Consider the following 56810-nt stretch of genomic DNA (forward strand, 5'->3'; position numbering starts at 1 on the left):
GAAGCCCGGCGCGACCCGTATCTCCTCCACCGACAACTCCACGATCCGCAACGTGGCCTGGCGCAACCCTGACGGCTCCAAGGCGCTCATCGCCTACAACGAGTCGTCCTCGGCGCAGACCCTGCGGGTCAACTGGGGCAACGAGAACTTCTCCTACTCGCTGCCCGGCGGCGCCTCCGCCACCTTCACCTGGGCGGGCACGCCCGGTACCGGCGGCGGCACCGGAACCGGCCACACCGGCACGATCACCGGCTACGGCGGCAAGTGCGTCGACGTGGCCGGTGCGAGCAGCGTCAACGGCGCGGCGGTCCAGCTCTACGACTGCAACGGCACCGGCGCGCAGCAGTGGACCGCCTCCGGCTCCACCCTCCAGGCGCTCGGCAAGTGCATGGACGTCAGCTCGGCCGGCACCGCCAACGGCACCCAGGTCCAGCTGTACGACTGCAACGGCACCGGTTCCCAGGTGTGGACCCGCGGGGCGAACAACTCGCTGGTCAACCCGCAGTCCGGCAGATGCCTGGACGCCACGGGACCGAGTTCCGCCAACGGCACCCGGCTGCAGATCTGGGACTGCACCGGCGCTGCCAACCAGCAGTGGAACGCGCCCGCCGCGTGATCCGCTGAACCCCTGAACGGCCGGCTGCGGACCTCTCACCGCGGCCGGCCGCGCTGAAGGAAGAGAGTCGGACCGCCGGGTCCGCGCGACACGCGCGGGCCCGGCGGTCCGGCGTGTGCGGGGCACGCCGGAATAGGAACGGGGTCCACCGGGCATTCCAGCCGTCAACAGGTGTTTGTCAGACGTTGACCCGGCCGGCCGCGTGGGGGTGGGGCACGGCCACCCGCGCCGCCTAGTCTGAAGGAGGGTCCGATCCGCTCCGGTTGTGCGCATCCGTACGGTCCTGCCCGCTTGCTCCGTCCGCTCTGCTCCGCCCAGCCCTCACGCCGCGCCCCACGCTGCCGTGTCCCCACGCGCCGAGGAGTCCACCGTGTCCATCGCCCGCAACGAGGGGGCCGTCCGGCAGCGCGTGTCGCTGCGGACGGCGGTGATGCTGCTGCCGGTGGTCGCGGTCGCGGCGCTGGTGAGCAGCAAATGGACGGTGATCGGCTCCAGCGCGGGCCGGCTGGGTGAGGCGGACGCCGGATGGCTGGCCGTGGCGTGCCTGGCGGCCTTCATGACGTGGGTGTGCTCGGCCACCGCGCAGCAGGGCGCGGTCGTCGAGACGCTACCGCCCGCGACGCTGCTGGCCACCCAATTCGCCGCGTCCGCCGCCAACCACGTGCTGCCCGCGGGAGTCGGCGGCAACGCCGTCAACCTGCGCTTCCTGATGCGCCGCGGGCTGACTCCGACCCGGGCGCTCGCCGCGCTCGCGGTACGCGCCTGCGCCGCGGTCGCCAGCCGGGTGACGCTGCTGCTCACGGTGCTGCTGCTGTTCCCCGACGCCCTCCAGTTGCACCGGGTCACCAGCGGCGGTCCGCGGATGCCCGACCACCCGCTGGTGCTGGGCTGCCTGGCGGTGGCGGTCCTGGGCGGCGGGGTGCTGCTGACCCGCTGCGTGGGGCGGCTGCGCGACCGGCTGCGCGAGGTGCTCGGCTCGGTGCTGCACGACGTGCGGGTGCTGCACGGCAACCGGGCCCGGGTGGCGGCGCTGTGGGGCGGTTCGCTGGCCTTCCCGGCGATGCACGCGGCGGTCGTGGTCGCGGTGGTGCGCGCGGTGCACGCGCCCGTCCCGGTGAGCGGGGCGGTGGTGGCCTACCTGTTCGCGAGCACCGCGGCGGGCTGGCTGCCGACCCCGGCCGGGCTGGGCTCGCTGGACGCCGCGCTGGCCCTCGCGCTGGTCACCGCGGGCGCGTCGGGTGTGACGGCGACCTCCGCGGTGCTCGGCTACCGGCTGGTCACGACCTGGCTGCCGCTGGTCCCGGGCATGCTGGTGCTGGCGGTGCTGGTGCGCCGGGGAGAACTCTGAGCGGCACGGGCGAAGTTATTGGTACGGACCTTCGTCACAAGTATTGACGGGTACTTCGCCCCGCCAGTTAAATCACGTCCTGAACTAAGACGTGAGCGAAGCAATCCGGGGCGGCCGCCGCCGTCCCGTGGCCGCTCGGAGTCCGACAGTCCATCTGTCAGGGGCATGACCTGCTGCGCCTGTGCGCCGCCCGTCGTGCCCGCGTCCCGCCGCCCCTACCGAGGAGTCCGGCATGTCGGCAACACCCCCCACCCGACGTATCAGACGGATCCACCCCCTCCCGCTGCTCGCCGCGGCCGCGCTGCTGGCCGCCGCCCTCTTCCAGGCCGCCACCCCGGCCGACGCCCGTACCGCCGCCGCCCCGGCAGCGGCCCCCGCGGCCGCCACCGCGACCTTCACCGACGACTTCAACGGCCCCGCGGGCAGCGCCGTCGACAGCTCCAAGTGGGGCTACGAGACCGGTGACAACGTCAACAACCACGAGCGCGAGTACTACACGAGCGGCACCCACAACGCCGCGCTCGACGGCAACGGCGACCTCGTCATCACCGCCCGCAAGGAGAATCCGGCCAACTACCAGTGCTGGTACGGCACCTGCCAGTACACCTCGGCCCGGCTGTCGACCCCGCAGAAGTTCACCCAGGCCTACGGCCACTTCGAGACCCGTATGAAGCTGCCGCGCGGCCAGGGCATGTGGCCCGCCTTCTGGATGCTCGGCAACGACATCGGCTCGGTCGGCTGGCCCAACAGCGGTGAGATCGACATCATGGAGAACGTCGGCTTCGAGCCCGGCAGCGTCCACGGCACCATCCACGGGCCCGGCTACTCCGGCTCGGCCGGCATCGGCGCGGGCTACACGCTGCCCGGCGGCCAGAGCTTCTCCGACGCTTTCCACACCTTCGCCGTCGACTGGGCCCCCAATTCCATCACCTGGTCGGTCGACGGCCACGCCTACGAGACCCGCACCCCGGCCGACCTGAACGGCAACCGCTGGGTCTTCGACCACCCGTTCTACATCATCATGAACCTCGCGGTCGGCGGCTACTGGCCCGGCGACCCCGACGGCAGCACCACCTTCCCGCAGCAACTGGTCGTCGACTACGTCCACGTGACCACCTCCGACACCTCGGGCGGCAGCACCGGGGGCACCGGCGGCACCGGCGGTACGGGCGGCCACCCCATCACCGGCATCGCCGGGAAGTGCGTCGACGTCGCGGGCGCGAGCACCGCCAACGGCGCCGCGGTCCAGCTCTACGACTGCAACGGCACCACCGCGCAGAACTGGACGGTCGGCTCGGACGGCACGCTCCGCGCGCTCGGCAAGTGCCTGGACGTCACCGCGGCCGGCACCGCCGACGGCACCAAGGTGCAGCTCTACGACTGCAACGGCACCGCCGCACAGAAGTGGACCGTCACCGCCGCCCACGACATCGTCAACCCGGCGGCGAACAAATGCCTGGACGCCACCGGCAACAGCTCCGCCAACGGCACCCGGCTGCAGATCTGGACCTGCACCGGCGCCTCCAACCAGAAGTGGACCGTGACCGGCTGACCACCGCTCCGTCCCGCCCCCTCCGGGCCGCACCGGGCCCGGCCATGGCACTCCGCTCCCCGGCCGTGTAGGCATGGTTCCCGCGATGCACCATGCCTGCGTCCCGCACCACGCGTGACGTGACGGCAGGGGAGCGGAGGCAGGTCGCGATGAACGGGCGGAGGCACACCGGATGACGGACACCACAGGCGGCACGGCCCCGGGCGCGGGCGGCGGACGAGTGCTGGTGGTGGACGACGACGCCGTCATCCGCCGCTCCCTCGGCCGCGCCCTGCGGCTGCGCGGCTTCACCGTCGCCGAGGCGGACGGCGGCGCCGCCGCCCTCGCCCGGCTGACCGGCGACGACCCGCCCGACGTGCTGGTGCTGGACATCTCGATGCCCGACATCGACGGCATCGAGGTCTGCCGCACCCTGCGCTCGGCCGGCAACGACCTGCCGGTGCTCGCCCTGTCCGCGCTCGACGAGGTCGCCGACCGGGTCGCCGGGCTCCAGGCCGGCGCCGACGACTACCTCGTCAAACCCTTCGCGCTGGACGAGCTGGTGCTCCGGCTGCACGCGCTGCTGCGCCGCCGCCCGCCCCGCCCCGGCGGCCCGGTCCGCGCCTGCGGCCTGACCGTCGACCCCGACGCCCGCACCGCCACCCGCGACGGCAGCCCGCTGGACCTGACCCGCCGCGAGTTCGAGCTGCTGGAGACCCTCGTGCGCAACGCGGGCCTCGTCCTGACCCGCGACCAGCTGCTGGACCGGGTCTGGGGCTACGACTTCGACGTGCGCAGCGACGCCGTGGACACCTTCGTGAGCTACCTGCGCCGCAAGCTGGAGGCCGGCGGTCGCCCGCGCATCCTGCACACCGTGCGCGGCGTCGGCTTCGTGCTGCGCCCGGCCGAAGGCGCCGGACCCGTGCCCGGTGCGGGGGCGGGACCCGCGCCCGCCGGGAGCGGTACATGAGGCTGACCACCAGGATCGCGCTGGCCGTCGCCGTCGTCGTCCCGCTGCTCGTGCTCGCCTCCGGATGGGTCATGGTCCGCCTCGTCACCCGGGACGTGCACGCCGCCACCGACACCCACCTGCGCGAAAGCGCCGCAGCCGCACGCCCCGAGGCCCTCTCGCTGCTGCGGGCGATGGCCAACGACCGCCCCGCGAGCGTCGAACAGGCCCGGCAGCGGAAGCTGTTCACCTCCGCGCTCGACGTCGGCATCCGGGTCGCCGGACCCGAGGGCACCGTCAGCGGCGGCCCGCAGCCCGCCGCCTCCGCAGCGCTCCCGGCGCCCGCCGACGCCGTCCGGCCCGTCACCGTGACCGCGGACGGCAGCGGCTGGCGCGCCCTGGCCGTCCCGCTCAGCAGCGTGCGGCCCGCCGCGCGCGGCACCCTGTGGCTCTTCTCCGCCGACACCGCGGGGCGCCGGCAGATCGCGCAGGTACGCCGCCGGGTGCTCACCGTCGCGCTGCTCACCGCGCCGGTCGCAGGACTCGCCGCCTGGCTCGCCGCCGTACGGCTCGCCCGCCCGCTGGCCGCGCTGCGCCGCCGCGCCGCCGGCATCGACCCGCGCACCGGCGCCGCCCGCCTGGACCACACCCCCACCGGCGTGCCCGAGGTCGACGACCTGGCCCGTACCCTGCGGACCCTGCTCGCCCGCTACGACGAACAGGCCGCCCGCACCGCCGAGGCACTCGCCACCGCCCGCTCCTTCTCCGCCGCCGCCTCCCACGAACTGCGCACCCCGCTCATGGGCATGCGCATCAACCTCGACGTGCTGGCGGGCGACCCCGCACCCGGCGCCGCCGAACGCACCGAGATCCTCGCCGACCTGCGGGACGGGCACGACCGGCTGCTCGGACTGCTGGTGATGCTGCGCACCCTCGCCGCGGGCGACCTCGTCGAGGCCGACGCCTTCGGGCCCGCCGACCTCGCCGACATCCTCGACGCCGCCGTACGCGACCTGCGCCGCGACCACCCCGCCGCGCGGGTGACCGTCCACGCGGACGGGCCCTGCACCGTGCAGGGCTGGCCGCCGGGGCTGCGCAGCGCGGTGGACAACCTGCTCCGCAACGCGGTCGTGCACGGCGCCGGGGAGGTCGAGGCCGCCCTGACCCGCGCCCTGGACGGCGCCTCGGTGCGCCTCACCGTCGCCGACCACGGCCCCGGGGTGCCGCCCGACGCCCGCAGCGGGGTCTTCGCGCGCTTCCGCCGCCGCCCCGGCAGCCCCGGATCGGGCCTCGGCCTCGCCCTGGTGGGCCAGCAGGCCGCCCTGCACGGCGGCGCCGCGACCGTCACCGACCGGCCCGACGGGATGCCCGGCGCGCACTTCGTCCTCGACCTGCCGACCGCCGTGCCCGAACTGCCGCGGCAGCGCGACTGGCTGGGCGGCGAGGAAGCGGGAAGCCCCGACGGGGCCGTCCGGGCGCCACAAGATTTCCACAAGGAGCGCTCCTAGCCTCCCCGGCGGGACGGGCGCCGCGCCCGCGGCGCCGCCACCGAGGAGGTCACCCATGCGCACCACCCGTACGGTCGTGCCCGCCGTCGCAGCCGTCGCGGCACTGTTCGCCGCGGCGGGCTCCGCGACCGCCGACACCGGCAGCACCCCGTCGCCCTCGTCCACCGCGAAGTCCGCGGCCAAGGCGCCCCAGGGCGACGGCGCCCGCGCCCTGTGCCGCCGGCTGCCCACCGTGGACGCCCGCATCGACCGTGCCCTGGCCCGGCTCAACGGCCCGGCCACCGAACGCGGCTCGGTCGCGCGGCTGCAGCAGCGCGTCACCAACGCGCAGGCCAAGGGCGACACCGCCGTGGCCACCTACCTCAAGGGACGGCTCACCTTCCGCACCTCCCTGGTCACGACCCTCGGCCAGCGCTCCACCGACCTGGACGCCGTCCGCACCTGGTGCGGCACCCAGCATTTCCCGGTGAAGAAGCCGAAGTCGGACAAGGGCACCGGCAAGTGACCCGGCGTCAGGCCCTGGCCCTACTCCCGGCCGGTGCGCTGGCCGCGGCCCTGCTGCTCACCGGCTGCGGCAGCCACGACGGCGCCTCCGGCAGCACGGGTGCCACCTCCCCGGCCCCGGCCGCCTCCGACCTGGCCCACATGCAAAAGCTCGTGGACGACGCGGACTCCGCGGCCGCCGCGGCGGAATCCGACGCGGCCTCGGACAACTGACGCGCGCCGCCCTCTCGCCGGGAGTGCTACTTGGCGTCCGCGTAGCACTCCACGGCATGCGTCTCCAGCGGGAAGGGCACCGGCGTGCCGCCGAAGACCAGCCTGCGGGCCTCGTCCGCGGACGCCGCCACCGCGGCCTCGACCGCGGGCGCCAGCTCCGCCGGGGTGTGCACCACCACCTCGTCGTGCTGGAAGAAGACCAGCCGCGGCGGGGCGCCGATGCGGGCCAGCTCGCGGCGCAGCGCCGCCAGCATCGCGAGCGCCCAGTCCGCGGCGCTCGCCTGGATCACGAAATTCCGTGTGAAGCGGCCCCAGGAGCGCGCCGCCCTGCGGTCCGGCGAGGCGCCGTCCGCGGGGTCCGCCGACTCGTCGAGGAAACGGTCGGCGGACGGCGCGGGCGACGTCCGCCCGAGCTGCGAGCGCACGACCCCGCCCGCCTCACCGGTCCGGGCCGCGGACTCCACCAGCGTGAGGGCGGCCGGGAAGCGCCGCCGCATCACCGCCAGCAGCTGGCCCGCCTCCCCGCTGGTCTGCCCGTACATCGCCGCCAGCAGCGCGATCTTGGCCCGCGGCCGGTCGCCCGCGAAGGCGTCGCGGGCGAGTGTCGCGTACAGGTCGCCGCCCGCCGCCGCCCGCGCCAGGCCCGGATCGCCGGACATCGCGGCGAGCACCCGCGGCTCCAGCTGCCCCGCGTCCGCCACGACCAGCCGGTGCCCCGGATCGGCGACCACCGCCGCCCGCAGCGGCCGCGGGATCTGCAGCGCGCCGCCGCCCCGGGTCGCCCACCGGCCGGACACCACACCGCCGACCACGTACTCGGGGCGGAAACGCCCGTCGCGCACCCACGCCTCGCGCCAGGCCCAGCCGTGCGCGGCATGGATGCGGGACAGCTCCTTGTAGCGCAGCAGCAGCTCGGCCGCCGGGTGCGCCACCTTGCGCAGCTCGTGCGAGCGGGTCGAGGTGAGCGGCACGCCCACCCGGGCGAAGGCGGGGAGCAGCTGAGCGGGCGAATCCGGGTTGACCGGGCGCCCGCCCAGCGCGTCCTGGATCTGCCGCGCGAGCCCGGCCAGCAGCGCTGGCCGCGCACCGGCGGCCGGGCGCGGCCCCAGCAGGCCGGTGAGCAGTTCGTCGTGCGCCGCCGCGCTCCACGGCAGCCCGTCCCGCCCCATCTCGACGGCCGCCAGCGCGCCCGCCGACTCCGCCGCGCACAGCAGCCGCATCCGCTCCGGGTGCTCGCCCTCGGCGACCCGGCGCTGCTGGGCGGCGTGCACCTCCACCAGCGCGGCCAGCGCGTCCGTACCCGGCGGCAGGTGCAGCCGGTCGGCCGTGAAGAGCACCGGCTGGCCCTCCGCGCCGTGCTCCGGGGCGTCCGGCGGCTCCGGCAGCCCGCGCAGCCGCGCCCACGCGGCGCCCAGCGACCGCGGCCTGCCCCACCTGCCCTCCGCGCCGAGCAGCAGCGTCTCGACCAGCCGTACGTCGTGGCACCGCGCCAGCCGGACCCCGCCGCGGTCCAGCAGATCCGGATAGACCTCCTCCGTCCCCGCCCACACCCAGCGCGGCGCGGCCGCCGCCTCGATCTCGCCGACCGCCGCCGCCAGATCCCCGACCGTCCGCACCTCTCCGACCGGTGCGCCCTGCTCGTCCACCTGGCGCAGCCGGCCGCCGCCGCCCACCGGGTCGGCCACGACGGCCACCCGTGCTGCCCCGGCGTCCACGGCTCCACTCACACCGCGAGCGTAGGTCCCGCCACTGACAATCCGGCCGGTCCCGGCCGTGCGGGGCGCGTGCGGGCACAACGACGAGCCCGGCGGCGCGAAGGCGCCTGCCGGGCTCGGCGGCGGACGGTCAGCCCTGCTGCTCGGCCTGGGCCTCCTGCACGGACTTGTGGACCTCGGCCATGTCGAGCGCGCGGGCCTGCGAGATGACGTCCTCCAGTGCGGGCTCGGGCAGGGCGCCCGGCTGCGCGAAGACGGCGACCTTCTCGCGGATGATCATGAGAGTCGGGATCGACTGGATCCCGAAGGCCTGCGCCAGCTCGGGCTGCGCCTCGGTGTCCACCTTGGCGAAGACCAGGTCGTCGTGCTTGTCCGACGACTTGTCGTACACCGGGGCGAACATCCGGCACGGGCCGCACCAGGCGGCCCAGAAGTCGATGAGGACGAAGTCGTTCGAAGACACGACCTCGTCGAAGTTCTCCTTGGTCAGCTCCACAGTGCTCATGCCCCCCACAACGGGTGGCAGCGCCGGGAAATTCCGCCTGCGCGACCGGGTTCTTCACCCGTTCGGGTGATGCCGCCCGCCGCGACGGGCCGAGCGGCGGGACCGCTCGTTGGCCCCGGTATGGCACCGACGCAGACGAAGTGGACCCGCCAGCCGGACCCCTCGACGGCCCCTCCTCCCGCCGGAACGGTTCTGCACCCCTCGGCGGAGCCCCCCGTCTTCGCGGCCCTCGCCGCCCAGTGGCGCTCCGCCGGCCGCATGGTCCCCGGTCAGACCGACCCCGAATGGTCCGCCCTGGTCACCCACGTCCCCCACGTGACCCGCACCTGAGGCCCGCGAAGTCCCGCCTGCCGGACGGCGCCCGACACGCACGCCCGCCGTGTCGTCGGGCTCGTCCGAGCAGGCCACCTACGCGGACGGCCCTCCGCCGTGCGATCGCACGCATCCGGCACCGTCCGCCCCGCTCTCCGGGCGGACGCCGGGACTTCGCGGCCCCGCCCTAGCCCCCGGGGGCTGCTCTCCGCGCAACAGGCGCGCGGCCCGCGGCGAGGCCGCCGGTCCGCGTGGGCCGCCGGGGCGCGGCGCCCGGGGGCGTTCAGCCCGCCGGGCGGGGCAGTGGCTGGGGTGGCGGGGGGCCCGCGTACGTGCCGGTGGGGCGCAGGCGGAGCGGCGGCTCGGCGTACTCCTCCAGGGCGTGCGCGATCCAGCCCGCGGTGCGGCTGACGGCGAAGACCGCCTCACCGGCCTCCGCGGGCATGCCGGAGGCCACGGAGAGCACCGCGAGGGCCAGATCGACGTTGGCGTGCAGCGGCCTGTGCCGGGCCACCGTGTCGACCGTGTCGCGCGCGGCGGCCAGCGCGTTCGCCGCCCCCGGCACCTCCGCGAGCCGGGCGAGGAGCAGCCGCGCCCGCGGGTCCTCGCCGCGGTAGAGGCGGTGGCCGAGGCCGGGCACCCGCTGCCCGCCGCGCAGGTACTCGGCGACCACCGGCCCCGCGCTGCCGCGGTCCAGCACCTCACGGAGCATGCGGTGCGCCAGCCCGCTGGCCTGCCCGTGCAGCGGACCGTCGAGCGCGCCGAGCCCCGCGGAGACCACCGCGTACGGGTGCGCCCGCGCCGAGGCCGCGACGCGCACGGCGAGTGTCGAGGCGGCCAGGCCGTGGTCGACGAGCAGCGCCAGCGCGGTGTCCAGCGCGCGCAGCGCCGCCGGGTCGGGCTCCCGCGCGGTCAGCCGCGCCCAGAGCCGTCCGGCGGTCGTCCCGCCATCGGCGGCGGGTGCGCCGCCGGCCGCCGGCAGCGCGTCGACCAGGGTCGGGATGAGCCCCCGCGCGGACGCCAGGACCGCCTCCGGCGCGAGGTCGAAGCGCAGCGGATCCGCGCAGCCCGCGGCGACGACCGCGACCCGCATACGGTCCATGGGACCGCTTCCGGCGGGCAGCGCGGCCGCCGCCGCGCGGGCGGCGGCCAGCGGCTCCGGGGGAGCGGTGAAGCGGGTGCCGGGCCGCACCCGGCCGGTCCACAGCCACTCCGCGACCTCCTCGAAGCCGTACGCCCGCGCGAGCGCGACCGCGTCCACCCCGCGGAAGGAGTACGTCGTGGTGGCGGTGTCGATGTGCGTGACGCCGCTGCGGATCCGCCCCCAGCCGCCGTCCGCGCCGCCGGAGTCCGCCCCCGGCTCGCCCGTGCCCGCGGCCTCCGCGCCGCCGGGCCCGGAGCGGCCGCGGGCGGCCAGCGCGGCCACCTCGGCGGGGTCGAAGGTGCTGCCCCGCCCGCCCGGCACCCGCCTGCTGCCGAGCAGCCCGCGGCTCACGTACGCGTACAGCGTCTCGGGCTTGACCCCGAGCCGCCGCGCCGCTTCCCGTGTGCCGATCCGCTCTCCGGTGCCGCCCTCGCCCGCGCCGGTGTCCGCCGTCCCCTCAGCCATGGACGCCACCGTACCCACTTTCCGTCAACCCTCGTCCACATTGATCCTATCAATATTGACAGAATTTCAATCAATCATGGACAGTCGAATCAAGAGCCGAGGAGGAGAACCCATGCGCACAACCGAGTCGCCCGCCCCGTCCGCCCTGCTGGAGGCCCCGCGAGGGCTGAAGGGTGTGATCGTCACCGACACCGTGCTCGGCGACGTACGCGGCGCCGAGGGCTTCTACCACTACCGGGAGTACTCCGCGGTCGAACTGGCCGCGAGCCGCGGCTTCGAGGACGTCTGGCACCTGATGGTGCACGGGGCGCTGCCCACGCCCGCCGAGCGCGCCCGCTTCACCGCGCAGACCGCCGCGCTGCGCCACCTGTCGCCCGAGGTCAGGGCGGCGCTGCCGGCCGTGGCACGGGCCACCGGCGCCTCCGGCCCGCTCGCCGGGCTGCGGACGGCGCTGTCCCTGACGGGCGCGGCGGCCGGCTTCCGGCCGGTGTACGACCTTGACCCGGCCGCCCGGCAGGCCGACGCGCTGGCCGCGTGCGCCGCGGTGCCCACGCTGCTGACCGCCCTGTACCGGCTGGGCCAGGGGCTGGAGCCGGTCGAGCCGCGCGACGACCTGCCCCACGCCGCGAACTACCTCTACATGCTCACCGGCGAGGAGCCCGACCCCGTGCGGGCACGGGCGGTCGAGCAGTACCTGATCTCCACCGTCGACCACGGCTTCAACGCCTCCACCTTCACCGCCCGGGTCATCGCCTCGACCGGCGCCGACCTGGCGGCCTGCCTGGTCGGCGCGGTGGGCGCGCTGTCCGGGCCGCTGCACGGCGGGGCGCCGAGCCGCGCGCTGGACACCCTGGACGCGATCGGCACGCCGGACCGTATCGACGGCTGGCTGCGCGAGCACATCACCGCGGGGGAGCGGATCATGGGCTTCGGCCACCCCGTCTACCGCACCGAGGACCCGCGCTCGCGGCTGCTCAAGGGCATAGCCCGGGAGATCGGCGGCGAGCTGGTCGACTTCGCGGTGCAGGTCGAGGAGCGGGCCGAGGCGCTGCTCGCCGAGCTGAAGCCGGGGCGGGAGCTGCACATCAACGTGGAGTTCTACGCGGGAGTGGTGATGGACCTGTGCGGGCTGCCGCGGGAGATGTTCACGCCGACCTTCGCCGCCGCGCGGGTCGTCGGCTGGAGTGCGAACATCCTTGAGCAGGCGGCCGACAGCAAGATCATCCGACCGTCCGCCCGCTACGTGGGCACACCGCCGCCCCGTCCCGTCCCGGCGGCCTGAGTGCACGTACCGACTGGTCGGTAATATGATCGCGCCGGGAGGTGCCCGGTGCGAGGCCCACCCGGGAGGAGTCGCCCGTGCGCGCGATCCAGATCACCGAGTTCGGCGGACCGGAGGTCCTGAAAGAGGCCGAACTGCCCGACCCCGTCCCGGGGGAGGGGCAGCTGCTGCTGGACGTCGCATCGGCGGGCGTGAACTACGCCGACACGCACACCGTGGAGAATTCCTACCTCTCGCGCAGCACGCTCCCCCTGGTGCCGGGCGCCGAGGTCGTCGGCCGCACCGCCGACGGCCGCCGGGTGGTGGCCCTCACCGACAACGGCGGCTACGCCCAGAAGGCCGTCGTCCACGAGGGCATGGCGCACGAGGTGCCCGACGGCGTCACCGACGCGCAGGCGCTCGCGCTGATCATCCAGGGCGTCACCGCCTGGCACCTGCTGCGCACCTCGGCACGGATGGCCGCGGGCGAGAGCGTCGTCGTCCACGCCGCGGCGGGCGGCACCGGCTCGCTCGCCGTCCAGCTCGCCCGGCACTTCGGGGCCGGCCGGATCATCGCCACCGCGTCCACCCCGGACAAGCGCGACCTCGCCCTGGAACTGGGCGCCGACGTCGCCGTCGACGGCGCCCCCGAGGGGCTCACCGAACGGCTGACCGAGGCCAACGGCGGGCGCAAGGTGGACATCGTGCTGGAGATGACCGGCGGCCCCGTCTTCGACGCCTCGCTGGCCGCGCTCGCCCCGTTCGGCCGCCTGGTCGCCTACGGCATGGCGTCCCGTGTCCCGCCGACACCGGTGGAGCCCGCGCAGCTCATGGGCCGCTCGCGGGCCGTCGTCGGCTTCTGGCTGGCGCACTGCGTCGGCCGGCCGGGGATGTACCACGAGCCGCTCGGCGAACTGCTGGCCATGACCGCGGACGGCAGGCTGCGCCCACAGGTCGGCGGCGTCTACGGCCTGTCGGAGGCGGCGCGCGCGCACACCGACCTGCGGGCGCGGCGTACGGTGGGGAAGCTGGTGCTCGACGTGACCCGATGAGTGGAACCAGGGGGTCGTCCCGCACGTTGCACCGGTGCAAGAGTGGAAATTGCAGGCACAATCACCACCAGTGCAGCACGTCGGGCCGCCGCCCGCGACCCGCGCCCCGCACAGTTCGGGAGGGGCTCATGCCACGCAACCGCTTCGCACCCGACCGGGGCCTGACGACCCGGATGGTCGTCACCATGTTCCTGATCGGGCTGCTGTACGTCGTCTTCGTCGGCGCGCTGCTGGCGCTGCTGCGCGGCTCCTGGCCGATCATCCTGGTCGTCGCGGGGCTGCTGTTCGTCGCCCAGTTCTGGTTCAGCGACCGCATCGCCTCCTTCAGCATGGGCGCCCGCGAGGTCACCCCCGAGCAGCAGCCGGAGCTGCACGGGGTGGTCGACCGGATCTGCGCGCTGGCGGATCTGCCCAAGCCGAAGGTCGCCGTCGCCCGGTCGGACGTGCCGAACGCGTTCGCGACCGGCCGCAACCAGAAGAACACGGTGGTGTGCGTGACCACCGGCCTGCTGTGGAGGCTGGAGCCCGAGGAACTGGAGGGCGTCGTGGCGCACGAGCTGTCCCACGTCGCCCACAAGGACGTCATGGTGATGACGGTCGCGTCGTTCCTCGGCGTCCTGGCCGGTGTCATCACCAGGATCGGCCTGTGGGGCGGCTTCCGGCGCAGCCGGGATCCCGGCACCACCGCGCTGGTCGTCCTGGTGCCGCTGGTCAGCGCCGCGGTCTACGTCGTGAGCTTCCTGCTCACCCGGATGCTGTCGCGCTACCGCGAGCTGTCCGCCGACCGCAGCGCCGCCCTGCTGACCGGCCGCCCCTCCGCGCTGGCCTCGGCGCTCACCAAGGTCAGCGGCGAGCTGGCCGCGATCCCCACCAGGGACCTGCGCGCCACCGAGCCCTTCAACGCCTTCTACTTCGCCCCCGCGCTCACCACCAGCGCCACCGTCTCCAAGCTGCTCGCCACCCACCCCAGCCTGGAGCAGCGCCTCGCCCAACTCGCCGCCGTCACCGTCGAACTGGACCGCCGCTGATGGGACTGCTCGATGTGCTCCTCGGCCGCAGCAAGCCCGTCAAGCCGGATCTCGACCAGCTCTTCGGGCTGGCCTCGGCCGCGCTGACCCTGGAGGCGGCGAGCGAGCTGCGCCCGACCGGACGCGGCGCGGTGTGCTTCGCCGCCGTCGAGGGCGGGGCCTTCACCGAGATCCAGCAGGATCTGCACGCCCTGCTGCCGCTGGAGTCCAGCCGTGACTCCTACGGCTACACCTGGCTGGAGTCCCGGCACACCCCCGACGAGACCAACGACCTGGTCACGGATCTGCACGCGGTCAATTCCGCGCTGGAGTCCGGCGGGTTCGGCCCGCAGCTGCTGTGCTCGCTCGTCTCCTTCCACGACCCCGGCGGCCCCGAGGACCGCCGGATGGCCCTCGTGTATCTCTACAAACGCGGCTCCTTCTACCCCTTCGCCCCGCTGCCCGGGGAGAAGCGCGACCACGCTCTGGAACTCCAGGTCAAGGCCCTGGTCGCGAACGACCTGCGGCTGGAGCAGGACCTGGCGCGGTGGTTCCCGGTCTGGGGTGCCCCGGGCCTGAGCGGCTGAGCGCCGCGCCGCCGCGCCGTCCGCATGCCTAAGGTGGGGCTGTTGCCGGACAGATTCGTCAGGAGGCGCACCGATGACCACGTACGACCCCGCCACTGTGAAGATCAGCCCCGAATCGTGGGTGGCGGACCAGGCCAGGCGGTACGAGGAGTCCAACGGCACCGAGGCCACCGACATGAAGGGCTCGCCCTGCCTGCTGCTGGACTACCAGGGCTGGCGCAGCGGCGAGTGGCGGCGCACGGTGCTCATCTACGGCCGCTCCGGCGAGGATTATCTGATCGTCGCCTCCAAGGGCGGCGCCCCCGAGCACCCGCTGTGGTTCAAGAGCCTGATCACCAACCCCGAGGTGCACGTCCGGGTGCTCGGTGAGCGCTTCCCGGCCCGTGCCGAGGTGCTGACGCCCGAGGAGAAGGCCGAGGTCTGGCCGGATCTGGTGGAGGTCTACCCGCCGTACGAGGACTACCAGCAGAGCACCAGCCGCGAGATCCCCGTCATCCGCCTCACCCGCGTCTGACGGTCCGGCCGGAACCGGACACCGGTAAGGGGCGCCCATCCAGGATGGGCGCCCCTTACGTCAGGCGGTCCGTCGTGCCGCTCGGCCTACCGGTCGGCGTGCTTGCCGCGTACCGCCATCCAGGTGGTCAGTGCGGCCAGGGCCAGTTCGAGGGCCAGCAGGAAGACCAGCGCGAGGCCGAAGGCGTGCGGGTAGCGGCCCGGCGCCCCGGCGCCCACCGCGCCGTAGAAGACGATGCCGATCAGCGCGATCCCCAGCGCGCCGCTGACCTGCTGGATGGTGGCCACCACTCCCGAGGCGGCGCCCACCAGGTGGGCGGGGACGGTGCCGAGCGCGGTGTGGGTCAGCGGGGCGATGACCAGCCCCATCCCGACGCCGTCGAGGAAGAGTCCGGGCACCAGCTCCCACAGGCTGCCCGTGGTTCCCGAGGCGTGCACCGCGGCCCACAAGGCGCCCAGCCCCGCGGCCATGGCCAGTGCCCCGGCGGGCACCGTCCGGCTGCCCAGACGTTCGGCGATGCGGTGCGCGGTGGTCGAGGTGAGCAGGTAGCCCGCGCCGATCGCCACGAAGACCACACCCGAGGTCAGCGCCTGCAGACCGCGCCCGGCCTGCAGATACAGCGCCAGGACGAGGAAGAACGAGCCCTGTCCCGACCAGAAGACCAACTGCGCCACGGCGCCGGCGGAGAAGCCGCGCTGCCGGAAGAGCGCGATGTCCAGGACCGGGTCGCCGCCCGCCGCGCCCACCCGGCGCTGGTGTGCCACGAAGGCCGCGAAGAGCACCACGGAGCCGGCCAGGCACGCCCACGTCCACGCGGGCCAGCCCAGGGCGCGTCCCTGGATGAGCGGCAGCACGAGGGCGACCGTGGCGGCCGTGGACAGCGCCACTCCGGTGATGTCCAGCCGCGGGCGGCGCGGCGCCCGCGACTCGGCCAGCGCCCGCGGCGCCACCGCGAGTGCCAGCAGCCCGATGGGCACGTTGATCAGGAAGCAGGCCCGCCAGCCGAGCCCGAGCACGTCCGCCTTGATCAGCAGTCCGCCGATGAGCTGTCCGAAGACCGCGCCCACGCCCATCGTCATGCCGTACATCCCGAACGCGCGGGCCTGTGCCCTGCCCTTCCACTCGGTCTGCAGGATGGCGAGCACCTGCGGGCCCATCAGGGCCGCGGACAGCCCCTGGCAGACCCGCGCCGCCACCAGGCTCCCGGAGGTCGGTGCCAGGCCGCAGGCGGCCGAGGTGGCGGTGAAGAGCGCGAGCCCCAGCATGAACATCCGCCGCCGGCCGTGGATGTCGCCCAGCCGGCCCGCGGTGATCAGCCCGGTGGCCACGGCCAGGGCGAACCCGGCCACCACCCACTGGATCGCCGCGGTACCGGCGTGCAGGTCGCCCTGCACGGCCGGTATCGCCACGTTGACGATGAAGAGGTCCAGCGAGGTCATGAAGGTCGCTGCCAGCAGGACCGGCAGACCGAGCCCCGGCCGCCCGGCGGCCGGTGCCGCGTCCGCGGAAGCGGACGGGGAGAGCGTGGAGGTGGCCGAGGCCATGGCTGAACTCCTGTCACGAAGAGGATCGGTGGGGGGCGGGGCCGGTCAGGCGCCGGCCGGGACCTTGTCGAGGAAGCCGTGGACGCGCTCGATCAGGCCGTCCTCACCGGTGGCGATGACGTCGAAGCCGACCACCAGCGACTCGCCCCCGGCCGGGCCCAGCTCCCAGGTGAAGCGGGCGATGTGGTGGTGGGCGTCGACCGGGCCGAGGGTGAAGACCAGGCCCGCGAACTGCGCCTGCACCGCGCCGATCACCGCGTCCAGCGCGTCCGGGCCGGTGACGTCGGCCAGCGGGTCGGTGTAGCGGGCGTCGGCGGCGAAGACCGCGCCGATCGCGGCGCGCCGGGCGGCCGGGTCGGTCTCGTTCCAGGCGGCGATGTACTGCTCGGCAAGCTGCTGGATGTCGCTCATGACGGGGTGTCTCCCTGCTGTCGCCGGCGCCTTGTTGCGCCGTGTCCTTGCAGGTCATGAAGTTACGGACCGCGCTGTACAGCCGAATCGGTCATCGTTAGGTAATCGCCGACCGGTCACCGGTGTACATGTCCGCCGACCCCTGCCGGACGGGAAGCGGCGCAGGTCAGCGGGGGTGCCGGCGGACCGCTCGGGGAGTGCCGTGCGGCGGGCGGTGCGCTGTCGGGGACGGTTCGGGGGTCGCCGCGTGCCCGGGTGCGGGGAAGGCCGGGCGAAGGGCGGCGCCGCGCTAAGCGCCCGCTCAGCCGGACCCTTGCGAAAACTGGAACACGTTTCTACGATCGCGGGTGTGACATCGTCAGTGTCAAACCTGCCCGCACCCCCCGTCCCGCCCGGACCCGGCCCGCTGGCCGGGGTACGGGTGGTCGAGCTGGCGGGCATCGGCCCCGGCCCCTTCGCGGCGATGCTGCTCGCCGACCTCGGCGCCGACGTCGTCCGCGTCGACCGCCCCGGCGGCCCGGGGCTGGGCGTCGCCCCGGCGGACGACCTGACCAACCGCAACAAGCGCTCGGTGCTGCTCGATCTCAAGACGCCCGAGGGCGCCGCGGCCGCCCTCGACCTCGCCGAACGCGCCGACATCCTCGTCGAGGGCTACCGCCCCGGCGTCGCCGAACGCCTCGGTGTGGGCCCTGCGCAGTGCCTGGCGCGCAACCCGCGGCTGGTCTACGGGCGGATGACCGGCTGGGGCCAGGACGGACCGCTCGCCACCAGCGCCGGCCACGACATCGGCTACATCGCGATCACCGGCGCCCTGGCCCTGAACGGCCCCGCCGACCAAGCCCCCACCGCTCCCGCGAACCTGCTCGGCGACTACGCGGGCGGCGCGCTCTACCTCGTCACCGGCGTCCTCGCCGCCCTGCACCACGCCCGCACCTACGGCGCGGGCCAGGTCGTGGACGCCGCGATCGTGGACGGCACCGCCCACCTCGGCACCCTGCTGCACGGCATGCTCGCCGCCGGCCTCTGGCAGGACCGCAGAGGATCCAACCTGCTGGACGGCGGCGCGCCCTTCTACGGCGTCTACGCCACCTCCGACGGCGGACACATGGCCGTCGGCGCCCTCGAACAGCGCTTCTACGACACCTTCGCCGCCCTGCTCGGCCTGACCCCGCAGCAGGCCGCGCTCCGCGACGACCCGGCCCGCTGGCCCGAACTGCGCACCGCCGTCGCCGACCGCTTCCGCACCCGCACCCGCGAGGAGTGGACGGCGGTCTTCACCGGCACCGACGCCTGCGCCGCGCCCGTCCTGTCGCTCACCGAGGCCCCGCGGCACCCCCACCTGGCCGCCCGCGGCACCTTCACCGAGGCGGGCGGCACCGTCCAGCCCGCGCCCGCGCCGCGCTTCTCCGCGACACCCGCCGCGCTGCGCCGCCCGCCGGCCCTCCCGGGCGCGCACACTGCGGAGGTGGCCCGCGACTGGGACGTCCCCGCCCTGACCGACCGCCGACGCGGCGCCGCCCCGCCCGGCCCCGCCGCCGACCGCCCATGACGTACGACCGCGTGCGGGCCGCGCCCCGCCGCCCGCGACCGCATCAGGAACCCACCCCGCCGCCCGCGCCGAACCCGCACAGAAAGGCCCGACGTTGAGCACCGACGCCTACGTCTACGACGCCGTCCGCACCCCCCGAGGGCGCGGCAAGGCCAACGGATCGCTGCACGGCACCAAGCCGATCGACCTGGTCGTCGGCCTCATCCGGGAACTGCGCGAGCGGCATCCCGGTCTCGACCCGGCCGCGATCGACGACATCGTGCTCGGCGTCGTCAGCCCGGTCGGCGACCAGGGCTCCGACATCGCGCGTGTCGCCGCCGTCGCCGCGGGCCTGCCGGACACGGTGGCCGGCGTGCAGGAGAACCGCTTCTGCGCCTCCGGCCTCGAAGCGGTCAACATGGCCGCCGCGAAGGTCCGCAGCGGCTGGGAGGACCTGGTGCTCGCCGGCGGCGTCGAGTCGATGTCGCGCGTCCCGATGGCCAGCGACGGCGGTGCCTGGATGATGGACCCGATGACCAACTTCGAGGTCGGGTTCGTCCCGCAGGGCATCGGCGCCGACCTCATCGCGACCCTCGGCGGCTTCACCCGGCACGACGTCGACGCCTATGCCTCGCTGTCCCAGGAGCGCGCCGCCGAGGCCTGGAAGGACGGCCGCTTCGCCCGCTCCGTGGTGCCCGTGCGCGACCGCAACGGCCTGGTCGTCCTCGACCGCGACGAGCACCTGCGCCCCGGCACCTCGCCCGAGTCGCTGGCCGCGCTCAAGCCCTCCTTCGCCGACATCGGTGAACTGGGCGGTTTCGACGCCGTGGCGCTGCAGAAGTACCACTGGGTCGAGAAGATCGACCACGTCCACCACGCGGGCAACTCCTCCGGCATCGTGGACGGCGCCGCGCTCGTCGCCATCGGCAGCCGGGAGATCGGCGAGCGCTACGGGCTGGAGCCCCGCGCCCGTATCGTGTCGGCCGCCGTGTCCGGGTCCGAGCCCACGATCATGCTCACCGGTCCCGCGCCCGCCAGCCGCAAGGCCCTCGCCAAGGCCGGTCTGACCATCGACGACATCGACCTGATCGAGATGAACGAGGCCTTCGCCGCCGTGGTGCTGCGCTTCGCCGCGGACATGGGTGTCGGGCTCGACAAGGTCAACGTCAACGGCGGCGCCATCGCCCTGGGGCACCCGCTCGGCGCGACCGGCGCGATGCTGCTCGGCACCGTCGTCGACGAACTGGAGCGCCGCGACCAGCGCTACGGCCTGGTGACCCTCTGCGTCGGCGGCGGCATGGGCATCGCCACCGTCGTCGAACGCCTCTGACCCGCCCCGCCCACGCCCCCACCCCGCCGCTACGGAGCCACCCGACATGAGCGAGCCCACCACCATCCGCTGGGAGCAGGACGCGGACGGCGTCGTCACCCTCGTCCTGGACGACCCGGCGCAGTCGGCCAACACCATGAACGCCGCGTTCACCGCCTCCCTCGAAGCGGTCGTCGACCGCCTGGAGGCCGAGGTCCAGAACGTCCGCGGGGTCGTCGTCACCTCCGCGAAGAAGACCTTCTTCGCGGGCGGCGACCTGCGCGACCTGATCCGCGCCACCCCCGAGGACGCCGCCGACGTCCTGGCCGGCAGCATGCGCGTCAAGCGCGCGCTGCGCCGCCTGGAGACCCTCGGCAGACCCGTCGTCGCCGCGATCAACGGCGCCGCGCTCGGCGGCGGCTACGAGATCGCGCTGGCCTGCCACCACCGCGTCGCCCTCGACACCCCCGGGACCAAGATCGGCCTGCCCGAGGTCACCCTCGGCCTGCTGCCCGGCGGCGGCGGGGTCGTCAGGACCGTGCGCCTGCTCGGCATCGCCGACGCGCTCCTCAAGGTGCTGCTCCAGGGCACCCAGTACTCGGCGCCGCGCGCGCTGGCCGCCGGGCTGATCCACGAAGTCGCCGCCGACCGCGACGCGCTGCTCGCCGCCGCCCGCGCGTACATCGACGCCCACCCGCAGGCCCGGCAGCCGTGGGACGAACCCGGCTACAAGATCCCCGGCGGCACCCCGAAGAGCCCGGCCTTCGCCGCCAACCTGCCGGCCTTCCCGGCCAACCTGAGCAAGCAGCTCGCGGGCGCCCCCTACCCGGCGCCGCGCAACATCCTGGCCGCCGCCGTCGAGGGCTCCCAGGTCGACTTCGACACCGCGCAGGTCATCGAGGCCCGCTACTTCACCGAACTCGCCTGCGGCCCGACGTCGAAGAACATGATCCAGGCCTTCTTCTTCGACATGCAGGCCGTCAACTCCGGCGCGGGCCGCCCCGCAGGGATCCCCGCCCGCCCGGTCACCAGGGTCGCCGTCCTCGGCGCGGGCATGATGGGCGCCGGTATCGCCTACGCCTGCGCACGCGCGGGCATCGACGTCGTCCTCAAGGACGTCACCCCCGAGGCGGCCGCCCGCGGCAAGGCCTACTCCGAACGGCTGCTGGACAAGGCGCTCGCCAAGGGCCGCACGACACCGGAGAAGCGCGACGCGCTGCTCGCCCGCATCACGGCGACGGCGGAGCCCGCGGACCTGGCGGGCTGCGACGCCGTCATCGAGGCGGTCTTCGAGGACGCGGCGCTCAAGCACAAGGTCTTCCAGGAGATCCAGGACGTCGTCGCGCCCGACGCGCTGCTGTGCTCCAACACCTCCACGCTGCCGATCAGCCGGCTCGCCGAAGGCGTCGAGCGCCGCGCGGACTTCATCGGCCTGCACTTCTTCTCGCCGGTCGACAAGATGCCGCTGGTGGAGATCATCAAGGGCGAGCAGACCGGCGACGAGGCACTGGCCCGCGCCTTCGACCTGGTGCGGCAGATCCGCAAGACGCCGATCGTCGTCAACGACTCGCGCGGCTTCTTCACCTCCCGGGTGATCAGCCACTTCATCAACGAGGGCGTCGCGATGCTCGCCGAGGGCGTCCCGGCCGCGTCCGTCGAGCAGGCCGCGGCGCAGGCCGGCTACCCGGCCAAGGTGCTGTCGCTGCTGGACGAGCTGACCCTGACGCTCTTCGTCCGGATCAGCCGCGAGACCCGCGCCGCGGTCGAGGAGGCCGGCGGCGTGTGGACCCCGCACCCCGCCGAGGCCGTCATCGGCCGCATGGTCGACGACTTCGGCCGCACGGGCCGCAGCGGCGGGGCGGGCTTCTACGACTACGCCGACGGCCGCAGGACCGGGCTCTGGCCCGGCCTGGCCGAGCACTTCGAGAAGCCCGGCACGCAGATCCCGCTGGAGGACCTGAAGGAGCGCATGCTCTTCGCCGAGTCGCTGGACACCGTGCGGCTGCTGGAGGAGGGCGTGCTCACCTCGGTCGCCGACGCCAACGTCGGCTCGGTGCTCGGCATCGGCTTCCCCGCCTGGACCGGCGGTGTCCTGCAGTACGTCAACGGCTACCCGGGCGGCGTGGCCGGCTTCACCGCCCGCGCGCGCGAGCTGGCCGCCACGTACGGCGAGCGCTTCACCCCGCCCGCGCTGCTGGTCTCCACCGCCGAGCGCGGCGGGACGTTCACCGACGGCGACCGGACGCGCTGAGCCGCGCCCAGGAACGCGCCGGACGGCCGCTCAGGGCCCTCCGGCGCGTTCCGCGGCGTCCCGGTCCGGGTCGGCGGTCCCGGCGTCCTGAGCGGGCCACGGCGGCCCCGCGGGCGGTACCGGCCAGCCGGCCCACAGCTGTTCCTTCAGCGACCGCTGGAAGGCCGTCACGAGCGCCTGCACCACCAGCGGCTGCATCTGCGCCGACAGCGACCGTGCCGCGGGATCCGGACCTGCCTCCCGGCCCGGCCCGCCCACCGTCTCCCGGAAGATCCGGGAGATCGCGCCCGCCGCCGCCCGCGCGTGCTCCTGGAGCGCCTCCCGGGCCGCGACGATGGCCTCCAGCGGGACGGGCGTGTCCAGCAGCCGCAGCCCCAGGTGCAGGACGCCCGGGTCGGCGACGAAGGCGTCGGGGTCCGCGGTGCGCTCCAGCACCGTCATCGCCACCAGCCGTGCCACGTCCGCCTCACCCAGCGGGCGGCCCGCCCGCCGCTCCAGCTCGCCGCGGTCCAGCCGCGCGCTGCCCTCGGGCAGCCAGGACGCCACGAGCGCCCGGTGGATCGCCAGGTCGTGCTCGCCCACCCCGGCCGGCAACTGCGCCAGGTAGCGCTCCACCGCCGCGAGCGTCAGACCCTGCTGCCGCAGCTCGCCGATGAGCGCCAGCCGGGACAGGTGCCCCGGCCCGTACCGGCCGACCCGGCGCGGGCCGATCTCCGGCGGCGGCAGCAGGCCGCGGGCGCTGTAGAAGCGGACGGTGCGGACGGTCACCCCGGCGCGGGCGGCGAGCTCGTCGACGGTCAGGGCGGTCTGCGGCACCGCATCAGTATTGCCGCGCCGCCGCCCCCGTGAAAGGCGCCCGCAAGCTCCGCGCGGGGACTCCGCCCTGGCCACCGCCCGTACACCGTGCCGCCCCGCCCGTCCCGCCGTCCCGCTCGTCCTGCCGCCGCCCGCGGCCGGGCCGCGCCTCGTACGCTGACCTGCGTGCCCCGACCCCGTACCGCCCGCGCCCGGCGGTTCGCCGCCACCTGCCTGGCGACCGCGCTGCTGGCCTGCCTGCCGTCCTGCTCCGGCGGCGGCTCCCCGGACCCCTCGGCGGGCGCCGCCGGGGTCGGTGACCGGCTCTTCCCCGGCGCCGGCAACGGCGGCTACGACGTCACCCACTACGGCCTCGACCTGTCCTACGACCCCGGGACGAACCGGCTGTCCGGCACCGCGGTCGTCAGCGCCACCGCGACGCAGGAGCTCACCCGGCTGAACCTCGACCTCGCGGGCCTGACCGTGAGCCGGGCGAGCGTGGACGGGCGCACCGCCCGGACCACCCGCTCGGGCACCGAGCTGACCGTGCGCCCGGCCCGTGCGGTGCGCCGTGGCGCGCACTTCGCCGTCACCGTCGTCTACGCCGGGGTGCCGCGCCTGCTCACCGATCCCGACGGCTCGCACGAGGGCTGGTTCCGCACCGACGACGGCGCGCTGGCGCTCGGTGAGCCGGTCGGCTCCATGGCGTGGTTCCCCGGCAACGACCACCCCTCGGACAAGGCCGCCTTCGACGTCACCGTGTCCGTGCCGGCCGGTCTGACCGTCGTCTCCAACGGCGAACTCGCGGACACCCGCACGACGGGCGGCCGTACCGCCTTCCACTGGCGCAGCACCGCGCCCATGGCCACCTATCTCGCCACCGTCGGCATCGGGCACTACACCGTCAGCCGCTCGCGCACGCCCGGCGGGGTACCGCTCCTCACGGCCGTCGATCCGCGCGCGGCGGACGCCACGACGACCGCCGCGCTGGCCCGGCTGCCGGAGATCCTGGACTGGGAGACCGGCCGGTTCGGCCCCTACCCCTTCGCCTCCTCCGGCGCGATCGTCGACCATCTGCCCCGCGGCAGCGTGGGATACGCGCTGGAGACGCAGAACCGTCCCGTCTTCCCCGGCGACGGCGACGGCTCAGCGGTCGGCGTCACCACGCTCGTGCACGAGCTGTCGCACCAGTGGTTCGGTGACTCCGTCACCCCGCGCAGCTGGCAGGACATGTGGCTCAACGAGGGTTTCGCCACCTATACCGAGTGGATGTGGCAGCAGCACGACGCGGGCGTGCCGCTCGCCAGGAGCGCCGCCGAGGCCTTCTCCGACCCCGCCACCTGGTCCTTCCCGCCGGCCGCGCCGCCCACGGCCGCCGACGTCTCGGCCCCGCCGGTCTACGCCCGCGGGGCGCTGGTGCTGTACCAGCTCCACCAGACGCTCGGCGACACCGTCTTCGACCGGCTGCTGCGCGGCTGGGCCGCGGCACATGTCCACGGCAACGCCTCCACGGCCGACTTCACGGCATACTGTGCGCGTTTCACCGGCCGTGACCTCACCCCGCTGTTCTCGACCTGGCTCTACGGCAAGGCCAGACCCGCCCGGCTGTGAGCGGTCCCGGCCCCGCGGGTCAGCGCAGCGGCTCGCCCACCGCGTGCATATGGCCGAGCGCCTGCGCGTAGGAGTCCAGCAGCCCGGTCTCGGTGTAGCGCACACCGACGTGCGCACAGTGGGCGCGCACCAGCGGGCGGGCGAGCCGCAGGTGCGGGCGCGGCATGCTCGGGAAGAAGTGGTGCTCGATCTGGTAGTTGAGCCCGCCGAGCAGGAAGTCCACCACCGGATTCCCGCGGACGTTGCGCGAGGTCAGCACCTGGCGGCGCAGATGCCCCCAGCGGGCGCCCGGTTCGGGCATCTCCATGCCCTTGTGGTTGGGGGCGAACGCGCACCCCAGGTGCAGGCCGAAGAGAGCGTGGTGCAGCGCGGCGAAGGCCAGCGCCTGCGGCCACGGCAGCGTGGTCAGCAACAGGGTCGCGTAGCCCGCCAGATGGGCGGTCAGCAGCGAGCCCTCCACCAGCCGGCCGCGGCGGTCCAGCCGCCTCAGGTCCTGGAAGCTCGCGACCTTCAGGGCGAGCCCCTCCAGCAGCAGCATCGGGAAGAACAGCCGCGCCTGGTGCCTGGTCAGGAAGCGCGCGAAGCCCTGCCGTTCGACGGCCTGCGCCCGCGTCCACACCAGGGCGCCCACCTCCACGTCCGGGTCCTTGCCCACGTGGTTGGGGTTGGCATGGTGCCGGTTGTGCTTGTCGCTCCACCACGCGGCGCCCATTCCCAGCAGCAGGTTGCCGTGCACCAGCGCGATGAACCGGTTGGCGCGACGGCCCGCCGCTATCTGCTGGTGCCCCGCGTCATGTCCGGTGAAGCCGCTGCGCGCGGAGAACACCGCCGCCGGGAGCGCCAGCGCCAGCACCCACCACGACCCGGTGCGCCCGACCAGGGCCACCGCCGTCCAGACCGCGGCCATGGCCAGCAGGTCGGCCGCGATCGACACCGCGTAGCGCCCCCGGCGGCGGCGCAGCAGCCCCGACTCGCGCACCGTGCGCAGCAGCGGGGCGAATTCGCTGGACTCGCAGCCGGGGGCACGCCCGGTCGGTTCGACGGGGGTCAGGACGGTCGCCATGGGCGCTCCTCGGTGACGGGCGGTGTCTGTCCTACGGCCCGGACGGGCCGTACGGCGACGCTACGAACCACCGCCCGCCGCGGACCATGGCACTGTCACCCGACTTCCCGGGGTGCCCGTCCCCCGGGGAACGCGGGGGATATCCCCACCCCGGTCAGTTGCGAGGGGGACCGTACTGGCCACGGACGATCTCTGCCCGGCCGCATCCCGGCGGCCGCGCCCGGCCCAGTGTCCCATCCCGGCGAGCCGTTCAGAACCGTTCCTGCGCTCCCAAAGACGCGCGGGCCGCCAGGCGGCGCCTTACCGTGTGCCGCTCCGTGGCGGCGTCTACGATGCTGGACAACCGCCAAGCGGCAGGTGTCTTGGCCAGGTCTGAGGAGCACCATCATCAGCGGCAACGTTTCGGTCGAACGCAGGATCGCCGAGGAGCTGGGCGTACGCGAAGGGCAGGTACGGGCGGCCGTCGACCTGCTCGACGGCGGGGCCACGGTGCCGTTCATCGCGCGCTACCGCAAGGAGGCGACCGGCACGCTCGACGACGAGCAGCTGCGCAACCTCGAGGAGCGCCTGCGGTATCTGCGCGAGCTGGACGAGCGGCGCGCCGCGGTGCTGGAGTCCATCGACTCCCAGGGCAAGCTCGACGACGCCCTGCGCGAGCAGATCATGGCGGCCGACTCCAAGGCGCGGCTGGAGGACATCTACCTGCCGTACAAGCCCAAGCGGCGCACCAAGGCCCAGATCGCCCGCGAGGCGGGCCTGGAGCCGCTCGCCGACGCGCTGCTGGCCGATCCGGGGCTGGACCCGCAGACGGCCGCCGCACCGTACGCGGACACCGACAAGGGCGTGGACGACGCGGCGGCGGCGCTGGAGGGCGCCCGCGCCATCCTCACCGAGCGCTTCTCCGAGGACGCCGACCTGGTCGGCGAGCTGCGCACCCGGATGTGGAGCCGCGGCCGGCTGGTCGCCAAGGTGCGCGAGGGCAAGGAGGAGGCGGGCGCGAAGTTCGCCGACTACTTCGACTTCGCCGAGCCCTTCGGCAAGCTGCCCTCGCACCGTGTGCTCGCCATGCTGCGCGGCGAGAAGGAGGAGGTCCTCGACCTCACCCTGGAGCCGGAGGAGCCCGTCGAGGGCCCCAGCAGCTTCGAGCGGCGCATCGCCCAGCGCTTCGGCGTCGCCGACCGCGGCCGTCCCGGCGACCGCTGGCTGCTGGACACCGTCCGCTGGGCCTGGCGCACCCGCATGCTCGTCCGGCTCGGCATCGACCTGCGCGTGCAGCTGCGCCAGGAGGCCGAGGACGAGGCGGTGCGGGTCTTCGCCGCCAACCTGCGCGACCTGCTGCTCGCCGCGCCCGCCGGCACGCGCGCCACAATGGGCCTCGACCCGGGCCTGCGCACCGGCGTCAAGGTCGCCGTCGTGGACGGCACCGGCAAGGTCGTCGCCACCGACACCATCTACCCGCACGCGCCGCACAACCGCTGGGACGAATCCCTCGCCACCCTGGCCCGGCTCGCCGCCGCGCACGACGTCGACCTGATCGCCATCGGCAACGGCACCGCCTCCCGCGAGACCGACAAGCTGGCGGGCGACCTCATCAAGGCGCACCCGGAGCTGAAGCTCACCAAGGCCGTCGTCTCGGAGGCCGGCGCCTCGGTCTACTCCGCCTCCGCCTACGCGTCCGCCGAGCTGCCCGGCATGGACGTGTCGCTGCGCGGCGCGGTGTCCATCGCCCGCCGTCTCCAGGATCCGCTGGCGGAACTGGTCAAGATCGACCCGAGGTCCATCGGTGTCGGCCAGTACCAGCACGACCTCTCCGAGGTGAAGCTGTCGCGCTCGCTGGACGCCGTGGTCGAGGACTGCGTGAACGGCGTCGGGGTCGATGTCAACACCGCGTCGGTGCCGCTGCTGCGCCGCGTCTCGGGCATCACCGAGGGCCTGGCCGCCAACATCGTCACCCACCGCGACACCCACGGCCCCTTCCGCAGCCGCAAGGCCCTCAAGGACGTCGCCCGGCTCGGCCCGAAGGCGTACGAGCAGTGCGCGGGCTTCCTGCGCATCCTCGGCGGCGAGAACCCGCTGGACGCGTCCGCCGTGCACCCCGAGGCCTACCCGGTGGTCCGCCGGATCGGTGTGAGCGCGGGCACCGCCGTCCCCGACCTGATCGGCAACGGCACCGTGCTGCGGGGGCTGCGCCCGGCGGATTTCGTCGACGAGTCCTTCGGTCTGCCGACCGTCACCGACATCCTCGCCGAGCTGGAGAAGCCGGGGCGCGACCCGCGGCCCGCCTTCAAGACCGCGGCCTTCAAGGAGGGCGTGGAGGAGATGAAGGACCTGCGCCCGGGGATGCTGCTGGAGGGCGTGGTCACCAATGTGGCCGCCTTCGGCGCGTTCGTGGATGTCGGCGTCCACCAGGACGGGCTGGTGCACGTGTCGGCGCTGTCCGACCGGTACGTCTCCGACCCGCGCGAGGTCGTCAAGCCCGGGGACATCGTCCGGGTCAAGGTGCTGGACATCGACCTGCCGCGCAAGCGGATCTCCCTCACGCTGCGGCTGGACGACGAGCCGCGCGCCGCAGCGGGCGCGGGCGGCGGCGGTGAGCGCCGCGGCACCGCGCCGCGGCAGGGCGGCGGACGGCAGGGCGGCGGCCGTCAGGGGCAGGGCCAGGGCCAGGGCCAGGGCGGCGGGCGCCGCGGAGGCTCCGCGCCCGCCCCGCAGAACGGTGCCATGGCCGACGCGCTGCGCCGGGCGGGCCTGACCGGCGGGCGCTGAGGGACGGGGCGGGCCGGCACGCGCCCGGCCCGCCCGGTCTGCCGGAAACGCCGGGAACCAGGACGGTCGAGCGGGCGTTCTGGTGGGTAGGCGGTAACTGAGTGAAGGAGCGGCGACCTGCCGCGGGACGCCGTGAACGGAGGCGGGGACAGATGTCGAATCGTGCGAAGGTCGCCATCGGTGGTGTGGCGGTCGGGCTGATCCTGCTCATCGTTCTTCCCTGGTGGGTGTCCTTCCTGATCATCGTCGGGATCCCGGCGGCGGCCTACCTGACGCTGGATTCCTCGCAGCGCCGCAGGCTGCGCCGTGTCTCCCGGCGCCAAATAGGTCGCTGACCCGGACGAGGCCCCGGTAGCGTGGCGGCCCGCCCTGTCCCGGCACGGGCGGGGCGGTCACCTGGGAGGGGTTCGGCCCGATGTCGCTTGTTCCCGCCACCGTGCGGTCCGTCGAGGAGCTGGTCGCGTACACCGCGCGCGGCAACCGCGTGAAATACCTGCACTTCTGGGGCCACCGCCCGCAGCGCGACGGCAGCGTGGGCCCCGGCTGTCTCAGCCAGTGGTGGCCCGCGCCCTTCACCGTGGACGGCATCCGCTACGCCACGGCAGAGCACTGGATGATGGCCGGCAAGGCGCGGCTCTTCGGCGATCCGGAGGCCGGGCAGCGCGTCCTGGCAGCCGGCTCGCCCGGCGCCGCCAAGGCCGCCGGGCGCACGGTGCGCGGATTCGACGAGGCGGTCTGGGTGCGGGAGCGCTTCGCGCTTGTCGCCGAGGGCAGCCGCCACAAGTTCGGGCAGCACCCCGAGCTGCGGAAGTACCTGCTGGCGACCGCGGGCCGGGTGCTCGTCGAAGCCAGCCCGGTGGACCGCGTCTGGGGCATCGGCCTGGCGGCGGACGACGAGCGCGCCGCCGACCCCGCACGCTGGCACGGCCTGAATCTGCTGGGCTTCGCCCTCATGGACGCCCGCGACGCCCTCGCGTGACGCCCCGGGGGGCCCGCCCGAGCTCCCACCGTACGGGAGGCTCGGGCGGGCAGCCGCGCTACTTCAGATACGGTCCGTCCGTGCCGATCTTGCCCGGCGTGGCGTTGCTGCCGCCCAGGTCGAGGACGTAGACGCGCATGTCGCCCTTGCCGGGCGCGGCGACGGACAGCGTCCCGTCGGCGACCGTCCGCACGTCCCCGGTGACGGCATCGACGTAGCGGCCGTTCGGTATCCCGCTGAAGGTGGCCGCGTCCGTCACCGTCACCAGGGCGAAGCTGTCGGTCCCGGAGGCGCTGTCGGTGTAGCGGCGCTTGAACGACATGCCGCCGCCGCTGACCCCGTCCGTGCTGTACTGGCCCATCTGCAGGGCCGGTATCGCCCGGCGGATCAGGTTGAGCCGCTGCAGGTGCTCGACCAGCGGCTGCGCGAGTGTGGTGGCCACCGCACCGGACGCGCTGCCCACCACACCGAAGTCCGGCGCGGTGACGCTGCCCTCCAGATGGTCGCCGTAGTAGGCCCGGCCCGTCGTCGCCAGCGGGCAGCTCGGCCCGCAGTCGATCGTCTTTCCGGCCTGGAACTGGATCTCCGAGCCGCAGTAGAGGGTGGGGATGCCGCGGAACGTCCACATCAGCGCCATGTTCTCGGCCCACGCGTCCTGGCCTCCGGCATAGCGCACGGACGATTTGTTGGGCCCGTAGTCGTGGCTGTCGACATAGACGACGTTGTAGGTCGCGTCGTTCGTCGAGTCGTCGGAGTCCTTGCCGTTGAAGAAGGCGTTGTGCGCGTCACCGAAATTCATGTGCATGCGCATATCGATGATGTTCATGCCGGAGAACCGGCTGTGGTCCGGCGTGTGGTAAGCGTTGCCGTCGAGGAAGGCGTTGGCGGACGTCGGCTGGTTGCCGGTGCCGAGCTGCTCCTCGTAGGTGTACTGCTCGATCGCGGCGGTGGCGTCGTCGGGGCTGTATTCCTTGCGCTCCTTCCATGTGTAGAACTGCGCCGAATGGTTGACCGAACCGCGGTTCCACTTGTCGTTGACGAAGGCGCCGACCTCGCCGAAGACGAAGAAGTTCTGCGCCTTGTCCTGACCCCAGTCCTGGAGCACGCGCTGCTGGATGGCGGGCAGGAACCGGCGGTTCCAGGTGACGCGCGGAATGTGCACGGCGGTGTCGATGCGGAATCCGTCCACGCCCATGTCGATGTACTTGTCGTAGGCGCCGATCAGGTAGTTCTGCACCGTCGGGTTCTCGGTGTTGAAGTCGGCGAGGTCGTCGGCGAGCCAGCACGACCGGGAGTCCTCGCCCTCCCAGTTGCCGATCCAGCACTGGTGGTAGAGGTCGGCGGGAAAGAGCCCCGAGGTGGGCGTGGGCCACTGGCAGTTGTAGAGGGTGTAGCCCTCGGGACTGTGCTGGCCGTTGGGCTTGCCCCAGTTCAGGCAGGTGTTTCCGGCCGGTTCCGCGGTCGACCACAGATCGCCGTTGTAGTACGACTTCCCGGTCTTCGGATCGATCGTCAGACCGTCGTAGCCGAAGCCGTCCTCCTTCTCGTCGTAGTACCACGACCACTGGGTGTCCCGGACGCCGTAGACGGTGGGCACGAAGAGGCCCTTGGCACCCCACCGGGAACTGTGGTTGTAGACGACGTCCTGGTAGATCTTGATGCCCTTGGCGTGCGCGGCGTTGATGAGGTCCTGGTAGGACGCGCCGGCCGACTCCAGCCGGGGGTCGACCCGGTAGAAGTCCCACCCGTGGTAGCCGTGGTAGTCGTAGTCGCTGCGGTTGAGGACCACCGGGGTGATCCAGATCGCCGAGAAGCCGAGCGCCTTGACGTAGTCCAGCTTCTGGACCAGGCCCTTGAAGTCGCCGCGGAACATCGGGTCGTGGTTGGCGGCGTTGCCGGAGGCCACGTCCTGGTTCCCGCCGCGGTCGTTGCTCGTGTCGCCGTCGTAGAAGCGCGCGGTGAGCACGAAGTAGATCGGGTCCTTGCGCGGGTCCGTGCCGATCATCTCGCCGGAGGTGGCGGGCGGCGGGGCGTGGCCGGTGGTCGCGCTCGCCGGGGCGGAGGCCGCCGACACGTTGCCCGCCGCGTCCAGCGCGACGACGGTGTAGGTGTAGGTGGTGGCCTCCTCCAGGCCGGACTCGGAGAAGACCGTGGAGCCCACGCTCGTCACCACCGTGCCCCTGCTGCCGCCGGTACGGGTGACCTGGTAGCCCGTCACCCCGGTGTCGTCGGTGGACGGATCCCACGTCAGCACCACCGCGGTGTCGGTGGCCGCGGCCTTGACCGCGTCCGGCACACTCGGCGGTGTGGTGTCGGGCACGACCGCCGCGCAGGGATCCGCGGCCCCGGAGGTCACCTTGTGGTCCTTGACCGTGCTCACCCCGGTGCCCAGCGCGTAGTTGGCGCCGTTGTTGTTGTCCCACGTGCCGTTACCGTTGTTGAACGTCGCCGCGAGGCCTCCGGCGCCTTGCAGATCGACGGATTTCTTCACCCACCCGGTGCAGGCCGGTTCCATGCCGACGCCCGGAACGGCCGTCCACGGCTTGCCGTTCGGCGCGTAGTGCAGGTTGACGGTCGTCCAGCCGACCGTCGCGGTGGAGTAGAAGACCGTCGCGGACGTGGCCGCCGGCGGGTCGCCGGTATCCCCGGCGCACGGGTCGCTGTGCGCCACCGCGCCGTCCTTGACGGTGATGGTGCCGGTGCCCAGGGCGTAGTTCTTGCCACCGTTGTTGTCCCAGGTGCCCCGGCCGTCGGTGAACGTGGCCTGCCACCCGGTGGCGGCGCCCAGATCGACGGTCTTCTTCACCCAGCCGGTGCAGGCCGTCTCCATGGCCACCCCGGGAACGGTCGTCCAGCTGCCGCCGTCCGGCGCCCAGTGCAGGTTGTAGGCCGCCCAGCCGGTCGATGTCGTGGAGTAGAAGATGGTGGCGCTGTTGCCGGCGGCGGTCGCCGCGGAGGCGCGGGCACCGCCGGTCGCGGGCAGCAGCGCGGCCACGAGCGCGCAGAGCGCGGCGAGCAGCAGCGTCAGCGGGCCGGGCCCGGCCCTGTGGTGATGGCGCGTCAGGAGGGTCACAGGGTGCTCCTCGGAAAGGGCCGCACACGGGCGGCCGGTGTGGGGGGTGCCGTCTCCTCCGCGCGCCACGGAAAGAACGGCCGTATTTCTTGCGCAACTTGCTGCAAGAACCTTCGTGAAGGTACTGGGACATGTGAGTGACGTAAAGAGGTGCGGACGGGCACGGTGCCGCACCGCACGTAGGGTGATCGAGGTGCGGCAGCCGCACCCGCGCGACGGAAGGTGGTCCGGCGGAGATGACGGAGCGTCTGGTGGTCATCGGCGGCGACGCCGCCGGTATGTCGGCCGCGTCGCAGGCACGGCGCCGCAGGGACGCCGCGGACCTGGAGATCGTCGCTTTCGAGCGCGGCCGCCACACCTCCTACTCGGCCTGCGGCATCCCGTACTGGATCGCGGGCGACGCGGCCGGTCCCGGCGCCCTCGTCGCCAGGACCGCAGAGGAGCACCGCGAGCGCGCCATCGACCTGCGGCTCGGCACCGAGGTCGTCACGATCGACCCGGAGCGCGGCCGGGTCCGCAGCCGGGACGCCGCGGGCCGCGAGGAGTGGACCGGCTACGACCACCTGGTGATCGCCACCGGCGCGGAACCGGTGCGCCCGCGCGTGCCGGGCATCGACGCGCCGGGCGTCTTCGGCGTGCAGACGCTCGACGACGGCGAGGCCGTCCTCCGGGGGCTGGAACGCTCCGGGGTACGGCGGGCCGTCGTCGTGGGCGGCGGCTACATCGGTGTCGAGATGGCCGAGGCGATGCTGCGGCACGGGCTCGACGTGACCCTGATCGACCGCAACGAACAGCCCATGACCACTCTGGATCCGGACATGGGCCGACTGGTGCGCACCGCACTCGAAGGCCTCGGGGTGCGGGTGGTCTCCGGCACCCCGGTCCGCGAGGTGCTCACCGGTGCGGACGGCCGGGTCCGCGCGGTGGCGACGGACGCGGGCGAGCATCCGGCCGACCTGGTGGTGCTCGGTCTCGGCGTCCGGCCGCAGACCCGGCTCGCGGCCGCCGCGGGACTGCCGCTCGGCGCCCACGGCGGCCTGCTCACCGACCGCGCCATGCGGGTGCGCGGCAGCGAACGCGTCTGGGCGGGCGGCGACTGCGTCGAGGTGCTCAACCTCGTCTCCGGCGAGTTCCAGCACATCGCGCTCGGCACCCACGCCAACAAGCACGGCCGGATCATCGGCATCAACATCGGCGGCGGTTACGCCACCTTCCCGGGCGTCGTGGGCACCGCCGTGAGCAAGGTCTGCGACGTGGAGATCGCCCGCACCGGCCTGAAGGAGTCCCAGGCACGGGCGGCCGGCCTGCAGTTCGTGACCGCGGTCATCGAGTCCACCAGCCGCGCCGGCTACTACCCGGGCGCGGCCGTCATGACGGTCAAGATGCTGGCCGAGCGCCGCAGCGGGCGGCTGCTGGGCCTGCAGATCGTCGGTGGCGAGGGCGCGGCCAAGCGGGTCGACGTCGGCGCGGTCGCGCTCACCGCGGGCATGACGGTCGAGCAGATGACCGGCCTCGACCTCGGCTACGCCCCGCCCTTCTCCCCGGTGTGGGACCCCGTGCTGGTGGCCGCCCGGAAGGCTGCCGACGCGGTGGCCGCGGACCTCGCCGCCGACTGAGGTCCACGGCAGGGCACGGGCCCGGCCACGCGGACCGGGACCGTCGGCGACCGCGTACGTGCGCGCGGTGCGGGCATGGTGCCGGGGTGCGTACGTGCGCGGGGCCGCGGCCGGAGTGCGGGGGTGCGTACGTGTGCGGGGCGCGGCAGCCTGCCCGCCGTCAGGAGGGTGAGCCCGCGAGTTTGTCGAGCGCCTCCAGCAGGTGCGGCAGCGACCGGCCGCGGCCGACCGGCATGATCTCGCCGGGAGCGTCGTCCAGCAGCACGAAGGCGATGTCGTCGGTCCGGGCGACCAGACTCCATCCCGGTCCGTCGGCGCGCAGCGACCCCGCGGTGGTCCGTACCCGGCCGGGCGGCGGGGGAGTGCTGACGTACTGCGCCGCTTCGGCCAGCGCGCGGCGCACCCCGGGGTGGGAGATCTCGGCCGGCGCGGCGGCGGCGTCGGCGGGGCCGGGCGCGGCCTCGGCGTCCGGACCCGCGGGCGGAGCGTCCGCGTCCGGTGCCGCCTCGCCCGTGCCGGAAGCGGCCGTGCCGGAAGCGGCCGTGCCGCTCGCGGCGCCCGCGGCCTTCTCGCCGTCCGTACCTGGACCCGTGGAATCCGCCGCCTCCTGCGGGGCAGGGGCGGGCGCCGTGTCGGGCGCTGCACCGGGCGCCGTGTCAGGTGACACGTCCGCGGGAGCGAGGGACGGCGGGAGCTGGTCGCGCCACTCGTGCCAGTGCACCGCTATCTCGTCGGCGCCCAGCCGCCGTTGCGGCGGCCCCCAGACCGAGACGTCCGGCGGGGTGAGCGCGGGCCCCGCCTCCTCCTCGGCCGGGTCGTGCGGATCCGGGACGTCCGGCACCGCCACGGCCACCGGCAGCGGCCAGCCCGGCAGCGACGCGGCAAGCGTCTCTTCCTGCGGCGCCAGCTCGTACTCCAGGCCGCAGTCCCACGCCGCCAGCGCGCACGCGACGAGGGCGGCGTCCGTGGTGACGACCGTCCAGCGGGCGCCGCGGCCGTCCTGGCCGAACATCAGGCCGTAGCCGTCGGGCAGCGGGTCGAGCCCCAACTGCTCGCACGCGGCGGGGTAGTCGTCACCGAGCACTCCGGGGAAGCGCTCGGCGGTCAGCATCGCGGCCGTCAGCACGAACAGCGCGTCCTCGTCCTCCGCGTAGTCGGCATGCTCGGCCGCGGCCATGTGGCGCCCTCCCTCTCGTTCCGGTTCGCGCACCTTAACCAGCCGGTAACCACTACGTCGAGGGGGTCGGAGGCACCGTAAATCCGTTCGGCGGCTCGTCGCCGTCGCCTATCCTCGCCGCATGGGACGCATCCGCAGCACCCACTACGTCTGTCTGTCGTGCCGGTCCTCGTGGAAAGTGCCGATCGCCCGCGACACGGCGGGAACGTGCCTGCGTTGTGCGGGGCGGCTCGTCAACGCCGGAACGCAGTTCGCCGCCCCCAGGCGCCGGGACAAGGCGGCGTGGCGCGCGCTCGGCGCGGTGCTCGCGTCCGGGCTGCGCTTCCACTCCGCGTGCGAATGCTGCCAGGACGGTCCGGGCTACCGGCCGCGCACGTCGCGCGAGGTGCGCGAGCGGCTGGCCCACGCCGCGGCCACCGGAGTGCCGGTCGCGGTCGCGCTGCAGTGCCGGGACGTGACGCACGGTAACGAAGCCCCGGGGCGATGCATGCCGTAGCGGCCCCTTCCGCCCGGTCCGTCCGGCCCGTGCGACGAGCCGGCACCTCCCCGCCGTCCGCGGATACCGGCCATGCATCATGGGGGGATGATCACCCTGCGTTCCATGGCCCTTTTCGTCCTCGCCGCCGTGCTGGAGATCGGCGGCGCCTGGCTGATCTGGCAGGGCGTGCGCGAGCACCGGGGCCTGGCCTGGATGGGGGCGGGTGTCGTGGCCCTCGGCCTCTACGGATTCGTCGCGACCCGCCAGCCCGACGCGGAGTTCGGCCGCATTCTGGCCGCGTACGGCGGCGTGTTCGTGGCCGGTTCGCTGCTGTGGGGTGTGGTCGCCGACGGTTACCGCCCGGACCGCTTCGACATCATCGGGGCCGTGATCTGCCTGGTCGGAGTGGGCGTCATCATGTATGCCCCGCGCGGCGGCTGAAACCCGCCGGTCCCCGGCCGAAGCCCGGCCGTTCCGTCCCTGTGGCGCCCCGAGGCGGGGTTGCCGAAGCGCCTCGGGCGCGACAGGCTCTACGGCAGGGGAGACGGGAGGCAGGGGCGATGACGGTGAGCAACAAGCTTGCATGGCTGCTCGATGATCTGACACGGCGCGTGCCGCACGTCCGACACGCCCTCGTCCTGTCCAACGACGGACTGGTGACCGGAGCCAGCGAGAGCCTGGACCGTCCGACGGCGGAGCATCTGGCGGCGGTCTCGTCCGGATTCCACAGCCTTGCCAAGGGGGCCGGCCGGCAGTTCGGCGTCGGCGGGGTCCGGCAGACGATGGTCGAGTTCGACGAGGGCTACCTCTTCGTGACGGCGGCGGGCGACGGAAGTTGCCTCGCGGTGCTCAGCGGCATGGAGGCCGACGTCGGGCGGGTGGCCTACGAGATGACCCTGCTGGTGCACCGGGTGGGCGAGCACCTCGGGGTCGCGGCCCGCCAGTCGAGCTCGCCGTACTGAGTTCCCGCCGGGGCCGATCGCGCTGCGAACTATGAGCTGAGCTGCGGAGATGTGAGTTATCCACAGGGCCGGGAACGGGTGGTCGTCCGCGCGCGCTATCGTCGTGACTGTCAGTGATTGAACGACAGCACAGAGGGACGGTGGTTGCGATGGGGACGACAAGGACGGCGACGGGCCCGGCGCGGGTGACGGACAGGCCGGGGCCGGGGGCGGCGAAAGCGGTCCCCGCGGGCTCGGTGGGCTCGGGCGGTGCGCGGAAGGGGCCGGGGGCGAACGGGCCTGCGGGCCGCCCGGCTTCCCGCCCGGAGCGGCGGGCACGGGTGCCGCGTCCGGCGGAGGCGGTGCAGCCGCCGCTGCCGTCCGAGGTGGTGGAGGAGACCGCGCCGCAGACGTTCACTCTCAACCGGGCCCGGGAGGAACTGGGCCTGCCGTTCGCCGAGTTCGAGCTGGCGTTGCAGCTCGGCGAAATCGGCACGGTCACGGGCGGGGCCGCCGACCGGCCGAGGGTGTCCGCCGCGGAGGTTGCCCGGGTGCGCGGACAGGACGGCGGCACGCAGGCCCTGCTCTCGCGGATCGAGCTGGTCAGCACCACGGCGGCGGCCGAGCTGCTCGGGATCGGCCGGGATCGGATGCTGCGGCTGACGCGCGCGGGATGCCTCCGGCCCGTGCGGTGGTACGTGAACCGCTACCGGGCCCTCGTATGGCTCTACCTCGCCGGTGAGCTGCGGGAGTTCGCGGTGGCCCGGCCCGCGCTGCTGGCCGGGAAGCTGCCGTCGGACGTGCGCGCGGCGGATGCGGAGGGGGTGGATCTGCGGGCGCGCGGCTGGCGGTCCCGGCAGGTCACCCGGCTGGTGCAGGACGCACCCGGCCCCTGGGAGGAGGCCGCGGTCTGGGCGGCGTTGCTGGGGCCCGAGGTCATCGACGAGGCGGTGCCGAATCCGCACGAACGCAGGCGCCTGCGGGGTATCCACACGGTGCTGCCCCACGGCCACCCGGGACCGCTCGCCGGTCCGGCTCTGATCAGACGGCTGACGGTCGCGGACGCCCCGGACGAGGTCGCCGCCGGACTGCTGGCACTGGCCGAGGCCCTCGGCCGTGCCCGAGCGGGGGAGAGGGTGCCGCCGAAGCCGCGGCACGAGCCGTGGCGCGCAGCGCCGCCGGAGCCGGCCGGTGCCCTGGTGACAGGGCGGGGCGTCATGCTCGCGCCGTCGCCGTCGCCGTCGCCGTCGCCGTCGCCGTCGCCGTCGCCGCTGTCCGGGCCCGGCGCGGATGGTTGGGCCGTGGGGGAGCGGCCCCGGCGCAGCCTGCTGCGGCTGCTGCGCGGGCGGCGCCAGGCCGTCGACGGCTGACGCCACCCGCGGGGGAGTGCCTTCAGAGCTCGCCGACCCCGGTCACCCTGATCACCGCGCGGCCCTCCTCGTCGGAGGCCGCGAGGTCGACCTCGGCCGAGATGCCCCAGCCGTGGTCGCCCGCGGGGTCGGCGAAGGTCTGCCGCACGCGCCAGAGCCCGTGCTGCGGCTCCTCCTCGATCATGAGCAGTTTCGGGCCACGGGCGTCCGGACCGGTGCCGAGGTCGTCGTACTCGTCCCAGTAGGCGTCCATGGCGTCGGCCCACGCGTCCGCGTCCCAGCCGGACGCCTCGTCCAGCTCGCCCAGCAGCTCGTACTTCTCCAGGGCGGCCAGCTCCACGCGGCGGAAGAGCGCGTTGCGGACCAGGACGCGGAAGGCCCGGCCGTTCGCGGTGACCGGCTTGACCTGGTCGGCGCGCTCGGCGGCCTCCTCCGCGGTCTCCACCTCGGGGTTGGCCAGCTGCTCCCACTCGTCCAGCAGGCTGGAGTCGACCTGCCGGACCAGCTCGCCGAGCCAGGCGGTGAGGTCCTGGAAGTCCTCGGACTTCAGGTCGTCGGGCACGGTGTGGTCCAGCGCCTTGTACGCGCTCGCCAGGTAGCGCAGCACGATGCCCTCGGTCCTGGCCAGCTCGTAGTACGACACGAATTCGGAGAACGTCATCGCGCGCTCGTACATGTCGCGCACCACCGATTTGGGGGACACCGGATGGTCACCGACCCAGGGGTGGCTCTTGCGGTACACGCCGTAGGCGTGCAGCAGGAGCTCTTCCAGCGGCTTGGGGTACGACACCTCCTGCAGCCGCTCCATGCGCTCCTCGTACTCCACGCCGTCGGCCTTCATCGCGGCCACCGCGTCGCCCCTGGCCTTGTTCTGCTGGGCCGCCAGGATCTGCCGCGGGTCGTCGAGCGTCGACTCGACCACCGAGACCATGTCGAGCGCATAGGACGGGGAGTCGGGGTCGAGCAGCTCGAAGGCGGCGAGCGCGAAGGTGGACAGCGGCTGGTTGAGCGCGAAGTCCTGCTGGAGATCGACGGTCAGCCGGACGATCCTGCCCTCTGCGTCGGGCTCGTCCAGCCGCTCCACCACGCCGCCGTCCAGCAGCGACCGGTAGATGGCGATGGCCCGGCGGATGTGCCGCAGCTGGGAGCGGCGGTCCTCGTGATTGTCCTCCAGCAGGCGGCGCATCGCGTCGAAGGCGTTGCCCGGCCGCGCGATGACCGACAGCAGCATCGCGTGGGTGACACGGAAGCGCGAGGTCAGCGGTTCCGGCTCGGAGGCGATGAGCTTCTCGAAGGTGTTCTGCGACCAGTTGACGAAGCCCTCGGGAGCCTTCTTGCGCACCACCTTGCGGCGCTTCTTCGGATCGTCGCCCGCCTTCGCCAGCGCCTTCTCGTTCTCGATCACGTGCTCGGGCGCCTGGGCCACCACGAAGCCCGCGGTGTCGAAGCCGGCCCGGCCCGCCCGCCCGGCGATCTGGTGGAACTCCCGGGCCCGCAGCACCCGCACCCGCTGCCCGTCGTATTTGGTCAGCGCGGTGAACAGGACGGTGCGGATGGGCACGTTGACGCCCACGCCGAGGGTGTCCGTCCCGCAGATCACCTTCAGCAGACCCGCCTGCGCCAGCTTCTCCACCAGCCGGCGGTACTTCGGCAGCATCCCCGCGTGGTGCACGCCGATGCCGTGCCGGACGTAGCGCGAGAGGTTGCGGCCGAAGGCGGTGGTGAAGCGGAAGTTGCCGATCAGCTCGGCGATGGCGTCCTTCTCCGCGCGCGAGCACATGTTGATGCTCATCAGCGCCTGGGCCCGCTCCACCGCGGCCGCCTGCGTGAAGTGCACGATGTAGACGGGCGACTGACGGGTCTCCAGCAGCTCGGTGAGCGTCTCGGTCATCGCCGTCGTGCGGTACTCGTAGCTCAGCGGCACCGGGCGGGTCGCCGAGCGCACCACGGAGGTGGGCCGCCCGGTCCTGCGGGTGAGGTCCTCCTCGAAGCGGGAGACGTCGCCGAGGGTCGCCGACATCAGCAGGAACTGCGCCTGCGGCAGCTCCAGCAGCGGGATCTGCCACGCCCAGCCGCGGTCCGGCTCGGCGTAGAAGTGGAACTCGTCCATGACCACCTGGCCGACGTCCGCGTCCCGGCCGTCGCGCAGCGCGATCGAGGCCAGCACCTCGGCGGTGCAGCAGATGACGGGCGCGTCCGGATTCACCGAGGCGTCGCCGGTGAGCATGCCGACGTTCTCGGTGCCGAAGAGTTTGCACAGGTCGAAGAACTTCTCCGACACCAGCGCCTTGATCGGCGCGGTGTAGAAGGTGACCTCGTCGCGGGCCAGCGCGGCGAAGTGCGCACCGGCCGCGACTAGGCTCTTTCCGGAACCGGTGGGGGTGGAGAGGATCACGTTCGCCCCCGAGACCACCTCGATCAGCGCCTCCTCCTGGGCGGGGTAGAGCGTGAGGCCCTGCCCTTGCGCCCAGGTCGAGAACGCGTCGAAGAGGGCGTCGGGGCCGGGGTCGGACGGCAGCTGGTCGATAAGGGTCACCCCACCATCTTGCCTGTCCGGGCCGCTCCGGGCGGAACCGGAGGCGTCGCGGAAGATCACCGACGATATGGTGTGCCGTCGAACCACGCGTCAACTCCGCCTGCGGGCGGCACATTTTGGGGGACGGAGCAGCCTGATGATGGGACCTGCGCATTCACTGTCCGGGGCTGCGGCCTGGCTGGCCGTCGGCGCGGTAGCCGCGGGCCTCGACCATCCGATGCCCTGGCCGACGGTGCTCGTCGGCGCCCTGATCTGCGCGGGCGCGGCGCTCGCCCCGGACCTCGACCACCAGGCGGCGACGATCTCCCGGGCCTTCGGCCCGCTGTCGCGGTGGCTGTGCAAGATCGTGGACGCCATCGCGCACGCGACCTACAAGGCGACCCGCAAGGCCGGCGACCCGCGCCGGGCCGGCGGCCACCGCACCCTGACGCACACCTGGGTGTGGGCGGTGCTCATCGGCGCGGGCTTCTCCGCCGCCGCCGTGTACGGCGGGCGCTGGGCGGTGCTGGTCATCCTCTTCATCCACATGGTGCTGGCCGTCGAGGGCCTGCTGTGGCGGCAGGCCCGCGGCGCGCACGACGTCCTGGTGTGGCTCCTCGGGGCCACCAGCGCGTGGATGCTCGCCGACATCCTGGACGACCCGGGCAACGGCAAGGACTGGCTCTTCACCCAGCCCGGCCAGCACTACCTGTGGATCGGCCTGCCGATCGTGCTGGGCTCGCTGGTGCACTGCCTCGGCGACGCGCTCACCGTCTCCGGCTGCCCGGTGCTGTGGCCGATACCGATCGGGCGGCGCCGCTGGTATCCGGTCGGTCCGCCGAAGTTCATGCGCTTCCGCGCCGGCAGCTGGGTCGAGATCAAGGTCCTCATGCCGGTCTTCCTCGTGGTCGGCGGCGGCTGCGCCCTGGGAGCGCTGGGGGCCCTGAGCTTCGTCGGCTGACGCCCGCGGCCGCCGGACCGCCCGCTGCCGGGCGGTCCGGCGAGGGGCCGGGCAGCTCAGCCGTGCCAGGAGCGCCACAGGGCGGCGTAGGCGCCGTCCGCGGCGACGAGCTGGTGGTGGCTGCCCAGCTCACTGATCCTGCCGTCCTCGACCACCGCGATCACGTCGGCGTCGTGCGCCGTGTGCAGCCGGTGGGCGATGGCGACGACCGTGCGGCCGTCCAGCACCCGCGACAGCGAACGCTCCAGATGGCGCGCGGCGCGCGGGTCCAGCAGCGAGGTGGCCTCGTCCAGCACCAGCGTGTGCGGGTCGGCCAGCACCAGCCGGGCCAGCGCGAGCTGCTGCGCCTGCGCCGGGGTGAGGACCGAGCCGCCGGAGCCGACCTCGGTGTCCAGGCCGCCGGGCAGCCCCGTCGCCCACTCCTCCGCGTCCACCGCCCGCAGCGCCTCCCACAGCTCGCCGTCGGCCGCGCCCGCCCTGGCCAGCAGCAGGTTGTCGCGCAGCGTCCCGACGAAGACGTGGTGCTCCTGGTTGACCAGTGCCACGTGTGCGCGGACGCGTTCGGCGGGCATCCGGGCGAGCTGCGCGCCGCCGAGGGTGACCGCGCCGGTGCGCGGGGCGTAGATCCCGGCCAGCAGCCTGCCCAGGGTCGACTTGCCCGCACCCGACGGCCCGACCAGCGCGACCCGGCTGCCCGGCGTCACACGCAGGCTGACGTCGTGCAGCACGTCGCTGCCCGCGCGGTAGCCGAAGCGCACCCGCTCGGCCTCGACCTCGCGGCCGAGCGGGGAGATCCGCTCGTCGCCCGCCTGCTCCTCGATCTCGCGGACGCCGACCAGGCGGGCCAGCGAGACCTGGGCGACCTGCAGCTCGTCGTACCAGCGCAGGATCATGTTGACCGGGTTGATCAGCATCTCGGCGTAGAGGGCACCGGTGGTGAGCTGGCCCGCGGTCACCCAGCCGTGCAGCGCGAAGGTGCCGCCGATCATCAGGACCGAGGTCAGCACCAGCACATGGGTCGCGTTGATCACCGGGAAGAGGACGGTGCGCAGCCACATCGTGTAGCGCTCCCAGGCCACCCACTGCCCGATCCGGGTCCGCGACAGCTCCTCACGGCGGCTGCCGAGCCCGTGCGCCTCGATGGTGCGGCCCGCGTCGACCGACTCGGTGAGCGCCGCGGCGACGGCGGCATACCCCGCGGCCTCGGAGCGGTAGCCCTGCGGGGCCCGCCGGTAGTACCAGCGGGCGCCGACGAGAAGGACCGGGAGGGCCACCAGGACGGCCAGGGCCAGCGGCGGCGAGGTCACGCAGAGCGCGCCCAGCAGCAGGGCCGCCCACACCACGGCGATCGCCAGCTCCGGCACCGCCTCGCGCATCGCGTTGGCCAGCCGGTCGATGTCGGTCGTGATCCGGGAGAGCAGGTCGCCCGTTCCCGCCCGCTCCAGCACGCCGGGCGGCAGCGACACCGAGCGCACCAGGAAGTCCTCGCGCAGGTCGGCCAGCATCCGCTCGCCCAGCATCGCGCCGCGCAGCCGCACCAGGCGGACGAAGAACGCCTGCACCACCAGCGCGGCCAGGAAGAAGGCCACCGCCCGCCCGAGGTGCACGTCCCCTCCCCCGTCGGACAGGTCCTGGACCATCCCGCCCAGCACGTAGGGGCCCACCATCGAGGCCAGCACCGACACCGTGTTGACGCCCACCAGCAGCAGGAAGGCGCGGCGGTGGCGGCGGGCCAGCTCGCGGACGTACGCGCGCACCGTCGCGGGCGAGCCCACCGGAAGGGTGCTGCTCTGCTGCGGTGCGGCCGGATCGTGCTCCGGCGGTCGCACGCCGATCATGCGGACTCCTCCATCGGGACGGTCGGGTGAGCGGCGCCCGCGGGGGCGGGCAAAGAGCCGCGGTCGGCGGTGCCCGCGTCGGGCTCCCGGGTGACCACGGCGCGGTAGCGGGGGTCGGTGCGCAGCAGGTCGTGGTGGCGCCCGGTGGCCACCGCGGTGCCGCCGTCGAGGAGGACCACCCGGTCGGCCCGGTCGAGCACCAGCGGGCTGGAGGTGAGGACGACGGTCGTGCGGCCCGCCCGTACCGCCCCGAGGCCGCGGGCGATCCGCGCCTCGGTGTGCGCGTCGACCGCCGACGTCGGCTCGTCCAGCACCAGCACCCCGGGGTCGGCGACCAGCGAGCGGGCGAGGGCCAGCCGCTGCCGCTGGCCGCCGGACAGCGACCTGCCGCGCTCGGTGATCCTGGCCCGCATCGGATCGGGCTCGGCCTCCGTCTCCGGCAGCGACTGCACCAGGGACTCCAGCACGTCTCCGCACTGGGCCGCCGCCAGCGCCTCGTCCGGTGCGACGCGCCCGGAGGACGGCACCGCGAGCAGTTCGGCGAGGGTGCCCGACAGCAGCACCGGATCCTTGTCCTGCACCAGGACCGCGGCGCGTGCGACCGCCAGTGGCAGCGCGTCGAGCGGCTGCCCGCCCAGCGTCGCGGAGGGCTCGCCGTCCTGCCCCGACGGGCTGTGGCCGCCCAGCCGGTCGGCCAGCCGCCCCGCGGCGTCCGGGTCGCCGCACACCACGGCGGTGAGCAGGCCGTGCGGGGCGCACAGCCCGGTCAGCGGATCGCACAGGTCACCGGTGGGTGCGGGCGCGCCGGTGTCGGGCGTCCCGCCGGAGGGCGCGGCCGCGTTCCTGGAGAGCGCCAGCACCCGGGCCGCGCGCTTCGCCGAAGGCCGGGAGAAGGACCAGGCCATGGCGATCTCCTCGAAGTTGCGCAGCGGCATCAGCAGGAAGCCCACCGCGCCGTACACGGTGACCAGCTCGCCCGCCGTGATCTGCCCGTCGAGCGCCAGCCGCGCGCCGTACCAGGCCACGCCGACCAGCAGCAGTCCGGGCAGCAGCGTCTGCACCGCGCTGATCAGCGCCCACATCCGGGCGCTGTGCACGGCGGCGGCACGTACCTGCTGCGACGCGCGCCGGTAGCGGTCGAGGAAGAGCTCCTCGCCGCCGATGCCGCGCAGCACCCGCAGCCCCGCGACGGTGTCGGACGCCAGCTCGGTGGCCTTGCCCGCCTTCTCCCGCTGGGCGTCGGCGCGCCGTGTCGCCGCGGGCAGCAGCGGCAGCGCGGCGAGGGCCAGAACGGGCACGGAGGCGGCGACGATGCCGCCCAGCTCGGGCCGGTAGACCAGCAGGGCGACGGTCACCCCCACGGTGGCCAGCAGCGCGGAGGTGAAGCGCGCCAGGGCCTCGACGAACCATCCGATTTTTTCCACGTCGCCGGTGCTCACCGCCACCACCTCGCCCGCCGCGACACGCCGGGTGAGCACCGCGCCCAGCTCGACGGTCTTACGGGCCAGCAGTTGCTGGACGCGGGCGGCGACGCTGATCCAGTTCGTCACGGCGGTGCGGTGCAGCATCGTGTCGCCGAGCGCGGTGAGCGCCCCGAGCAGCAGCATCAGGGCGCCGGCCGCCGCGAGCCGGCGGCCCGAGTGGTCGACGACCGCCTGCACGGCCAGGCCGACGGGCACCGGGAAGGTCGCCACCGCGGCCAGGTGCAGGGTCCCCCAGGCGGTGGCGAGCAGCTGGCCGCGCCACTGCCGTATCTCCAGCCAGAGCAGGAAACGCGTTCCGGAACGGACGTCGGGGACACCGGGATCGGACAGCGGAAGGTCGCGTAGGGACGGCATGATGTCCTGGGGTCGGAGCGGCGGGTGGCGGGCACGGGTGGTTCCGCGGTCGCGCGGTTCCACGGCGGACGGTTCCGCGGTCGGGCGGTACCGCGGTGGGGCGATTCCGCCGCGGGTGCGGACGATCCGGCGGGCGGGAATCCGGGGCGGAACGGCGGAAAGCGTCCCGGGTACGGTCCCGAACCGTGCAACCTTCGCGAAGCCGCCGGTGCGGGGTCAACAGGTTTTCCGCCGTCCGGCGGGCTCCGCCGGAACCCCGCCCGCAGCTGCTGCCCGCCCGCCGCAGGCCGCCCACCGGCGGCGAAGGCGCCGGCGCCGGACGCAAGGGGGTGAAGCGGACGGCGGGCCGCCCGGTTCACCCGTACGGGGCAGGAGCGGGCACACTGTGGTCTTCGACCGCTCGTGATCCACAGAGGGGACCCCCACCCATGAAGGGCTTCCGCGCCTTCCTGCTCCGCGGCAACGTCGTCGACCTCGCCGTCGGTATCGTCATCGGCGCCGCCTTCACCGCGCTGGTCAACGGCTTCGTCAAGGCGTTCCTCACGCCCATCGTGGGCCTGGTCAGCGGCGCCACCGGCGACTTCAGCGCCAGGACCTTCCACGCCTCGGGCGTCACCTTCCCGTACGGGGTCTTCATCGACGCCACGATCAGCTTCGTCATCGTCGCGGCGGTGATCTACTTCCTGGTCGTGCTGCCCATGAACCGTATGCAGGAGCGGTTCTTCCCCAAGGCCGCGAGCGCGCCGATGCGCGAGTGCCCGGAGTGCCTGACCGCCGTTCCGGCGGCTGCCAAGCGGTGCAGCGCCTGCACCGCGCAGATACCGCAGACCGTGGTCCCGGCGCAGGACGGCACGCCGGACCTGGAGAAGTAGCCGCCCGTCCGGCGCCGCCGGACACGCGGTACGGGGGCTGTGGGGGCTCCGGGGGTCCGCAACCCCGGAGCCCCCGCAGCCCCCGTGTCATGGGGAGGGGCGGGTCCGCCTCAGTGCGGGGGGCCCGCGCTCTCCGGCTCCTCCTGGTCGAGGACGGCCAGCAGCCGGGTCAGCGCGGCGCGCGCGTCGTCGTCCAGCGGCGCGAGGATCTCCGCGGCCGCCGTGCGGCGCGCCTGCCGCAGCTCCCGCACCGCGCCCCGCCCGCCGTCGGTCAGCTCGATCCTGATCACCCGGCGGTTGGACGGGTCGGGCGCCCGGCGCACGAGTTCGCGCTCCTCCAGCGCGTCCACCAGGGTCGTCACCGCCCTCGGCACCACTTCCAGGCGCTGCGCCAGGTCGGCCATCCGGGGCGGTTCGGCTCCGTGCGCGTCCCAGTGCGACAGGGCCCGCAGCAGCCGCGCCTGCGCCGGGGTGATGCCGAGCGGCTCCAGCCGGTGGCGCTGCGCGCGGTGGAGGCGGCGGCTCAGGCCCAGCAGCTGGTCGGACAGCTTCGCGGTGACGTCGTCGGTCCGGTCGGACGCCGCGGCCGGTGCGGCGCGCGGGGGGATGGGCCCGGTCGCGGGCGACGCCGTGGGCACCGGCTCGTGCGGGGTGTCCGTGGCGGGCTCGGCGGTGCGGGTCTCCATGGAATACAGCGTAGCAGAACAAGGTTCATTGTGAGCATAGGTAACAATGACCTACACTCTCCATCGAGAGTCCTGCTGCCGTCCCCCGAGGAGTCCCTTGCGCCCCGACGATCTCACCGACCGGTGGACCCCACCGAAGAAGAAGTCCGCCAAGCCCACCGACGTCCGCCGCATCGTCCGCCTGTTCCGCCCCTACCGCGGCCGGCTGGCCGTCGTGGGCCTGCTCGTCGCCCTGTCCTCGCTGGTGTCCGTCGCCTCGCCGTTCCTGCTGCGGGCGATCCTGGACACCGCCATCCCGCAGGGCCGCACCGGCCTGCTGAGCCTGCTCGCCCTCGGCATGATCGCCACCGCGGTCGCCAACGGCGTCTTCGGCGTCCTGCAGACCCTGATCTCCACCACCGTCGGCCAGCGCGTCATGCACGATCTGCGCACCGCCGTCTACTCCCGCCTCCAGCGCATGTCGCTGGCCTTCTTCACCCGCACCCGTACCGGCGAGGTGCAGTCGCGCATCGCCAACGACATCGGCGGCATGCAGGCCACCGTCACCTCCACCGCGACCTCGCTGGTCTCCAACGCCACCGCGGTCATCGCCTCGGTCGTGGCCATGGCCGCGCTCGACTGGCGGCTGACGATCGTCTCGCTCGTGCTGCTCCCGGTGTTCGTGTGGATCGCCCGCCGGGTCGGGCGCGAGCGCAAGAAGATCGCCACCGAGCGGCAGAAGCAGATGGCGGCGATGTCCGCGATCGTCACCGAGTCGCTGTCGGTCAGCGGCATCCTGCTCGGCCGCACCATGGGCCGCGCCGACTCCCTGACCCGCGACTTCTCCACCGAGTCCGAGCGGCTCGTCGATCTCGAAGTGCGCTCCAACATGCAGGGTCGCTGGCGGATGGCCGTCATCGGCATCGTGATGTCGGCGATGCCCGCGCTGCTGTACTGGGCGGCGGGCCTGACCACCGGCCACGGCGGTCCCGCCGTCTCCATCGGCACCCTGGTCGCCTTCGTCTCGCTCCAGCAGGGCCTCTTCCGGCCCACCATCTCGCTGCTGGCCACCGGCGTGCAGGTGCAGACCTCGCTCGCGCTCTTCCAGCGCATCTTCGAATACCTCGACCTGCCGATCGACATCACCGAGCGGCCGGGCGCGCGCGCCCTGGACGAGGTCCGCGGCGAGGTCGCCTTCGAGGGCGTGGACTTCTCCTACGACCCCGACTCCGGGGCCGGTCCCACGCTGCGCGGCATCGACGTGACCGTGCCCGCGGGCGGCAGCCTCGCCGTGGTGGGCGCGACCGGGTCCGGCAAGAGCACCCTGAGCTACCTGGTGCCCCGGCTCTACGACGTGACCGCGGGCCGCGTCGCCCTCGACGGCACGGACGTGCGCGATCTGACCTTCGGCACCCTCGCGGCCGCCGTCGGTGTCGTCTCCCAGGAGACCTACCTCTTCCACGCCTCCGTCGCGGAGAACCTGCGCTTCGCCAAGCCGGACGCCACCGACGACGAGATCCACGCCGCGGCGAAGGCCGCCCAGATCCACGACCACATCACCGGACTGCCGGACGGCTACGACACCATGGTGGGTGAGCGCGGCTACCGCTTCTCCGGTGGTGAGAAGCAGCGGCTGGCCATCGCCCGCACCATTCTGCGCGACCCGCCGGTGCTGATCCTCGACGAGGCGACCAGCGCCCTGGACACCCGCACCGAGCAGGCCGTCCAGGACGCCATCGACACCCTCTCCGCGGGCCGCACCACCATCACCATCGCGCACCGGCTGTCCACGATCCGCGACGCCGACCAGATCGTGGTGCTCGACGCCGGACAGATCGTCGAGCGCGGCACGCACGACGAACTCCTCGCCGCCGGCGGCCGCTACGCCGCCCTGGTCCGGCGCGACACGCAGATGGCGACGACCGCGCCGTGAGCGCCCCGACCACGGTGCGGCCGTGACCGCTTCGACCAGCCCCTGCGCCGGGACAGGCCGCTACGGCGTCACCAGCACCACGTCGAGGGTGCGGGGGCCGTGGACGCCCTCCACCCGGCTCAGCTCGATGTCGCTGGTCGCCGAGGGACCGGAGATCCAGGTGAGCGGCCGGGCCGGGTCCAGCCGCGGCAGCGCCTGCGGCACCGAGTCGACGACCTGCTCGGGCACCCGCACCACGCACACATGGTGGTCGGGGATGAGCGTGAGCAGCCGCCGCCCCTGGTCCGGGCCCGCGTCCAGGACGATCGTGCCGGTCTCGGCGACGGCCACCGCGCAGCCGGTCACGACGCTGTCGACCGTGTCCAGCCGGGCGGCCGGCAGTCGTGTGCTGTCGTCCAGGACCTCGATACCGGCCGCCTCGACCTCGGGCAGCCACCCGCGCGGGGCCCGTTCCGGCACGACGACGCTGCGCGAGCCGTGCTCGGCCAGCAGCCGGGCGATCGTCGCGGGCAGGCCCGCGGCGTCGGTGCGGTGCACCGCGGCGCGGTAGTCGGTGAGGTTCTCGGCGAGCAGGTCCACCCGCTCGTCCGCGGTCCGCTCCGCGTGCACCGTCAGATAACCGCGCTCCGGGGGTTCCCCGCCCGGGGCGCCGCCGTCGGAGGTGACCGCCAGGGCCTGGCGCACCCGGCGCAGGATCTCGGCGCGGCTGTCCCCGTTCACTGCTGACCGCCCTTCGGCCCGTCGCCGTGCCCCGCCTCCGCCGGGCCTGCGCCCGCCCGCTGTTCGCGCTGCCGCCACCATTCGCGGAAGGACCGGCCCGGCAGCTCGGGCAGTTCGCGGCTCGCCGTCCAGGCCTTCGCCGTCCTGCCGGGCAGCCGCCGCGGGTGCAGCGCCCGGGTGCCCTGCGCGAGCCGCTGTGTGGTGCGCCAGGCCGCCGGGTGGTCCAGGGTCCAGCGTCCGGCACGCATCGCGGCGCGTTCGGCCGCGTGCCCCCTGGCGGGCCTGATCGTGGTACGGGTGCCCGCCCGGGTGACCTCGCCGCCCTCCACGACCCGTTCGCGCAGGCTCACCAGCACCTCGGGGATGTCGATGGCCACCGGGCAGACCTCGTAGCACGCCCCGCACAGGGAGGAGGCGTAGGGGAGCGAGGCGTCCAGCGCGGTGCCCGTGCCGCGCAGCTGCGGGGTGAGGATGGCGCCGATCGGACCGGGGTAGGCCGAGCCGTACGCGTGGCCGCCGGCCCGTTCGTACACCGGGCAGACGTTGAGGCAGGCCGAGCAGCGGATGCAGCGCAGCGCCTGCCGTCCGGTCGCGTCGGCGAGGGTGTCGGTGCGGCCGTTGTCCAGCAGGACGAGGTGGAAGGTACCCGGGCCGTCGCCGTCGGTGGTGCCCGTCCACGTCGAGGTGTACGGGTTCATGCGCTCGGCGGTGGAGGAGCGCGGCAGCGTCTGCAGGAAGATCTCCAGATCCCGCCAGGTGGGCACGATCTTCTCGATGCCGGCGACGGTGATCAGGGTCTCCGGCACGGTCAGGCACATCCGGCCGTTGCCCTCGGACTCCAGGACGACCACCGTGCCGGTCTCGGCGACCATGAAGTTGGCGCCGGACACCGCGACCTTGGCCCGCAGGAACTTCTCCCGCAGGTGCAGCCGTGCCGCCTCCGCGAGCTCGCCCGGACTGTCGCCGAGGCCCTCGGGGGCGGGCCTGCCCCAGCGGCCCATCTGCTCGGTGAAGGTGTCGCGGATCTGCCGCCGGTTCTTGTGGATCGCCGGCACCAGGATGTGCGACGGGCGGTCGTCAGCGAGCTGCACGATCAGCTCGGCCAGGTCCGTCTCGTACGCGGTGATGCCCGCCTCGGCCAGTGCCTCGTTGAGCTCGATCTCCTGCGTGGCCATCGACTTGACCTTGACGACCTCGCGCTCGCCGGTCTCCTGGACGAGCCGGGTCACGATCCGGTTGGCCTCGGCGGCGTCGGCGGCCCAGTGCACGGTGCCGCCCGCGGCGGTCACCGCGGACTCCAGCTGGAGCAGGTAGTGGTCCAGGTGCCGCAGGGTGTGGTCCTTGACGGCCGCGCCCGCGGCGCGCAGCTCGGCCCAGTCGTCCAGTTCGGCGACCGCGGCGGCGCGCTTGGCGCGGATGGTGTGGGTGGCGTGCCGCAGGTTCGCCCGCAGCTGGGTGTCTCTGGTCGCGGGCGCGGCGGCCCGCGGAAAGGTCGGCAGGCCCAGGTAGGTGGAGTTCATCGGACCTCTTCCGTCCTTCGGCCGGACTTCTCCCGCGCAATGTGCCGCGGCCGCGTCCCGGGCGGCCGGTACGGCTCCTCGCGGGTCGAGGCCAGCACCTCGGCCAGGTGCACGGTGTGCATCGGCGCCTCGTCCCGGCGCAGGATGCCGTCCAGGTGCATCAGGCAGGAGTTGTCCGCCCCGCACAGCAGCCCGGCGCCGGTGCCGAGCGCGTTGGCCGTCTTGTCGCGGCCCATCGCGGCCGAGACGTCCGGGTTCTTGACGGCGAAGGTGCCGCCGAAGCCGCAGCACTCCTCGGCGCCCGGCAGCTCGCGCAGCTCCAGGCCCGCCACGGCGTCGAGCAGCCTGCGCGGCCGGTCGCCCAGCCCCAGCATGCGCAGCCCGTGGCAGGAGGGGTGGTAGGTCACCGTGTGCGGGAAGTACGCGCCCACGTCCGTGACGTCCAGCACGTCGACCAGGAATTCGGTGAGTTCGTAGGTCTTGGCCGCCAGCGCCGCCGCGGCCCGCTCCAGGCCGTCGCCGCGGCCCTCGGCCTTCGCCTTCGCGCCGATCCGCGGGTAGTTGTCGCGCACCATGGCCGCGCAGGAGCCGGAGGGGGTGACGACGTGGTCGTAGCCGTCGAAGGCCGCCGCCATGCGCAGTACCAGTGGCTCGGTCTCGTGCCGGTAGCCGGTGTTGAACTGCGGCTGCCCGCAGCACGACTGGGCGGCGGGGAAGTCCACCGTCACGCCCAGCCGCTCCAGCAGACGGACCGTCGCCTGCCCGGTGCCGGGGTAGAGCAGGTCGTTCACGCAGGTCACGAAAAGCGCTACGCGCATGGGTCCTCCGCGCCGCACCGGCGCGGGCCGGGCTGATCTCGATCACGCATGCGCCCATACTGCCGCAGTCTCCCTCCCGGGGGAAGGAGACATCCGATGTTTATTGCGTCGGCGTGGCAGAAGTGGCGGGGAGCGCGCGCTCCCTGCTCAGCGAGCGGGTTGGAGCGCGGGGGACGCGGCGGAGGGCCCCGGTGCCCGTCCGTCGAGCAGCGCGCGGATCTCGCGCACGGCGGTGCGGCCCGCGCGGTTGGCGCCGATGGTGCTGGCCGAGGGCCCGTACCCGACCAGATGGATCCGCGGGTCCTTGACGACCCGGGTGCCCGCCACCCGCACGCCGCCGCCCGGCTCCCGCAGCCGCAGCGGCGCGAGGTGGTCGAGCGCGGCACGGAAACCGGTCGCCCACAAGATCACGTCGGCGTCGAGCGTGTCGCCGCCGTCCCAGGCCACCCCGTGCGGTGTGACGCGGTCGAACATCGGCAGGCGGCGCAGTATGCCGCGGTCCGTGGCCTGCCGCACCGACTCGGTCGCCGCGAGCCCGGTCACGCTCACCACGCTCTGCGGCGGCAGCCCCCGGCGTACCCGCTCCTCGACGCGCGCCACCGCCTCGCGTCCCCAGTCCTCGTCGAACGGAGTGTCGCGGAAGACCGGCGGACGGCGTGTCACCCACGTCGTGCGCGCCACCTCCGCCAGCTCGATCAGCAGCTGGACGGCCGAGGTGCCGCCGCCGACCACGACCACGTGGCGGCCCGCGAACTCCGCGGCTCCCCGGTAGCCGGCCGTGTGCAACTGGCGGCCGAGAAAGGTCTCCTGCCCGGGGTAGTACGGCACGAAGGGCCGGTCCCAGGTGCCGGTCGCGTTGATCAGCGCCCGCGCCGCCCAGGTGCCCGCGTCCGTCTCCACCAGCAGCCGCCCGCCGCCGTCGCGCACCGCGGTGACGTCCACCGGGCGGCGCACCCGCAGGTCGAACCGCTGCTCGTAGGCGGCGAAGTACCCGGCCACCACCTCGGCCGACGGCCGCCGCGGGTCCGCCTCGTCGAGCGGCATGCCCGGCAGCTCGTGCACCCCGTGCGCCTTGCCGTAGGTCAGCGAGGGCCAGCGGTACTGCCAGGCGCCGCCGGCCCCGGGGGAGTGGTCCAGCAGGACGAAGCCGGCGCCCGGCTCCAGCCCGGACCGGCGCAGGAAATACCCGGCCGACAGCCCGGCCTGCCCGGCGCCGACCACCGCCACCTCGACCTCGCGCACCGCATCGTCCATGCAGACGACAACGGTGCTGGCCCCGCAATGCTTCCCGGGCCCGGCGGCGGCACCGCTCCCGGGGACCTACTCCGGCATCCGGGGCTCGGACGCCCAGCGGCGCAGCCGGGCCACCCGTTCGGCTGCCTCCTCCAGCCGCTGCTGCGGGAGGTCGCCGTCCGCCACCGCCCGCGCCGCGGCGGCGTGGATCGCGTCCCGCACCCCCGCGCCGCTCGACGGTCCGAGGCGCACCAGGTCCACCCCGGCGATCCAGGCCAGTACCGCGGCGCCCGGTACGCCCCAGCCGTCGACGATGGCCGGCCGGTCGAGCGACTCGCTCAGCACGACCCCGCGGTAGCCCAGCTCGCCGCGCAGCACGCCGGTGACCGCGCGGGCGCTGAGCATCGCGGGCACCTCCTCGTCCCCGGGCGCGGGCGCGTGGCCCGCGGTGATGGCCCGTACGCCCGCCGCGGCGCCCTCCGCGAAGGGCCGCAGGCTGGTCGCGTCGCCCGCGGTGAAGGGGCCGAGGGCCGCGGCGACGCCGTGCGTCTGGAGGTCGGTGACGAAGACCCGGGTGTCGTCGGCCCGCGCGCCCGGGTGCACGCCCAGGTGCAGGTTGGCGCCCGCCGCGACGAGTTCGGCCGCCGCCGCGCAGCCGTCGGTGCGGGCCGGGTGCTCCGGGCGGCGGACCGGCGGCGGGCCCGCGTGGCCGGTGAGGGCGTCCGGCAGCGCCGCCTTGAGGGCCTGCGCCGTCGCGCGGGCGGCCGTGCCCTGGGCGTCCACGGCGGCGCCGGGGGCGCCGTTCTCCAGGCTGTGCAGGATCCAGTCGGGCAGCCGGCCGCCGCGTCCCCGTACGGTGGGCAGCAGGCAGGAGTCGACCAGTGCGGTGAGCCGGCGCAACGCGAATGCCCCCCTCCGGGCCGCGGGCTTGGGCCGGACGGTGGTCCGGGTCCGCAGAATGGTACAGACCAATCCCCGGTCCCGGCAACGATCCCCCCGCCGACCAGCTCCTCGGGCGTCCGGCCGCCCCGCACGACGCGCCGGACGCGCCCAACGGCCCGCCGCCGGGCGGCCGTACCCCGGGTGAGCGGACGCGGCGGGCGGGGCACAATGGCCGTATGGGTGATCGCTTCCGTTCCCGTGTGATCGACGTGGCCACCGGCTCGGCAGAGACCGTGCACGACCTGACGCAGGAGTGCGCGGCCTTCCTGCGGGAGGCCGCCGGGGGCCGCGACGGCCTGCTCAACGTCTTCGTGCCGCACGCCACGGCGGGGGTCGCGATCATCGAGACCGGCGCCGGCAGCGACGACGACCTGCTGGCCGCCCTGCGCGACCTGCTCCCCGCCGACGACCGCTGGCGCCACCGGCACGGCACCCCCGGCCACGGCCGCGACCACGTGCTGCCCGCGTTCGTCCCGCCGCACGCCAGCCTCCCTGTGCTCGGCGGCGCCCTGGAGCTGGGCACCTGGCAGTCGGTGGTGCTGGTCGACACCAACCGCGACAACCCCCGCCGCCAGGTCCGGCTGAGCTTCCTCGGCTGAAGAGGGCCGCGCACCGGGCGCCCAGCAGCCCCCGCCCGGAAGCCGTCAGCCCCCGGGCCGCCCGGTGGCCAGGAAGTCCGCCAGGTCGTAGCGCACCGGCTCCTCCAGTTGGGCGTACGTGCACTGCTCCGGCTCACGGTCCGGCCGCCAGCGGCGGAACTGCGCGGTGTGCCGGAAGCGGTCCCCCTGCATGTGGTCGTAGGCGACCTCCAGGACGCGCTCGGGGCGCAGCGGCAGCCACGACAGGTCCTTCTTGCCCGTCCAGCGGCTCGGGCCGCCGGGGAGTCGGCTCGTCCCCTGCGCCTCCTCGCTCGTCCAGTCCTGCCACGGGTGCCCGGCCACCGACTCCATGAGCAGCGGCGCCAGTTCCTCCATGAGCTGCGCCCGGCGCCGCATCGGGAAGGACGCGCAGACGCCGACGTGCTGCAGGCGGCCCGCGCCGTCGTACAGGCCGAGCAGCAGCGAGCCCACGACGGGGCCGCTCTTGTGCTGGCGCAGGCCGGCGACCACGCAGTCCGCGGTGCGCTCGTGCTTGACCTTGACCAGGACCCGCTCCCCGGGCCGGTAGGGCAGCTGCGGCGGCTTGGCCACGATGCCGTCCAGGCCCGCGCCCTCGAAGCGGTCGAACCAGTCCCCGGCGAGCGCCGGGTCGGTGGTGGCGGGCGCGGTGAAGACCGGCGCGTCCGCGTCCCGCAGCGCCGCCGTCAGCGCCTCCCGGCGGGCGCTCTGCGGGTCCTCCATGAGCGACCGGTCGTCCAGGGCGAGCAGGTCGAACGCGACGAAGGCCGCGGGCGTCACCTCCGCCAGATGGCGTACCCGTGACTCGGCCGGGTGGATGCGCTCCAGCAGCGCGTCGAAGTCCAGCCGCCCGTCCCGGGCGATGACGATCTCGCCGTCCAGCACGCAGCGCCGCGGGATGCGGCTCCGCAGCGCCTCGACCACCTCGGGGAAATACCGGGTGAGCGGCTTGGTGGAGCGGCTGCCCAGCTCGATCTCGTCGCCGTCGCGGAAGACGACGGCCCGGAAACCGTCCCATTTCGCCTCGTACTGCATGCCCGGCGGAATGGTCTTCGCGGGCTTGGCGAGCATCGGCTGCACTGGGGGCATCACCGGCAGGTCCATGGTCCGATTGTGCGCGCGGCCGGCGCCCCGGGCGCGGTGGCGGCCCGTCCGGCCTAGCGTGGGAGGCATGGCAGAGACGCTGGAGCTGACCGTCGGCGAGCGCACCGTGCGCGTCTCGCACCCGGACAAGGTCTACTTCCCGCAACGCGGCCTGACCAAGGCCGACCTGGTGCGCTACTACCTGTCCGTGGGCGACGGGATCCTGCGGGCGCTCCGCGACCGCCCCACCACCATGGAGCGCTACGTCGACGGCGTCGAGGGCGAGTCGTTCTTCCAGAAGCGCGCCCCCAAGAACCTCCCGGACTGGATCCCCACCGGCCGGATCGCCTTCCCCAGCGGCCGCTACGCCGACGAGATCTGCCCCACCGAGGTGGCCGCCGTGCTGTGGGCGGCCAACCTCGGCACTTTCACCTTCCACCCCTGGCCGGTCCGCCGCGGCGACACCGAGCACCCCGACGAGCTGCGCATCGACCTCGACCCGCAGCCCGGCACGGACTTCGCCGACGCCGTGCGCGCCGCCCTGCGGCTGCGCGAGGTGCTGGACGGGCTGGGCCTGCGGGGCTGGCCCAAGACCTCCGGCGGGCGCGGGCTGCACGTCTTCGTGCCGATCGCGCCCGAGTGGACGTTCGTCCAGGTGCGCCGCTCGGCCATCGCGGTGGCCCGCGAACTGGAGCGGCGCGACCCGGGTCACATCACCACGGCGTGGTGGAAGGAGGAGCGCGGCGAGAAGATCTTCGTTGACTACAACCAGACGGCGCGCGACCGCACGATCGCCAGCGCGTACTCCGTACGCCCCTTCGCGCATGCCCCGGTGTCCGCGCCGCTGCGGTGGGAGGAGCTGACCGAGGTCGCCCCGGCCGACTTCGACCTGGTCACCATGCCCGCCCGGTACGCCGAGCTGGGCGACCTGCACGCCGACATGGACGAGCACGCCTTCCGCCTCGACGCCGCCCTGGACCTCGCCGACCGCGACGAGCGCGAGCACGGCCTCGGCGACCTCCCGTACCCGCCCGAGCACCCGAAGATGAAGGGCGAGCCCCGGCGCGTCCAGCCGAGCCGGGCGCGCAAGCCCGCGGACTGACACCACGGGC

The 56810-nt window shown here is 74.1% G+C and carries 49 protein-coding genes (1 of these 49 only partly in view); 30 read left to right on the top strand and 19 right to left on the bottom strand.

Annotated features, from left to right (window positions below):
• From ACWERV_RS09705 to ACWERV_RS09735, 7 genes are all read left to right on the top strand, one after another.
• A protein-coding gene (locus ACWERV_RS09705; RefSeq protein ID WP_452930853.1) for a ricin-type beta-trefoil lectin domain protein crosses the window boundary here: on the top strand, positions 1-616 show its 3' end. It extends 1304 nt beyond the left edge of the window; 616 of the gene's 1920 nt are visible here — the last part of the coding sequence; its start codon lies off the left edge, out of view; it ends in the stop codon at positions 614-616.
• A gap of 370 nt (positions 617-986) precedes the next feature.
• Positions 987-1964 (top strand): lysylphosphatidylglycerol synthase domain-containing protein, encoded by a 978-nt coding sequence (locus ACWERV_RS09710; RefSeq protein ID WP_452930856.1) that lies wholly within the window; start codon positions 987-989, stop codon positions 1962-1964.
• 232 nt (positions 1965-2196) lie between these two features.
• On the top strand, positions 2197-3516 hold the full coding sequence (locus ACWERV_RS09715; RefSeq protein ID WP_452930858.1) for a ricin-type beta-trefoil lectin domain protein: 1320 nt from the start codon (positions 2197-2199) through the stop codon (positions 3514-3516).
• 172 nt (positions 3517-3688) lie between these two features.
• Positions 3689-4465: a response regulator transcription factor gene (locus ACWERV_RS09720; RefSeq protein WP_452930861.1), complete on the top strand. Its 777-nt coding sequence runs from the start codon at positions 3689-3691 to the stop codon at positions 4463-4465.
• Positions 4462-5952 (top strand): sensor histidine kinase, encoded by a 1491-nt coding sequence (locus ACWERV_RS09725; RefSeq protein WP_452930863.1) that lies wholly within the window; start codon positions 4462-4464, stop codon positions 5950-5952. Before ACWERV_RS09720 ends, ACWERV_RS09725 begins: the two co-directional genes overlap by 4 nt.
• A 55-nt stretch (positions 5953-6007) precedes the next feature.
• A complete protein-coding gene (locus tag ACWERV_RS09730) occupies positions 6008-6457 on the top strand; it encodes a hypothetical protein (RefSeq protein WP_452930865.1) in 450 nt (149 codons plus the stop codon).
• Positions 6454-6669: a hypothetical protein gene (locus ACWERV_RS09735; protein WP_398179809.1), complete on the top strand. Its 216-nt coding sequence runs from the start codon at positions 6454-6456 to the stop codon at positions 6667-6669. The genes ACWERV_RS09730 and ACWERV_RS09735 overlap by 4 nt, the downstream gene beginning before the upstream one ends.
• Before the next feature lie 26 nt (positions 6670-6695).
• Here ACWERV_RS09735 and ACWERV_RS09740 read toward each other — a convergent pair whose 3' ends face one another.
• A complete protein-coding gene (locus tag ACWERV_RS09740) occupies positions 6696-8396 on the bottom strand; it encodes a bifunctional 3'-5' exonuclease/DNA polymerase (protein ID WP_452930869.1) in 1701 nt (566 codons plus the stop codon).
• 118 nt (positions 8397-8514) lie between these two features.
• Positions 8515-8889 carry a thioredoxin gene (gene trxA, locus ACWERV_RS09745; protein WP_452930871.1) on the bottom strand — a complete coding sequence of 125 codons (375 nt, stop codon included), beginning with the start codon at positions 8887-8889 and terminating at the stop codon, positions 8515-8517.
• 120 nt (positions 8890-9009) lie between these two features.
• On the opposite strand from trxA, the gene ACWERV_RS09750 reads away from it, so the two are divergent.
• Positions 9010-9219, top strand: coding sequence for a hypothetical protein (locus ACWERV_RS09750; RefSeq protein ID WP_398179800.1), 210 nt, complete (start codon positions 9010-9012; stop codon positions 9217-9219).
• 265 nt (positions 9220-9484) lie between these two features.
• Here the strand turns inward: ACWERV_RS09750 and ACWERV_RS09755 are convergent, their stop codons facing one another.
• Positions 9485-10810, bottom strand: a complete 1326-nt coding sequence (locus tag ACWERV_RS09755; protein ID WP_452930875.1) for a citrate/2-methylcitrate synthase — start codon at positions 10808-10810, stop codon at positions 9485-9487.
• A gap of 112 nt (positions 10811-10922) precedes the next feature.
• Between ACWERV_RS09755 and ACWERV_RS09760 the strand changes: the two genes are divergently transcribed.
• The 5 genes from ACWERV_RS09760 (at position 10923) to ACWERV_RS09780 (ending at position 15231) form a co-directional block, all read left to right on the top strand.
• Positions 10923-12092, top strand: a complete 1170-nt coding sequence (locus tag ACWERV_RS09760) for a citrate synthase (protein ID WP_452930878.1) — start codon at positions 10923-10925, stop codon at positions 12090-12092.
• A gap of 77 nt (positions 12093-12169) precedes the next feature.
• A complete protein-coding gene (locus tag ACWERV_RS09765) occupies positions 12170-13123 on the top strand; it encodes a quinone oxidoreductase family protein (RefSeq protein ID WP_398179791.1) in 954 nt (317 codons plus the stop codon).
• A gap of 128 nt (positions 13124-13251) precedes the next feature.
• Complete coding sequence (htpX, locus tag ACWERV_RS09770) at positions 13252-14151, top strand: zinc metalloprotease HtpX (RefSeq protein ID WP_452930881.1); 900 nt, start codon at positions 13252-13254, stop codon at positions 14149-14151.
• Positions 14151-14717: a PspA-associated protein PspAB gene (gene pspAB / locus ACWERV_RS09775; RefSeq protein WP_452930884.1), complete on the top strand. Its 567-nt coding sequence runs from the start codon at positions 14151-14153 to the stop codon at positions 14715-14717. Before htpX ends, pspAB begins: the two co-directional genes overlap by 1 nt.
• A 73-nt stretch (positions 14718-14790) precedes the next feature.
• Complete coding sequence (locus tag ACWERV_RS09780; RefSeq protein ID WP_398179782.1) at positions 14791-15231, top strand: nitroreductase family deazaflavin-dependent oxidoreductase; 441 nt, start codon at positions 14791-14793, stop codon at positions 15229-15231.
• An 86-nt stretch (positions 15232-15317) separates the two neighbouring features.
• Here ACWERV_RS09780 and ACWERV_RS09785 read toward each other — a convergent pair whose 3' ends face one another.
• Positions 15318-16775 carry an MFS transporter gene (locus ACWERV_RS09785; protein WP_452930887.1) on the bottom strand — a complete coding sequence of 486 codons (1458 nt, stop codon included), beginning with the start codon at positions 16773-16775 and terminating at the stop codon, positions 15318-15320.
• A gap of 45 nt (positions 16776-16820) precedes the next feature.
• Positions 16821-17186 carry a nuclear transport factor 2 family protein gene (locus tag ACWERV_RS09790; protein ID WP_398179776.1) on the bottom strand — a complete coding sequence of 122 codons (366 nt, stop codon included), beginning with the start codon at positions 17184-17186 and terminating at the stop codon, positions 16821-16823.
• A 349-nt stretch (positions 17187-17535) separates the two neighbouring features.
• On the opposite strand from ACWERV_RS09790, the gene ACWERV_RS09795 reads away from it, so the two are divergent.
• From ACWERV_RS09795 to ACWERV_RS09805, 3 genes are all read left to right on the top strand, one after another.
• A complete protein-coding gene (locus ACWERV_RS09795; RefSeq protein WP_452930891.1) occupies positions 17536-18735 on the top strand; it encodes a CaiB/BaiF CoA transferase family protein in 1200 nt (399 codons plus the stop codon).
• A gap of 94 nt (positions 18736-18829) precedes the next feature.
• Positions 18830-20044 carry an acetyl-CoA C-acetyltransferase gene (locus ACWERV_RS09800; RefSeq protein WP_452930893.1) on the top strand — a complete coding sequence of 405 codons (1215 nt, stop codon included), beginning with the start codon at positions 18830-18832 and terminating at the stop codon, positions 20042-20044.
• Positions 20045-20090: 46 nt separating this feature from the next.
• Positions 20091-22274 carry a 3-hydroxyacyl-CoA dehydrogenase NAD-binding domain-containing protein gene (locus ACWERV_RS09805; protein ID WP_452930896.1) on the top strand — a complete coding sequence of 728 codons (2184 nt, stop codon included), beginning with the start codon at positions 20091-20093 and terminating at the stop codon, positions 22272-22274.
• Positions 22275-22304: 30 nt separating this feature from the next.
• Here ACWERV_RS09805 and ACWERV_RS09810 read toward each other — a convergent pair whose 3' ends face one another.
• A complete protein-coding gene (locus tag ACWERV_RS09810; RefSeq protein WP_452930899.1) occupies positions 22305-23090 on the bottom strand; it encodes a MerR family transcriptional regulator in 786 nt (261 codons plus the stop codon).
• Positions 23091-23255: 165 nt separating this feature from the next.
• Here ACWERV_RS09810 and ACWERV_RS09815 point away from each other — a divergent pair, with 165 nt between their 5' ends.
• A complete protein-coding gene (locus tag ACWERV_RS09815; protein ID WP_452930900.1) occupies positions 23256-24680 on the top strand; it encodes a M1 family metallopeptidase in 1425 nt (474 codons plus the stop codon).
• A gap of 19 nt (positions 24681-24699) precedes the next feature.
• On the opposite strand, the gene ACWERV_RS09820 is transcribed toward ACWERV_RS09815, so the two are convergent.
• The gene (locus ACWERV_RS09820; protein WP_452930903.1) at positions 24700-25743 is read right to left on the bottom strand and encodes an acyl-CoA desaturase; all 1044 of its coding nucleotides are present in this window, start codon (positions 25741-25743) and stop codon (positions 24700-24702) included.
• Between the two features lie 357 nt (positions 25744-26100).
• Here ACWERV_RS09820 and ACWERV_RS09825 point away from each other — a divergent pair, with 357 nt between their 5' ends.
• The 3 genes from ACWERV_RS09825 (at position 26101) to ACWERV_RS09835 (ending at position 29488) form a co-directional block, all read left to right on the top strand.
• Positions 26101-28509: a Tex family protein gene (locus tag ACWERV_RS09825; RefSeq protein WP_452930905.1), complete on the top strand. Its 2409-nt coding sequence runs from the start codon at positions 26101-26103 to the stop codon at positions 28507-28509.
• Between the two features lie 152 nt (positions 28510-28661).
• Entirely contained in the window at positions 28662-28844 is a 183-nt protein-coding gene (locus ACWERV_RS09830; RefSeq protein ID WP_398179750.1) for a hypothetical protein, read from the top strand.
• Positions 28845-28924: 80 nt separating this feature from the next.
• Complete coding sequence (locus ACWERV_RS09835; RefSeq protein WP_452930907.1) at positions 28925-29488, top strand: NADAR family protein; 564 nt, start codon at positions 28925-28927, stop codon at positions 29486-29488.
• A gap of 58 nt (positions 29489-29546) precedes the next feature.
• On the opposite strand, the gene ACWERV_RS09840 is transcribed toward ACWERV_RS09835, so the two are convergent.
• On the bottom strand, positions 29547-32474 hold the full coding sequence (locus ACWERV_RS09840; protein ID WP_452930980.1) for a carbohydrate binding domain-containing protein: 2928 nt from the start codon (positions 32472-32474) through the stop codon (positions 29547-29549).
• A gap of 323 nt (positions 32475-32797) precedes the next feature.
• On the opposite strand from ACWERV_RS09840, the gene ACWERV_RS09845 reads away from it, so the two are divergent.
• Positions 32798-34177: an FAD-dependent oxidoreductase gene (locus ACWERV_RS09845; protein ID WP_452930909.1), complete on the top strand. Its 1380-nt coding sequence runs from the start codon at positions 32798-32800 to the stop codon at positions 34175-34177.
• Between the two features lie 160 nt (positions 34178-34337).
• On the opposite strand, the gene ACWERV_RS09850 is transcribed toward ACWERV_RS09845, so the two are convergent.
• Complete coding sequence (locus tag ACWERV_RS09850; RefSeq protein ID WP_452930912.1) at positions 34338-35354, bottom strand: hypothetical protein; 1017 nt, start codon at positions 35352-35354, stop codon at positions 34338-34340.
• A gap of 121 nt (positions 35355-35475) precedes the next feature.
• Here ACWERV_RS09850 and ACWERV_RS09855 point away from each other — a divergent pair, with 121 nt between their 5' ends.
• The 4 genes from ACWERV_RS09855 (at position 35476) to ACWERV_RS09870 (ending at position 38143) form a co-directional block, all read left to right on the top strand.
• Positions 35476-35850 (top strand): deoxyxylulose-5-phosphate synthase, encoded by a 375-nt coding sequence (locus tag ACWERV_RS09855; RefSeq protein ID WP_452930915.1) that lies wholly within the window; start codon positions 35476-35478, stop codon positions 35848-35850.
• A gap of 87 nt (positions 35851-35937) precedes the next feature.
• Positions 35938-36273, top strand: coding sequence for a YnfA family protein (locus tag ACWERV_RS09860; RefSeq protein WP_398179735.1), 336 nt, complete (start codon positions 35938-35940; stop codon positions 36271-36273).
• A 119-nt stretch (positions 36274-36392) separates the two neighbouring features.
• The gene (locus ACWERV_RS09865; RefSeq protein ID WP_398179732.1) at positions 36393-36794 is read left to right on the top strand and encodes a roadblock/LC7 domain-containing protein; all 402 of its coding nucleotides are present in this window, start codon (positions 36393-36395) and stop codon (positions 36792-36794) included.
• Between the two features lie 320 nt (positions 36795-37114).
• A complete protein-coding gene (locus ACWERV_RS09870) occupies positions 37115-38143 on the top strand; it encodes a DUF6397 family protein (RefSeq protein WP_452930919.1) in 1029 nt (342 codons plus the stop codon).
• A gap of 22 nt (positions 38144-38165) precedes the next feature.
• Here ACWERV_RS09870 and ACWERV_RS09875 read toward each other — a convergent pair whose 3' ends face one another.
• On the bottom strand, positions 38166-40679 hold the full coding sequence (locus ACWERV_RS09875) for a DEAD/DEAH box helicase (RefSeq protein WP_452930922.1): 2514 nt from the start codon (positions 40677-40679) through the stop codon (positions 38166-38168).
• 136 nt (positions 40680-40815) lie between these two features.
• Here ACWERV_RS09875 and ACWERV_RS09880 point away from each other — a divergent pair, with 136 nt between their 5' ends.
• Positions 40816-41619 carry a metal-dependent hydrolase gene (locus ACWERV_RS09880; protein ID WP_452930925.1) on the top strand — a complete coding sequence of 268 codons (804 nt, stop codon included), beginning with the start codon at positions 40816-40818 and terminating at the stop codon, positions 41617-41619.
• 56 nt (positions 41620-41675) lie between these two features.
• Here ACWERV_RS09880 and ACWERV_RS09885 read toward each other — a convergent pair whose 3' ends face one another.
• Positions 41676-43457: an ABC transporter ATP-binding protein gene (locus ACWERV_RS09885; protein ID WP_452930928.1), complete on the bottom strand. Its 1782-nt coding sequence runs from the start codon at positions 43455-43457 to the stop codon at positions 41676-41678.
• Positions 43454-45295 (bottom strand): ABC transporter transmembrane domain-containing protein, encoded by a 1842-nt coding sequence (locus ACWERV_RS09890; protein ID WP_452930931.1) that lies wholly within the window; start codon positions 45293-45295, stop codon positions 43454-43456. Before ACWERV_RS09890 ends, ACWERV_RS09885 begins: the two co-directional genes overlap by 4 nt.
• A 428-nt stretch (positions 45296-45723) precedes the next feature.
• On the opposite strand from ACWERV_RS09890, the gene mscL reads away from it, so the two are divergent.
• On the top strand, positions 45724-46167 hold the full coding sequence (gene mscL / locus ACWERV_RS09895; RefSeq protein ID WP_452930933.1) for a large conductance mechanosensitive channel protein MscL: 444 nt from the start codon (positions 45724-45726) through the stop codon (positions 46165-46167).
• A 110-nt stretch (positions 46168-46277) separates the two neighbouring features.
• Here mscL and ACWERV_RS09900 read toward each other — a convergent pair whose 3' ends face one another.
• On the bottom strand, positions 46278-46853 hold the full coding sequence (locus ACWERV_RS09900) for a MarR family winged helix-turn-helix transcriptional regulator (protein ID WP_452930935.1): 576 nt from the start codon (positions 46851-46853) through the stop codon (positions 46278-46280).
• 97 nt (positions 46854-46950) lie between these two features.
• Between ACWERV_RS09900 and ACWERV_RS09905 the strand changes: the two genes are divergently transcribed.
• Complete coding sequence (locus ACWERV_RS09905; RefSeq protein ID WP_452930938.1) at positions 46951-48765, top strand: ABC transporter ATP-binding protein; 1815 nt, start codon at positions 46951-46953, stop codon at positions 48763-48765.
• 60 nt (positions 48766-48825) lie between these two features.
• On the opposite strand, the gene ACWERV_RS09910 is transcribed toward ACWERV_RS09905, so the two are convergent.
• The 5 genes from ACWERV_RS09910 to ACWERV_RS09930 form a co-directional block, all read right to left on the bottom strand.
• Positions 48826-49485, bottom strand: coding sequence for a LutC/YkgG family protein (locus ACWERV_RS09910; protein WP_452930941.1), 660 nt, complete (start codon positions 49483-49485; stop codon positions 48826-48828).
• Entirely contained in the window at positions 49482-51005 is a 1524-nt protein-coding gene (locus ACWERV_RS09915; RefSeq protein ID WP_452930944.1) for a lactate utilization protein B, read from the bottom strand. The genes ACWERV_RS09910 and ACWERV_RS09915 overlap by 4 nt, the downstream gene beginning before the upstream one ends.
• Entirely contained in the window at positions 51002-51823 is an 822-nt protein-coding gene (locus ACWERV_RS09920) for a (Fe-S)-binding protein (protein WP_452930947.1), read from the bottom strand. Before ACWERV_RS09920 ends, ACWERV_RS09915 begins: the two co-directional genes overlap by 4 nt.
• A 147-nt stretch (positions 51824-51970) precedes the next feature.
• Complete coding sequence (locus ACWERV_RS09925) at positions 51971-53077, bottom strand: NAD(P)-binding domain-containing protein (protein WP_452930950.1); 1107 nt, start codon at positions 53075-53077, stop codon at positions 51971-51973.
• 66 nt (positions 53078-53143) lie between these two features.
• Positions 53144-53956: a glycoside hydrolase family 3 N-terminal domain-containing protein gene (locus tag ACWERV_RS09930; protein WP_452930953.1), complete on the bottom strand. Its 813-nt coding sequence runs from the start codon at positions 53954-53956 to the stop codon at positions 53144-53146.
• Between the two features lie 218 nt (positions 53957-54174).
• Between ACWERV_RS09930 and ACWERV_RS09935 the strand changes: the two genes are divergently transcribed.
• Positions 54175-54597: a YjbQ family protein gene (locus tag ACWERV_RS09935; protein WP_452930956.1), complete on the top strand. Its 423-nt coding sequence runs from the start codon at positions 54175-54177 to the stop codon at positions 54595-54597.
• 45 nt (positions 54598-54642) lie between these two features.
• On the opposite strand, the gene ACWERV_RS09940 is transcribed toward ACWERV_RS09935, so the two are convergent.
• Positions 54643-55719: an ATP-dependent DNA ligase gene (locus ACWERV_RS09940; RefSeq protein WP_452930958.1), complete on the bottom strand. Its 1077-nt coding sequence runs from the start codon at positions 55717-55719 to the stop codon at positions 54643-54645.
• Positions 55720-55786: 67 nt separating this feature from the next.
• Here ACWERV_RS09940 and ligD point away from each other — a divergent pair, with 67 nt between their 5' ends.
• Entirely contained in the window at positions 55787-56800 is a 1014-nt protein-coding gene (gene ligD / locus ACWERV_RS09945; RefSeq protein WP_398179682.1) for a non-homologous end-joining DNA ligase, read from the top strand.
• Positions 56801-56810: the final 10 nt, after the last annotated feature.

The sequence above is a fragment of the Streptomyces sp. NPDC004031 genome (genome assembly GCF_053604375.1).

Excerpts from the sequence above, each read along its gene's own strand:
- ACWERV_RS09715 (WP_452930858.1), top strand. The coding sequence starts at position 2,197 with ATGTCGGCAACACCCCCCACCCGACGTATCAGACGGATCCACCCCCTC.
- ACWERV_RS09720 (WP_452930861.1), top strand. The coding sequence starts at position 3,689 with ATGACGGACACCACAGGCGGCACGGCCCCGGGCGCGGGCGGCGGACGA.
- ACWERV_RS09725 (WP_452930863.1), top strand. The coding sequence starts at position 4,462 with ATGAGGCTGACCACCAGGATCGCGCTGGCCGTCGCCGTCGTCGTCCCG.
- ACWERV_RS09730 (WP_452930865.1), top strand. The coding sequence starts at position 6,008 with ATGCGCACCACCCGTACGGTCGTGCCCGCCGTCGCAGCCGTCGCGGCA.
- trxA (WP_452930871.1), bottom strand. The coding sequence starts at position 8,889 with ATGAGCACTGTGGAGCTGACCAAGGAGAACTTCGACGAGGTCGTGTCT.
- ACWERV_RS09750 (WP_398179800.1), top strand. The coding sequence starts at position 9,010 with ATGGCACCGACGCAGACGAAGTGGACCCGCCAGCCGGACCCCTCGACG.
- ACWERV_RS09755 (WP_452930875.1), bottom strand. The coding sequence starts at position 10,810 with ATGGCTGAGGGGACGGCGGACACCGGCGCGGGCGAGGGCGGCACCGGA.
- ACWERV_RS09760 (WP_452930878.1), top strand. The coding sequence starts at position 10,923 with ATGCGCACAACCGAGTCGCCCGCCCCGTCCGCCCTGCTGGAGGCCCCG.
- htpX (WP_452930881.1), top strand. The coding sequence starts at position 13,252 with ATGCCACGCAACCGCTTCGCACCCGACCGGGGCCTGACGACCCGGATG.
- pspAB (WP_452930884.1), top strand. The coding sequence starts at position 14,151 with ATGGGACTGCTCGATGTGCTCCTCGGCCGCAGCAAGCCCGTCAAGCCG.
- ACWERV_RS09780 (WP_398179782.1), top strand. The coding sequence starts at position 14,791 with ATGACCACGTACGACCCCGCCACTGTGAAGATCAGCCCCGAATCGTGG.
- ACWERV_RS09785 (WP_452930887.1), bottom strand. The coding sequence starts at position 16,775 with ATGGCCTCGGCCACCTCCACGCTCTCCCCGTCCGCTTCCGCGGACGCG.
- ACWERV_RS09790 (WP_398179776.1), bottom strand. The coding sequence starts at position 17,186 with ATGAGCGACATCCAGCAGCTTGCCGAGCAGTACATCGCCGCCTGGAAC.
- ACWERV_RS09805 (WP_452930896.1), top strand. The coding sequence starts at position 20,091 with ATGAGCGAGCCCACCACCATCCGCTGGGAGCAGGACGCGGACGGCGTC.
- ACWERV_RS09820 (WP_452930903.1), bottom strand. The coding sequence starts at position 25,743 with ATGGCGACCGTCCTGACCCCCGTCGAACCGACCGGGCGTGCCCCCGGC.
- ACWERV_RS09830 (WP_398179750.1), top strand. The coding sequence starts at position 28,662 with ATGTCGAATCGTGCGAAGGTCGCCATCGGTGGTGTGGCGGTCGGGCTG.
- ACWERV_RS09835 (WP_452930907.1), top strand. The coding sequence starts at position 28,925 with ATGTCGCTTGTTCCCGCCACCGTGCGGTCCGTCGAGGAGCTGGTCGCG.
- ACWERV_RS09845 (WP_452930909.1), top strand. The coding sequence starts at position 32,798 with ATGACGGAGCGTCTGGTGGTCATCGGCGGCGACGCCGCCGGTATGTCG.
- ACWERV_RS09850 (WP_452930912.1), bottom strand. The coding sequence starts at position 35,354 with ATGGCCGCGGCCGAGCATGCCGACTACGCGGAGGACGAGGACGCGCTG.
- ACWERV_RS09855 (WP_452930915.1), top strand. The coding sequence starts at position 35,476 with ATGGGACGCATCCGCAGCACCCACTACGTCTGTCTGTCGTGCCGGTCC.
- ACWERV_RS09860 (WP_398179735.1), top strand. The coding sequence starts at position 35,938 with ATGATCACCCTGCGTTCCATGGCCCTTTTCGTCCTCGCCGCCGTGCTG.
- ACWERV_RS09865 (WP_398179732.1), top strand. The coding sequence starts at position 36,393 with ATGACGGTGAGCAACAAGCTTGCATGGCTGCTCGATGATCTGACACGG.
- ACWERV_RS09880 (WP_452930925.1), top strand. The coding sequence starts at position 40,816 with ATGATGGGACCTGCGCATTCACTGTCCGGGGCTGCGGCCTGGCTGGCC.
- ACWERV_RS09885 (WP_452930928.1), bottom strand. The coding sequence starts at position 43,457 with ATGATCGGCGTGCGACCGCCGGAGCACGATCCGGCCGCACCGCAGCAG.
- ACWERV_RS09890 (WP_452930931.1), bottom strand. The coding sequence starts at position 45,295 with ATGCCGTCCCTACGCGACCTTCCGCTGTCCGATCCCGGTGTCCCCGAC.
- mscL (WP_452930933.1), top strand. The coding sequence starts at position 45,724 with ATGAAGGGCTTCCGCGCCTTCCTGCTCCGCGGCAACGTCGTCGACCTC.
- ACWERV_RS09900 (WP_452930935.1), bottom strand. The coding sequence starts at position 46,853 with ATGGAGACCCGCACCGCCGAGCCCGCCACGGACACCCCGCACGAGCCG.
- ACWERV_RS09915 (WP_452930944.1), bottom strand. The coding sequence starts at position 51,005 with ATGAACTCCACCTACCTGGGCCTGCCGACCTTTCCGCGGGCCGCCGCG.
- ACWERV_RS09920 (WP_452930947.1), bottom strand. The coding sequence starts at position 51,823 with ATGCGCGTAGCGCTTTTCGTGACCTGCGTGAACGACCTGCTCTACCCC.
- ACWERV_RS09925 (WP_452930950.1), bottom strand. The coding sequence starts at position 53,077 with ATGGACGATGCGGTGCGCGAGGTCGAGGTGGCGGTGGTCGGCGCCGGG.
- ACWERV_RS09935 (WP_452930956.1), top strand. The coding sequence starts at position 54,175 with ATGGGTGATCGCTTCCGTTCCCGTGTGATCGACGTGGCCACCGGCTCG.
- ACWERV_RS09940 (WP_452930958.1), bottom strand. The coding sequence starts at position 55,719 with ATGGACCTGCCGGTGATGCCCCCAGTGCAGCCGATGCTCGCCAAGCCC.
- ligD (WP_398179682.1), top strand. The coding sequence starts at position 55,787 with ATGGCAGAGACGCTGGAGCTGACCGTCGGCGAGCGCACCGTGCGCGTC.